This window comes from Martinezella lusitana (assembly GCF_900094565.1).
GTDB lineage: Bacteria > Pseudomonadota > Alphaproteobacteria > Rhizobiales > Rhizobiaceae > Rhizobium > Rhizobium lusitanum.
Genome location: NZ_FMAF01000001.1, coordinates 620552 through 676840 on the forward strand (window position 1 = coordinate 620552; position 56289 = coordinate 676840).

The following is a 56289-nucleotide window of genomic DNA, read 5'->3' on the forward strand; positions in this document are numbered from 1 at the left end:
ATGATAATCCACCGTCGCACCGAGCAGCGCGACATGGAGAGACAACGATCTCAAGCAAACTCGACATCCATTGTTCGAAATTCCGCACAACCCGTACTGATTGCACCCGGTTATCAAACAGCGGGATTGCGCATATCTCTGCTCCATCTTGAATGGAGATAATCATGTCCAACATCAATCAATCCGGCAGCTTTACCCTCGGCGACTATAGCGTCAAACGTCTCGGCTACGGCGCCATGCAGCTTGCAGGCCCCGGCGTGTTCGGGCCGCCCAAGGATCATGAGACGGCGCTCGCCGTATTGCGCGCAGCGGTCGCCGCTGGCGTCGACCATATCGACACAAGCGATTTCTACGGCCCGCACGTCACCAACCGGCTGATCCGCGAAGCGCTCCACCCCTACCGTGACGATCTCGTCATTGTCACCAAGATCGGCGCCCGGAGGGGCACGGATGCCTCATGGCTGCCGGCCTTCTCCCGCGAGGAGCTGACGCAGGCGGTGCATGACAATCTCCGCAATCTGGGGCTGGATGTGCTTGATGTCGTCAACCTTCGCATCATGCTCGATGTGCATGGTCCCGCCGAGGGGTCGATCGAGGCACCCCTGACAATCCTGGCTGATCTTCAGAGGCAGGGTCTCGTGCGTCACATCGGGCTCAGCAACGTCACCGCCAAGCAGATCGCCGAGGGACGTGGGATCACCGAGATCGTCTGCGTGCAGAACCAGTATAATCTGGCTCATCGGGCCGACGACACTCTGATCGACGAGCTTGCCCGCGACGGTATCGCCTATGTGCCGTTCTTTCCGCTCGGCGGGTTCTCCCCGTTGCAATCCTCCACCCTGTCCGATGTCGCCGCACGCCTGAAGGCTACGCCGATGCAGGTGGCGCTCGCCTGGCTGCTTCAACGCGCACCGAATATCCTGCTCATTCCCGGCACCTCGTCTCTCGAGCACTTGCAGCAGAATCTCGCCGCCGCCGGGCTCGTGCTGCCGAAGAACGAGATTGCCGAACTGGATCGCATCGCGGGCGTCGGCGCCGCCTGACGCTCTCTGGATCCGATTGTTTTGGAGCTCCCCCGCCCCGCTCATGGCAGAGGCGGGGGTGTTGCACACGTCACGAGCTTAACCGCATGACGCAGTTTTTCCTCATTCCACGGTCCCTGCCCAATCGGTGGTCCCTGCCCAATCGGTCGTCCGCAAGGGTAATTCCAGCCTGCGCGATATCCCGATGCTCTCCAGAAATATCTCGTCGTGGCTGACCACCAGCAGCGCGCCGTCATAAGCGCGCAATCCCGCCTCGACCGCCGCGATCGAATCGATATCGAGATGGTTGGTGGGTTCGTCGAGGATCAACAGTGCTGGCGGCACCGTTCCACCGAGCACGCAGGCAAGGCCTGCTCGCAACAGCTGTCCGCCGCTCAAGGTGGAGACGATCTGCAGCGCCGCATCCGCCCTGAACATGAAGCGCGCGAGCGCGGCGCGGCAGGCCGTTTCGTCCGCATCCGGATTGATGTCCCGGAAGTTGTCGCGGATCGAAAGCGATGGATCGAGCAGGTTGACGCGCTGATCCAGGATGGCTGAGGAGACGACGCGCACCGTCCCGCTCCATGGCTCCAACGCACCGGAGATGAGTGCCAGAAGAGTCGTCTTGCCCGAGCCGTTCGGCCCGGTGACCGCAATGCGTTCCGGGCCGGTGATGACGAAATCGAAATCGCTGATAATCGGTCGTTCCGGCTGATAGCCGGCGGTGACTTTCTCCATCTTCAGAACGATCCGGCTTGCCGGCAATCCCGATGTCGGCAGCTTGACCGTCAGCGGTTGCAGGATCTCGATCTTTTCGCGGGCGGCTGCGGCATCCTGCAAAGCCTGGGCGCGCCGGCGCTCGGCAAGGCGCGCGTTCTCGCCGCCCGTCGTCTCGCTTCGCTCCTTCAATCCGCCGAGCATGATGCGCGGTATGCCGCCTTTGGCCGCCATCTTCCGGCCGGCCTTGTCCCGGCGGGCCTGCCGCTCGACTGTTGCCTGCGCGCTTCGTGCGACCTCCACTACGCGCTTCTCGGCCTCGGCGAACTCATGCTCGACCGCCGCCAGCTCCAGGGCCTTGCGTTCACGATATTGGCTCAAGTTGCCGCCGTAACGTGTCGCCCCGAGCAAGGTCAGCTCGACGATCGCATCCATCGCATCGAGCAGCTCCCTGTCATGGCTGACCACGATCGCGCCCGCTCTCCAGTTCGAAAGCAGATCGATCACCGAGGCACGGCCGTCGCGGTCGAGATTATTGGTCGGTTCGTCCAGAATGAGGAAGTCGGGATCGTCGACGATCAGCGCCGCAAGGCCACATCGCGTGCGCTGCCCGCCAGACAGGGTGACGAGAAGTGTCTCGGGCGAGACATCGAGCCCGACGCGATGGAGCGCCGAGGCGATGCGGGCCTCCAGCGTCCAGTCCGCCGAGGCGAGCTCTTCGGCCGTTGCCCCGCCAGCCTCCGCACGCTTCAGGACGGCCAGTGCCTCGCTCGCCCCGAAGAGATCGGCGACGGTTTCACCGGCCTGCACTTGAACGCTCTGACGCAGGATGCCCAGTCTGCCGTTGAAGGAGACCGTGCCGGACCGGGGCTGCAATTCGCCGGCAACGAGCTTGAGCAGCGTCGTCTTGCCGACGCCGTTGCGGCCGACAAGGCCCGTGCGTTCGGTGCCGAAGCTCAAATCGAGGTTGGAAAGAAGCGGCCGGCCGTCAGGCGTGGACCAAGAAAGATTGGATAGAACGATGGATGAAGGCATGGATACGAATGTCCCCGATGGCAAGGCTGAACGGCATTGCGGTCGGGTTGGAATCCATTGCGGCACACATCCTGTTTGAATGACTGATGCCCATAAGTTAGGCGACAAATAGTTTCAGTTCAAGCTTGGGCGTCGACGGCATCAAGAAAGCTTATGACTCGCTTCCAGGTGAGGTCGGCAGCCGTGGCATCATAATCGGGCAGGCTGGCATCGGTATAAAGATGGCCGCCGCCGGGATAGGTGAATATATCCGCCGCGATCCCAGACCGCGCGGCCGCCGATCGCCAGGCGGCAACATCCTCCTCCGGTTCGAACGGATCCGGTTCGGCAAGATGGAGCTGAACGGGCAGGCCCTTGCGGGCATTGTCGGCAATTCCGGCGATGCCATGCAGGAAAAGGACGCCGGCGGTCTTCGGCCGTTTCGGCCAGAGGCTCGCCGCAACAGCGGCGCCCATCGAAAACCCGGCGAGCACAGTCGATGCAGGCAGGCCCGCCATCGCCCATTCCGCGCGTTCGCAAATCGTCGGCCAGCCGATTTCGTCCTTGAATTCAAAGCCTTCTTCGATCGATCGGGCGATCAGCCCTTCATAGAGATCCGGTGCGAAAGCCTTGTGTCCGGCCGCCTGCACGCGCTCGACCGCCTCATTTTCGAGAGAACGCAAGCCATAGACGGAGTGGAAGAAGATCACGGTTGCCATCGCCATATCCCTGCAATTTCGATCAGCGGTAACATAAGGCAATTGCCGCTGCAGGCAACTTGTCCGCCCATGGTCTGCCGTCGGAACAATATCCACAAAAAGAAAAAACCCGGTGTTGGCCTGAGGCCGAACACCGGGAAAGAGGCAGGGCTTATTGGCTATCACCCTGCGGGGAAACTATTTTCCGACTTCAGTCGCGGAAGCTGCGGAAGGCGGAGAGGCGCGTGCGGCGACGCGCGGAATTGGTCAGGTGGCTGGACGGGTCCTCGAAGAAGGTCGAGGTGATCAGCGCAGCGTCGAGGTCCTGCCGGGTCAGGCCGATGTCCTTCAGCTGGCTGTCGTTCAGCTCATTCAGATAGTGGATCTCGCGGCGATTGCGGATTGCGCGCCAGCCGGATGCCACATTGGCGAAAGCAAGCATCAAGCGTGCCGTCAACGGCAGCGACCGTGTTGCAGGGCCGAGGTGAAGTGTCCGATCTGTCGTGCGCATTTCCGTAGTCCTTTCCTTGAGGCACACGCTAGCCAAGCCCCTTCCCGATGATCTGGGAAAGGGGCGTCGGCCGGGAGAAGTTCGATAAGAGTTTCTGTTCGATTGGTATGCTGAATTGCATCAGGAAGATGCCAAAGCCCTATTGATCAGTCCAACGAATGTTTCTAATGATAACTATCAAACTCCTTTATAGGTGAGACCATGGCCGCGCCGCTCGACCTCGACCAATTGCAGACCTTCATCGCAATCGTGGATTCCGGCAGCTTCACCAAGGCCGCCGACCGGGTATTCAAGACACAGTCGGCGGTTTCGATGCAGATGCGCCGGCTGGAAGAGCGCGTCGGCAAGCAGCTTTTCATCAAGGACGGCCGCGGCAACCGCCTGACCGCCGAAGGCGAAAAACTGCTCAACTACGCCCGCCGCATCATCCGCCTGAACAACGAAGCGATGGCCGCCTTCGACGACAACCGTCTCGAAGGCACGTTGCGGATCGGCACGCCGGATGATTACGCCGACCGCTACATGCCCGAGATCATCGGCCGCTTCGCCAAGACGCATCCGAACGTCGAGCTCTACATCGTCTGCGAACCCTCGGTCGATCTTGCCGAGCGCATGCATCGCGGCGAGCTCGATATCGCGCTCGTCACGCACAATCCGCGTGAGAGAATGTCCGATGTCGTGCGGACGGAGCCGCTCTGCTGGGTCGGCTCGGCCAACCATCCGCTGCGCGACGATGCACCCATCCCGCTCGCCGTCGGGCGGCGCGACTGTCAGTGGCGCCAGCTTGCCTGCTCGGCGCTCGATGCCGGCGGCCGCGACTATCAGATCCTGTTCACCAGCTGGTCCTGCACCGTGGTTGCGGCGGCGGTGCTCGCCGGGATGGCGGTTTCGGTCATGCCGGAATCGGCACTCAGGACCGGCATGAAAGTGCTGACCCAGGCCGACGGTTTCCCGCCCCTGCCGCCAGTGCAGATCGGCATCATGAAGCGGGCGGGCCTTTCCGTGTCGCTGATGAACGCCATCACCGCCCATATCTCCGCCTGCCTGGACAACATCACGCCGGCAGCGGTCGATGACGACCTCGATGGCGAGGTGAAGACCTACACCCGCTATTCTCCAAGGCTGCGCGCCGGGCATATTCTGCCGGGCTGGTAAGCCACTTTTCGGCAACCGGCGCCTCTTTGCCCGATCTTGCTACGCTGCCGGCTCTGCCAGCAGCGTAGCGCGGATCACCTGTTTCCATTCATGCAGCAAGCGTATCGACATTCCATGGTCGCTCATGATGGCAAAGCGGACGGATGCGCCGATCAGATGGCTGAAGAGCTGCGTGCGCGCCTTCAGGTCGATGCGGCTTTCGGCCGGCAGGAAAGGCTGGATATTACTGAGGAATATTTCAGCGACGTGATTGCTGTGCTGCATGTTGAGCTGCAGGATATCCCTGTCTATCTCCGTTCCCAACCATACGCCCAGATAGGCCGGATCGCCGCGAAATTCGCGGTAGTACCAATCGATCATGCCGCAAACCAGTTCTACGGCATGGTCAAGCGACCTCACTGCGGCGAAGGCTTCCCCGACCTTCTGCTGGATGAGATTGGCGTGACGCTCGAGCAAGGCCCTGACGATCGCGGCCTTGTCCGGGAAATACTGATAGATCGAACCGATCGGGATCCCGGCCACGGTGGCCAGCTCCGTCATTTTCACCGCGCTGACGCCCTTCTCCGCGATCAGCCTGGCGGCAACGGCGAGAATGGCGTCGACACGCTGGATGCTTCGTTCCTGCTGCGGCCTCTTGCGGAACGTGGTGTGGGCGGGGCTATCAGGACTCATGCATTTCCCGTTTCCTTGTCATGCGGAACGACGCGGGGCGTGGAGACGCTATGGCACACACGCGTTCAACGCGCGTAAAAGGGAAAATTCCAATTTTAAGTATAGTCGAGATGCACGTTGCGGCTGCGACGACCAAGGCCGGCCATGGTCTCGGCCTTGGTGCATGATGATTGCCTCATCGGGCGGCATCGACGACGTATGATGCGCCCTACGCCACGTATTTTTTCAGGAACTCGACTGTTCGGCCCCAGGCCAGATCCGCAGCCTTCTTGTCATAACGGGCGGCGGACGTATCATTGTTGAAGGCGTGATTGACGCCGTCATAGACGAAGATCTCGAAGGTCTTGCCGCCTGCCTGCAACTCCTTGCGATAGGCATCGATACCGGCATTGATGCGATCGTCCAGGCCGGCATAGTGCAGCAGAAGAGCGGCCTTGATGTTCGGGACATCGCTCGCCGGCGGCTGCGCGCCGTAATAGGCGACACCGGCTTTCAATTCCGGCGAAATGGTCGCGAAGCGATTGATAAGGCCGCCGCCCCAGCAGAAGCCGACAGCGCCGACCTTGCCGTTGGCCCCGTCGAGCTTGGCGAGATAGGCGAGGCTCGCCTCGGCATTGGCTGCCGTCAGCGCCGGGTCGAGATTGGTGAACATGTCGCGCGCCTTGTCCTCGTTCTCGGGCGTGCCGCCGAGCGGCGACAGGAAGTCCGGCGCCAGCGCGATAAAACCTTCCAGTGCCATGCGGCGCGCCACGTCACGAATATGCGGATTGAGGCCACGATTTTCGTGGATGACGATGACGCCGCCGAGCTTGCCGGCCGCATCCTTCGGACGGACGAGATACCCCTTCATCTCGCCCTTGCTGCCGGCGTAGGTGACATCCTTGCCTTCCACCCGGTTGTCGTCGGCGGCGATGACCTCGGCACTCGCCTTGTTGGCGGCAAGCAGCGGCGCGATGGCGGCGGCAGCTCCGGCCGAGCCCGCAAGCTTCGTCAGCTTTTCCATGAAGCCCCGACGATCGAGCGTCAGATGCGTATATTCGTCATAGGCGTTGATCATCGCCTGCGTCACGATGGGCTTGTCCGTGCTCATGGTCCTGTTCTCCCTATTTTTCTCCGGCAGCCGGCACGTTGCCGCAAGCCACCCGCTGACAAGATAGGTCGCCGGGTCGCGGCGTAACGACAAAGGAAGAACACAAATACGTTACCGCAGGTTGCTATCAGCGATTACGCACGCCGCTTAGGAGAAGGCGAGCCAGACGCCGAGCCAGACCCACATGCCGGCCAGCACAATATAGCCCAGGGCAAAGAGCGGGCTGCGGTAGCGCAGGTTGTTGCTGGTCACATGCACGAAGGCATGCACATAGCGCGTGGCGACGAACAGCCAGGCAAGGATCACGGCAGGCAGGTTATCCGCCTGGGTCACATAGAGCACGATGCAGCAGACGTAAAAGAGCAAGGGAAGCTCGAACTGATTGGCGATGCTGTTGCGCACCACCAGGCTTTCCGCAGGCTCGTCGCCGGCATGGTTTTCGCGAAATTGTGAGGGCTTGATCCGGCCGTCGTTCACCAGAACGCGGCGACGCCAACCCAGCAATGCATAGAGAATGAAAACAAGCACCGCATGCGCCACCATCGGCCAGAACATTTCATAGCCTGTCAAGTCGCCAACTCCTTTGGAATTTCCGAAAGCCGAAACGGTCGATCAGGACGGTCTGGAGCCGTCCGGCGAGAGGTAGCGAAAAATCGCGAAACGGGCCAGCAGAATAACGGTCACTACCAGCGTCAGGAACTTCAGCCTCACGATGATTGGCAGCACGCTTGAAAGAAGCGTTACGGTCGAGTCCGATGGCATCGCCGGCGGATAAAGCATGAGGCCGGCGATATTCTCGGCATAATCGACAACCCCATAAAAGACCCGCAGACAGAAAATGACTGTGGTCGCGCCCGGCGGAAGGGGGCGGCCGAAGAAGAAACCGCCGGGACCGATCAGACGCATCAGGCAGAACAACAGGCCGGCCAGCACCAGCGGAAAGACCAGTTCCGGTCCGAGATACATGGAATGCAGGATTACAGCCGGATCGGGATGATCCTTGAGATAGCGCACCATGGCAATGACATCACCCTGCTCGTAGCCGCCGATGCGCGCATCCAGCATCTGCTGCCCCGCCGCATTGCGAAAGGCAGTGACGAAGCCGGCATAGATCCAGGCAAACAGCGCCAGGCAGAGAGCCGCGAGGATCGCCGTCAGGCCCTGCAGGGACCTGACGCTGCCTTGGGCTTGATCTGCCATCGATCAGACGCCTCCACCCGGATAGTTCGGGCTTTCGCGGGTGATCGTGACGTCATGGGCATGGCTTTCACGCAGGCCCGCGCCGGAGATGCGCACAAAAGTGGCGCGCTCCTGGAAGTCCTTGAGATTGGCGCCGCCGACATAGCCCATCGCAGCCTTGAGGCCGCCGGCGAGCTGATGCAGCACGCCCGAGACCGGGCCCTTGTAGGGTACCTGGCCTTCGATGCCTTCCGGCACCAGCTTCAGCGTGTCGCGGACCTCAGCCTGGAAGTAGCGATCGGCCGAGCCGCGCGCCATGGCACCGACGGAGCCCATGCCGCGATAGGCCTTGAAGGAGCGACCCTGGTAGAGATAGACCTCGCCCGGGCTTTCATCCGTGCCGGCCAGCAGCGAGCCGACCATGGCGGCGGAAGCGCCGGCGGCGATGGCCTTGGCCAGATCGCCGGAGAACTTGATGCCGCCGTCGGCAATGACGGGGATGTTCTGGTCCTGAGCGGCCTGGACCGCCGACATGATGGCCGCGAGCTGCGGCACGCCGACGCCTGCGACGATGCGGGTCGTGCAGATGGAGCCGGGGCCGATGCCGACCTTGACGGCGTCCGCGCCGGCATCGATCAGCGCTCGCGTGCCGTCATAGGTGGCGACATTGCCGGCCATGATGCGGACCGAGTTGGTGAGCTTCTTGACGCGGGTGACGGCGTCGAGAACGCGCTGCGAATGGCCATGGGCGGTATCCACGACCAGGAGGTCGACGCCGGCTTCGATCAGGCGTTCGGCGCGCTCGAAGCCGTCGTCGCCGACGCTGATGGCGGCGGCGGCGCGCAGGCGGCCCTGCGCATCCTTCGAGGCATTCGGGTTGAGCTGCGACTTCTCGATATCCTTGACCGTGATCAGGCCGACGAGGCGACCTTCGCCGTCGACAACAAGCAGTTTCTCGATGCGATGCTTGTGCAGCAGGCGCTTGGCTTCCTGCTGCTGCACGCCGTCCGTGACCATGATGAGGTTTTCACGGGTCATCAGCTCGTAGATCTTCTGCTGAGGATCGGAAGCGAAGCGGACGTCGCGATTGGTGAGGATGCCAACGGGGAGTTGCGACTTTTCAACGACCGGAATGCCGGAAATGCCATGCGCCCTCATCAGGGCGAGTGCCTCGGCAAGCGTCGCGTCGGGACCGATCGTCACCGGATTGACCACCATGCCGCTTTCGAATTTCTTGACCTGGCGGACCTCTTCGGCCTGCTGGACCGGCGTCAGGTTGCGGTGGATAACGCCGAGGCCGCCGGCCTGTGCCATGGCGATGGCAAGACGGCTTTCCGTCACCGTGTCCATCGCGGCTGACATGATCGGCAGGTTCAGTTCGATGTCCTGGGCGATGCGGGTGGCAATATTCGTCTGGCCGGGCATGACCTCGGAGTGTCCCGGCTGCAGGAGCACGTCGTCGAATGTCAGAGCATCCAACCCGGTTGACGTTTCAATAATGCGTGCCATGGCCAAATTCCTTCGTCTGTGAAAAACAGCAAGGCTCCGGAACGAATCGTCTACCGGGCGATCTTGCAAGTGTTGCTTGGAAGTTGGCGAGGGCTGGTAACACGTCTATGACAGGAAGGGAATAGGGAAAAGCGCCCGGTGGATAACACCATCCCCCACACCGTGCCATGAAACTGCAAACGGCGAGTGTTTGGGCGGCTTTTATGGAAATCCGCTCTCTAGGCATGCAACCGTTGCAGGCATCCGGGATTTCGATTGCCGTATGAGGTTCCCTTTGCCATGCTGGGACATACTGGGCGCGCAGCTTTGAACGGAAGAGAGATCGGGGATGAAGACAGTCACCGCCGGAGTCCTGGAAATCGCCTATCACGAAACCGGACCGCTCGACGGCAAGCCGGTCATCCTGCTGCACGGCTTCCCCTATGATGTCCATGCCTACGACGAGGTCGCCCAACAGCTTGCGACAGAGGGCTGGCGCTGTCTCGTGCCGTTCCTGCGCGGCTACGGCCCGACCCGTTTCCTGTCAGATGAGACCTTCCGCTCCGGAGAGCAAGCGGCGCTCGGCGCCGATCTGCTGGCATTCATGGATGCGCTATCCATCCCTTCAGCCGTGCTCGGGGGCTATGATTGGGGCGGACGGGCAGCCTGTATCGTCGCAGCACTTTGGCCCGAGCGCGTTCGAGGGCTGGTGAGCTGCGGAACGGGATACAACATCCAGAATATCGCCATGGCCGAACACCCGGTCTCGCCGGAGGAAGAATGCCGTTATTGGTATCAGTACTATTTCCACTCGGAACGCGGCCGAGCCGGGCTTGCTCAGAATCGTCGCGACCTTTGCCGTTTCATCTGGCGGATATGGTCTCCGACATGGACATTCGATGACGCCACCTTCGAACAGAGCTATCTCGCGTTTGAAAATCCCGATTTCGTTGACATCGTCATTCACTCCTATCGGCATCGCTTCGGTGGCATCCCTGGGGATCCTGCCTTGCAGCCCATCGAGGCGCTACTAGCGAAACAGCCTGACATCACCGTGCCGGCTGTCGTGCTGCAGGGAGCAGACGACGGGGTCGATCCACCAGATGCGATCGACTACGCCGCCAGCCATTTCACAACACCATTTTATGAGCGCCGCATCATTCCCAAGGTAGGTCACAACTTGCCGCAGGAAGCGCCGGCCGCCTTTGCAGCCGCCATCCGTTCCGTCGCGAGATAGGGTGATGATCTATTCCACCACTGTAGCGTAAGGCTTATGTCCGGGAGCCAAGGCAGGACTATCCCCCTGCCCTCACAAGTCGAACTGATAGGTCTTCGGAATGTAGCGGAAGCCTTCCGGCTGCTTCTCGACGAAGCCGACGGCGGGGAAAGGCATGTGGAAGCCGAGGAAGGGAATCCGGTCGGCGGCGATCATATCGAAGATGCGCCGCCGGGTTTTGGCGGCTTGAGTCTTATCCACATCGAAGCGGACTTCCCAGTCCGGACGGCCGACGGACAGGATATAGTGATTGGCGGTATCGCCGGTCATGACAAGCTGCTTGCCGTCCGATTCCAGATGAAACACGAGATGGCCGGGCGTGTGACCAGGCGCGAGCATGGCGGTCATGCCGCTGACGATCTGGTCGCCATCCTTAAGGAAGGTCATCTTTTCGGCGAAGGGCGCCACATTGGCAAGCACGGACTTCTGGCCGCCTTCGGCGGGCGTGCCTTCGCGCGCCTTGTCGGTCCAGAAGCCATATTCGATCTCGCCGGCAACGTAGCGGGCGTTCGGAAATGCCGGGACGCCATCCTCCATCAGCCCGCCGATATGGTCTCCGTGCAGATGCGTCAGAGCGACGACGGTCACCTGTTCCGGCGTATAGCCAACGGCCTTCAGGCCCTCGCGAAAGCGACCAAGACCCCGCGCGCGGCCGGCGGCGCCGATGCCGGTGTCGACGACGATCACGTCGGAACCCGTGTCGATAATGCCGGGCGTATAGCTGTTCACAAGCTTTTCCGTCGGCAGGAGATTCTGCTCCAGCAGTTTGCGAACCGTATCCGGTGCCTGGTTCGAGCCGAAGATTTCCCAAGGGTTGTCCATGACACTGGCACCGTCCTTGATGACGGTGACGGTGCAGGATCCCAATTTGAACTGGTGCGCGTCTGGGGGCGGAACGGCAGTCATGATGTCACTCCTTGTACTGGGGCAGCGTAAGCTGCGCCTATCATCGCCGCCGGCAATGAGGGCCGGGAATATGATCTTGCGTGACCGATAATTTGGTCATGACAAGGCAATCCAATTCCGCTAATACACGGGCGGCGTTTTATGCGTTTAGCATTTCCATGCTCTTAGCATATGTCAAATCCTTCGTTCCGCGCCACGCGGCGGCGGACATCACGAAGACGTGATCTCCGAGCGATCATGGAGCAGAATCCGGGATTGGCAGCGGCTTCGCATAGGACTACAGAGCGGCTGACTGCCTCCCTAGCGGTCCGCCTTCCCGAAGATAAGACCCATCAAGGCAAGCGCCTATGAATCGCATCGTTCCGCTGATCCTCGCCGTCGCTCTCTTCATGGAACAGATGGATTCCACGGTCATCGCGACAGCGCTGCCGGCGATCGCCAACGATCTGCATGTCGGCCCGATCACCCTCAAACTGGCGCTGACCTCCTACATGGTGTCGCTCGCGGTATTCATCCCGATCAGCGGCTGGATGGCGGACCGCTTCGGCGCGAAGAACATTTTCCGCATCGCCATCTGCGTCTTCGTCATCGGCTCCATCATGTGCGCCTTTTCGGGCGGCCTCTTGGAATTCGTCTTTGCCCGCTTCCTGCAGGGTGTCGGTGGCTCGATGATGACACCGGTCGGACGCCTGGTGCTGGTGCGCACCACGCAGAAGAGCGATCTGGTCTCGGCCATGGCGCTGCTTTCCATTCCGGCACTTGTCGGCCCGCTTGCCGGCCCGCCGCTCGGCGGTTTCATTACTACCTATGCCTCCTGGCACTGGATCTTCCTGATCAACGTGCCCGTCGGCATTCTCGGCGTCATCCTGTCGTCAATCTTCCTGCCGGAGGTCGAGGCAACCATGCCGCCGAAGCTCGATGCTATCGGCTTCCTGCTGACGTCCTTCGCGGCGGCCGGCGTCGTCTTCGGCATGTCGGTCATCAGCCTGCCGGCGCTCCCGCCATACATCGGCATCTCGGCCATCGTCATCGGCTTCGTCTGCGGCTTCCTCTATATCGGCCACGCACGTCGCCACCCCGCACCGATCCTCGACCTCTCTCTGTTGAAGAACGGCACCTTCCGCGCTTCCGTCACCGGCGGCACGCTGTTTCGCATCTGCATCGGCGCCATGCCATTCCTGACGCCGCTGATGCTGCAGCTAGGTTTCGGCCTCAATCCGTTCCAGTCCGGCCTGATCACCTTTGCCGGCGCGATCGGCGCGATCTCCACCAAGTTCATCGCGCGCCGGGTTTTTACCGCTGTCGGCTTCAAGACAGCACTTCTTTCGGCTGCGGCCGTCACGACCATTACGACGATCTGCACCGGCCTCTTCCAGCCGTGGACGTCGCATCTCATCATCATCGGAGTGCTGTTGATCGGCGGCTTCTCGCGCTCGTTCTTCTTCACCGGCATCAATGCGCTCGCCTTTGCCGATATCAGCGACAAGCAGGCGAGCCAGGCGACCTCCATGAGCTCCGTCATGCAGCAGATCAGCCTGGCGCTCGGCGTCGCGGTCGCTGCCATGATCCTGGAAACCTCGACTTTCTTCCGCGGCACGGAACTGCAGGTCAGCGATTTCCACATCGCCTTCTTCTGCATCTCGGCCCTGACCGTGCTTGCCACCATTCCCTTCATCAGAATGGATCGCAGCGCCGGCGCCACGGTCTCCGGCCACAAGGCCGGCCTGAAGCGCGTAGCCACCCCGCAGACACAGGTGCAGCAGCCGGCCGCAAAATGATGACGCGTCAGTCAGGCGTCGGCGCCTATTCCGGTCTTTCGCAGACGGCGCTCAGCTTGTTGCCATCGGGGTCGCGCACATAGGCAGCATAGAAATTGGCATGGAAGGAGCGAAGGCCGGGCTTGCCCTCATCGGTGCCGCCATTGGCCAGGGCCGCGGCATGGAAGGCGTCGACATCCGAGCGGCTTTCCGCATGCAGAGCAACCATCGAGCCATTGCCGATCGTTGCGGCGCGGTGATCATAGGGAGTCACCACCCAGAACCGGCAACGGACGTCGCCATCGGCGGCATAGCCGATTTCCTCGTCCGATTCGCGTTGACGCCGGTAGCCAAGGATCGGCAAAACTGCGTCATAGAAGCCGCGAGCACGCGGAATGTCGTTGGAACCGAGCGTGACGTAAAGAAGCATGGTGATGATGAGCCGCCTTCAGTATCGAGGGGACCACATCATCGACCAAAAGCGACTGCTCAATCAAGCGCTTATTGTGCCGTGCTCGACATTGCGTCCCTTGAAGCCTTTTGCCAGCAGGAACATTTCGACCGATTCCGCCCTGGATGCACCCGGCTTCACATGGACGACCTGGCGGAAGTTCTGCTTCAGCAGGTTCAGCAGGTCGCGCTCCGTGCCGCCCTGGAAGGTCTTGGCGAGGAAATGCCCGCCCTCGGCCAGAACCTCGATTGCGAAATGCGCCGCGACCTCGCAGAGATGCATGGTGCGCAGGTGATCGGTGCGGTGATGGCCCGTCGTCGGCGCCGCCATATCCGACATCACCAAGTCCGGCTCACCGCCGACAGCATCGACCAGCCGTTGCGGCGCGTCCGGGTCGAGAAAGTCGAGCTGCAGGATGGTGACGCCAGGCAGATGCGCCATTTCCAGAAAGTCGATGGCCGCGACGCGAATATCGTCTTCCGTCGAGCCGGTCACCTTGGCCGCGATCTGCGACCAGCTTCCCGGTGCCGCACCCAGATCGATGATGCGGCGTGCGCCCTTCAGGATCTGGTGCTTCTCGTCGATCTCCAGCAGCTTGAAGGCGGCGCGGGCGCGATAGCCTTCAAGCTGGGCTCGCTGCACATAGGGATCGTTGATGTGCCGATGCAGCCACTCCCGCGAGGAGGCCTTCAGCTTCTTTTTCTTGACGCGCTGGCCGAGCTTGCGGCCCGTGCGGTTGCCGGCGATGGTTGGCTTACTCAAGTCTGCGGCCCCTTTACGTCCCTCGGTCGATAACCGCGGCGCGAGCGGCCCCGCCGCCAAACGCCGTCATCCGCCATCATGTCGGTAAGCAATCCCTCGCGCAGGCCACGATCGGCAACGCGCATGCGCGGGCTCGGCCAGCGGCGGCGGATCGCCTCCAAAATGGCGCAGCCCGCAAGAACCAGATCAGCGCGATCCGGCCCGATGCAAGGATTGGCGGCGCGGCCGGCAAAGTCCCACGAGAGCAGCTTCGCCTGCATCGCGCTGACCTCGTCGTCCGACAGCCAGACACCGTCGACCCTGCGCCGATCGTAACGCGGCAGATCGAGATGCACACCGGCAAGTGTCGTCACCGTGCCCGACGTGCCGATCAGATGGAAATCGCCGCTATCGCGTGCGGCCCCCTGTACCGGCGGGCAATCGAAATGTTCGAGCATGCGCTCAACCTCGCACACCATCGTCTCGAACAGCTCCGGCGTTACGTCGCGTCCGCCGTGCCGCTCCGAAAGCGTTACCACGCCGACGGGCAGTGAGGTCCAATGGGTGATATGATTGGCAAGCCGGCTCGAGCGGTTTTCGCCGATGCGGATGACGGCAATCTCGGAGGAGCCGCCGCCGATATCGAAAAGCACGACCGAACGCGCTTCCGGCCCGACGAGCGACGAGCAACCGGAGACGGCAAGCCGCGCTTCGGTCTCGCGGTCGATGATCTCCAGCTGCAATCCCGTTTCGGCGGTGACGCGCTCGAGGAAGGCCTCGCCATTGTCAGCCGCGCGGCAAGCTTCGGTCGCGATCAGCCGCATGCGGCGGATCTCACGCGTCTTCAGCTTGGCGGCGCAGATGCGCAGCGCCTCGACGGCCCGGTCCATGGCATCGCCGGACAGCCGTCCACTGGCGCCAAGCCCCTCGCCGAGACGCACGATTCGCGAGAATGCATCGATGACCCGGAACTGCCCCGGGCGCGTCGGCTGCGCGATCAGCAGGCGGCAATTGTTGGTGCCGAGATCAAGCGCGGCGTAAAGGTCGACCGGACGGGAATCGCCTTCGGCATGATGATGCTGCGCATGCCCCTCACGCCGCGGCATCGATTGCCGGTCATGGCGATGATCCTCATGGACCTGCACGTGCCCGGCGGCAAACGCATTCGTCGGGGCGACAATCTGTGCGGTCTTCTCATGCGCCAGTGGCCGGCCCTGCAAGCCGCGTTTGCTGCGGTGCTTGCGCCGGTTCTTGCCGCTCTTGTGCGATGAGGGATGTCCATGATCCGACGCGGCACGATGTTCCGGCGCGGACGAGGGCTGTTGTATCGGAGAAGCGTGCTGCCCATCACCATGGGCTCCGCCACGGGCGCGGCGTCGGCGCTTTCGCTTTTTGGCCGGGGAACCGGCTTCATCCTCTGTTGGGCGCGTCGCCGCCGGGCTGGGCTTGCCTGCCTGACTGGCCTCGGCAGAATGAGCGGTCGGACGGCCATGGCCGCCACGCTTGCGCTTCGCGCGCCGGGAGGATTTACCCTTCCTGCGCTCTGCTTCCGACGCCCCGTCTGCCTGCGGCGCTTTGCCGCTGTCGGGGTCACTCACGTATCTTTTCCACCGCGCCGAGCGACACCTTCCGGCATGCTGCAGGCGCTCATTCGATTTTCGTTGGGCCGAGAATACCAGCAGGATGGGTTTTCGCCAAATTCTTTTTAGATCGCGCCATTTTAGCTATTCGGTCGCGCTGCTTCCAGCATCCCCCTAACCCGAAACGGCGGCCATCAGGGACGAAACAGATTTTCCACCATGAATTTTACAAAGGCTTGTATTTTTGGCGACAATTGACGGCTCGACGGCCAGAGAATGCGGAATTCGCCGACATCCTCGATATAGTCGGCCAGAACGGAGACGAGCTTTCCCTCCGCAATTTGCCTGCCGATGGTAAAGAGCGGCAGGCAGGCGACACCAAGCCCAGCCTCAGCCATACTGATCAGCGGCTCGAGCGTGCTTGCCATCGACGATACAGGCAGCTCCAATTTTCCCACCCCAGCATCGTAGCGTAACGGCCAGCGTTCCAGCCTGCCGGTTGACGGATATTTGTGGTGGAGACACATGTGTGCGGAAAGGTCTTCCGGCCTTTTGGGAATCCCGAAGCGGTCGAAATACTCCTTCGACCCGACAACACGGTGGGAGAATCTTCCGAGCGTCCGCACCATCAGGCGGCTGTCGGTCATTTCGCCCGTTCGCACCACTGCGTCGAACCCCTCTTCGATCACATCGACCAGGCGATCCGTAAAATCGAGGTCGATCATCACGTCCGGGAACGCGCGCATGAATTTGGTGATCGTGGGCATGAAAAGCATGCCGGCGAGGGGCAAGCTCACGCGGAGCCAGCCACGGGGCGCGGCGATAGTTTGCGACAATTCCTGTTCTGCCGCTTCTATCTCGGAGAAAATTCGCCTGCAGCGCTCGAGAAACATAATACCCTCGGCGGTAATCGCGATGCTGCGGGTGTTTCGGTGAAACAGGCGTACGCCAAGCCTTTTCTCCAAGCGGGCCATGGTTTTGCCGATGGCCGACGAGGAAACGCCGAGTATCTCTCCGGCGCGGACAAAACTGCGGGTTTCCGCCGCAATCACGAACACATTCAACGCGGCGATATTGTCCATGGCGAGCAATCCCATTGCGGACGTCAACGTCCATTATCTGCGGATGACTAGCCCATTTTTTCCGCCTTTGTCGCCGGCTATCTCTCGCAACGCGGCAAATTCCGCCCGACAACTTTTGAACGGAGATCGCGTGACCCATCCCCAAAAAGCCGAGTTCCAATTCGCTTCTCAGCCCACCGTGTTCGTCGTGAACGTCATTCATGCCCATCCGGGCAACCAGGAGGAAGCATTCAAAATCATCCAGGATGTCGTGCACTATGTTGCGGAACGGAAGGAAGGATTTCTATGGAGCAACCTGTCGAAAAGTACGGACGGCAAAACCGTCGTGAATATCGAGGCGATCCGCGACGAGAACAATGTCGACGAATTCTTTTCCGATCCGGCCTTTCTCGAAAAATTTAAGAAGCTCGATACCGTCTCTGAAAGCGAATTTCACATCTACAAGGTTTCTGACCTCGTGCTTCCGCGTCCACTCGTGGGCTAAGCATTTCCGTTTCTTCCGACCGCGCATCAGAGATCGGAAGAAACGACCACATCAGCGCAAACTGCCGTTTGCGCTGATGGCAGCCGCGACCGAACGGCGCGATTTGAGCCGATGAACAGAGCACTCTCCAAGAGGCCGGTTATCTCAGGCCGTGAGCCTGCCCATGACGTTATCCGCCAATGCCTTCATCCGATCGATCGGTGCGTGGCCGATCAGCATGAAGGCGTGTGTGGCGCTCGACCAGTAGACGATATTCATGCCGCGGCGATTTTCCATATCCGGCGCAGCCGCTCCCCTGGCGGACTGGACGATGCAAAGGGCCATGGGTCCGGTTTGCGGATCGAGATAGGCAATCTGCGCGAGGGGCTTGCTGTCATAATTCAATATCTCGGCACGCTTGAAGTCGACGCCCGGCATGACGACGGTTTCGGGCGCCAGCAACAGGCCCAGCTTAGCGCCAACTTCGTTCAGCTGCGCTGTCTGCTGCGCCCGGTCGCCGCCCGGTGCGCTCAATGTATCCGCCGTATAGAGGGAGAGATATTCGGCAACCACGGCACGCCATTCGGTGTCTTCGTCCGGCCCGGCGAGACGATGGCCAATGCCGATCACCGCGCGGTCTACCGCAATGGCCGCTACGAAGCTCGCGGCAATTGCCGCAAGGAAGCCTCGGCGGCTGACATCGAAGGCACCGGTCTTGCGCTCCTGGACTGCGGGAATGGCGGCGAGCATGGCTTCCAGCTTGGCAGCGGGGGCCTCGGCAAGCAGCGGCTCGAACGCCTGGCGGAACGGCAGGGCGCTGTGCGACAGGAGATCGAATCGCTCCGCCACGCGCTCGTCGGCGGCGATCAGTCGTTCGATCCTTTCGCGATCGGGCGCATCCAGCTCGCCATCAATGAAGGCGGTGAGCTGCTCGTCCGAGGGCATGTTTCCTTTGTTCAATTCACTCATTTCCGTTCCCCAGTCGCCCGCCCCCCGAAGGCCGTCCGTCGTCCATCGCCCCCATGCCTTCAGCAAGCTTTGCCCGCGCCGCCGCCAGCCGGCTCATCACGGTTCCGATCGGCACAGCCAGAATGTCGGCCACCTCGCGATAGGAAAGTCCTTCGACATAGGCGAGAAATACAGCGGTGCGCTGCGCCTCCGGAAGCGCCTGCACCCGTCGCAACACCTGGCCGGCGAGAATATGCGTCTCTGTTTCCCGCGCGCCGTCGAAAACCAGCGTCTCATCGGCATCGACAAAGCCCTGTCCCAGGCGCACCCGCCGCGAACGAACCTCGTTCAGCCATATGGAATGAAGGATCGCAAACAGCCAGCGATCCAGCCTCGTGCCTGATGTAAACTGGGCCGCCCGCTCCAGCGCCCTGACACAGGTCGCCTGAACAAGATCGTCGGCCACGTCACGCTGGCGCGACAGCACCACGCCATAGCGCCACAGCCGCGTCAGATGTTGGGACAGGCCCGCCCTGATATCCTCTTCGCTCGCTATGGCATCCTCCGCGACATCAGCGCTTGCAGGAGCCGCCGGCCTTCTCGGCGGCTCCGATGCTATCAGACTATAAGCAGAAATTGCGGTACGAGCGACCGGCATGGTTCCCATATTTCTCGCAAAGCTCCCTGCTCATGACATTTGTCGTTGAACCGATCCCGGCCTCAAAGGCTCGACGGGTTCAGGATAGCCGCATGAAGATCGCGGTATTCCTCGCAAGTCGTGTTGCCGCAGAGCGCCTTGATCGTACTCAGCTGATCGTTGGCGAGATCCATCTGACCCTTGATGACGTAGGCTTCGCCGAGATATTCGCGGACCAGCGTGTATTTCGGATCCATGGCGACGGACTTCGTATAGTAGGAAATACCTTCATCGGTGCGGCCGAGCTTGCGGGTGGCATAGCCGCGATAGTTCAGCGCTTCGGCCGTGTTGGGGTTCTGCATGGTGTCGAGGACCGCCAACGCTTCCTGATAGCGATGATCCTTCTTGGCCAGCGAATATGCATAGTCAGCGCGGTTTTCGTCCGTGACGTTGGCACCTTGCTGCTTGACGCATTTCTTCGTCTTCTGGTCGTAGATCTCGCCCTTCTTGCAGGTCGGCGTCGTGCTGGAATTGTCGCCGGCTGCGAAAACCGGAACGGTGAAGGCACTGAGGGCGAGGCCTGCGCCGAGGGCAATGGAAGCCAGGCGGAATGCTGTGGTCGTCATGGAATGTCTCCTTGGCAAAATGGACGTTGCGAGGGGAGAACACACCGCCTGCTGCTTTTATTCGGATCGCCTGAGAATATTTTTTCTTCAGACCTTTGGCGGTCGTCACTCTTTTGTGACCGCCCCGGCATCGAATAGATGTCGATCGTTGCGTGTTTCACAGGGCACGCCCTCCAAGGGCAGCAGGAGAAACTCGTGATCGATACCGTCAAACTTCTAAGCCTTGCCGTCGCAACCCCCGACAACATCATTCTCCAATCGGAGGCCGCCGAAACGGCGGGCCGATTGTTTTCCGAGCGATTCCAGGATTTCAAATATCTGGCCCGCGTCTTCGAAAGCACCGGCATCCGCAAGCGCCATGTGGCGCGGCCGCTTTCCTGGTTCGAACAGCCACATGGCTGGCAGGATCGCATGGCGGCCTATGTCGAAGTCGCAACCGAGCTCTTCCGGCGGACCGCGATAGGGGCGCTGCAACGCGCCGGGATCGAAGCTCATCAGGTGGATTGCATCGTCACGGTCTCTTCCACCGGCGTTGTGACACCAAGCCTCGAAGCGCGGCTCGCCGGCGAGCTCGGCTTTCGCTGCGATATCGAGCGGGTGCCGATCTTCGGGCTCGGCTGCGCGGCAGGCGTTTCCGGCCTTGCCATTGCCTCGAAAATGGCGAGAAGCCGGCCGGGCGCAGTCGTCCTCTTCGTCTCGATCGAACTCTGCTCGCTGGCCTTCCGCCTGGACGAGCTGACCAGACCCAACATCATCGCCACGGCCCTGTTCGGCGACGGGGCGGCGGCCTGCGTCCTGAGGGCCGGAGATGGTGGCATCGCCGAAATCGAATCGACGGGCGAGCATCTCTTCCCCGACAGTCTCGGCATCATGGGCTGGAAGATCGACGACACCGGCTTCGGCATCGTCCTCGAGCAATCGCTGCCAGTCTTTGCCGAGACCCATGTCAGAGCCGCGATTGAAGGCATTCTCGATCGAGCCGGGCTCTCGCTATCGGATGTCGACCGTTTCATCTGCCATCCCGGCGGCGCCAGGGTGCTTGCGGCGCTGGAAAGCGCGCTCGGTCTCGAGCCCGGCTCGCTCGATATAGAACGCGAGGTGATCGGTGATTACGGCAACATGTCCTCCCCCACCGTGTTGTTCGTGCTGGAACGCGCGATCGCCGCTGGATTGCCTGAACGTTCGGCATTGGTTGCGATGGGGCCGGGGTTTACGGCGAGCTGCATCACGCTGAAGAGGGTCGCATGATGCTGTGGCCATCGATCGCTCTTCTGAGTTTCGTGACATTGCAGCGGCTGGCGGAACTGGCCTATGCGAAGCGCAACACCGCCGCCCTCCTTGCCCGCGGCGCCCGGGAATGCGCTGGGGAGCACTATCCCTTCATGGTGGCGATGCATGCGGCATGGCTCGTCGGCCTGTGGCTGCTTGCCACCGGCCGGCCGGTCGATCCCGTCTGGCTCCTCCTGTTCATGGTGCTTCAGGGATTGCGTCTCTGGGTATTGGCCACGCTCAAGGAGCGCTGGACGACGCGTATCATCATATTGCCCGGAGCGCCCCTTGTGACGAATGGGCCCTATCGCTTCCTCAATCATCCGAACTATGTGATTGTCGTCGCCGAGATAGCGGTGCTGCCGCTTTGCTTCGGCATGCCGCTCTATGCAGCGATCTTTTCGCTGCTGAACGGCATCATTCTCACTATCCGCATCCGCGCCGAGAACGCCTGCTTGAGACAGACTGCGGCCTGACCGCATTTTTCATTTGCGCCGCTGAAATTTGGCAGGCATTTTCGATGCTTAGGGCGCAGTCCACGCAACGATATCAAACCTTCCGTGAGATCGCGCTGAGTGCCATGAACATGCGGATAGCAGGGGAAAATGACAAAGGACGCAATCGTTCTCGGCGCCGGCATCGTCGGCGTATCGACGGCAATCCACCTTCAGCGGCGGGGACGCCAGGTCGTCCTCGTCGACAGGAAGGAGCCCGGCCAGGGAACGTCCTTCGGCAATGCCGGCCTCATCCAGCGCGAGGGCGTGGTGCCCTACGGCTTTCCGCAGCAATTCGGCCTGCTGCTGCGCTACGCCTTCAACAATCGCGTCGATGCGCATTACCATCTACGCGCGCTCCCCGCGCAGATCGCCTTCCTTGCCCGCTATTGGTGGAATTCCAACACCAAGCGCCATGAGATGATCTCGCGCGCATATGCACCATTGATCGAGCATTCCGTGAGCGAACACAACGACCTCATCGAAGCCGCCCACGCCAAGGAGCTGATCCGCAAGAACGGTTGGGTGGAGCTCTTCCGCTCGAACGAGAAACGCGACGCGGAGTTTGCCGAAGCCGAACGTCTCAACCGCGAATTCGGCATCGCCTACGATGCGCTGACCAGCGCGGACGTGGCGACGGCGGAGCCGCATCTCAAAGACAGCTTTGCCGGCGCCTTGCGCTGGCGCGATCCATGGTCGGTGGTCGATCCGCATGGGCTGACATCAGCCTATCGCCGTTACTTCGAAAGCATCGGCGGCCGCGTGACGACGGGGGACGCCGTCTCGCTTGGCCGATCCGGCTCGGCCTGGAGAATGGTGACGGCGGAAGGGTCGATCGAGGCGGAGGATGTCGTCGTCGCGCTCGGACCCTGGGCAGACCTGGTGACGAAACGCTTCGGCTATGCCTTTCCGCTCGGCGTGAAGCGCGGCTATCACATGCACTATGCCGCCGAGGGCAATGCCGTTCTCAACAATTGGACGCTGGATGCCGAACGCGGCTATCTGCTGGCGCCGATGAGCCGCGGCATCCGGCTGACGACGGGGGCGGAATTCGCGCTGCGCGACGCACCAAAGACGCCGGTGCAGCTCGACCGCGCCGAGGCCGTCGCCCGCACCGTCTTCCCGCTCGGCGAACGGCTCGACCCCGAACCCTGGATGGGCGCCCGCCCCTGCACGCCCGACATGATGCCCATCATCGGCAAGGCGCCACGCCACGAGGGATTATGGTTCGCCTTCGGCCATGCGCATCACGGCCTGACGCTCGGTCCCGTGACCGGCCGCGTGCTCGCCGAGCTCATCACCGGCGAGAAGCCTTTCATCGATATTTCGGCTTATGCGCCGGATCGATTCGCGCCGTGATCTTCAGCCTAGCGGATTGCCGCAAGGCCCTTGAGAGCAGCTTCGACAATGCCGTCGATCGTGTCGTCGATATCGACGGTGACGACACCAGGCTCGCCGGTCGGCACTTCCAGCGTCTGCAGCTGGCTTTCCAATAGCGAGGCGGGCATGAAATGGCCCTTGCGTTCGCCCATGCGCTTGGTCAGCAGCTCCTTGGAGCCGTCAAGATAGATGAAATAGAGATGGCCGCCGGCAGCAGCACGCAGGCGTTCGCGATAGATGCGCTTGAGCGCCGAGCAGGAAACGGCGATCCCCTCGCCCTTGGCAAGGCTTGCCGTGATCTCCTGGCCGATCTTTTCGAGCCACGGCCAGCGATCCTCGTCGGTCAGCGGGATGCCCTTGCTCATCTTCTCGACATTGGCCGCCGGATGCAGCGCATCGCCCTCGATGAAATGTATGTCGAGCCGAGCCGCCACGCCCTCGCCGATCGAGGATTTGCCGCTGCCGCTCACACCCATGACGATGATGGCAAGGGGAATCTTGGATATTTCACTCATATTGTTTTCTGCCTTGAACCATGGCCGATAATGACAGTCAGGCAGGTTCCACCGTTGACGCATCCAAGTGCCTGGCCCCTCAGCCTAACCCTCTCCCCGCACGCGGGGAGAGGGTTAGGCTGAGCAAGCCAATCGGCATCTGCAACTGTGACGGAGGCAGTGCCGGGCAAAAAGGCGCGGGAAAGCCGGACCTGCCTGTTTCACAACTTGGATCAATCCAGCGGAAAGAAACAGGAAAATTTATGCGTTCCCTCGCCGGTCAATTCCGGCGCGGTCTGCCGGCATTTGTCCTGCGCGCGCCAGCAGCGCGGGTTGAAGTGGCAGCCGGTCGGCGGGTTGAGCGGCGATGGCAGCTCGCCCTGCAGGCGGATGCGGTTCTTCTCGCGCTCCGGATCGGCGATCGGCGTCGCAGACAGAAGTGCCGCGGTATAGGGATGGCGCGGGCGGCTGAAGACCTCTTCGGCCGTGCCGGTTTCGACCGGTCGTCCGAGATACATCACCATCACGTCATCGGCGATGTGGCGGACGACGGAAAGGCCGTGCGAGATGAAGAGATAGGCAAGACCCATCTCCTTTTGCAGATCCATCAAGAGGTTGAGAACCTGCGCCTGAATCGACAGGTCGAGCGCGGAAACCGGCTCGTCAAGCACCAGCACCTTCGGCCGCAGCATCAGGGCGCGCGCAATGGCGATGCGCTGACGCTGGCCGCCGGAGAACATATGCGGGTAACGGTCGTAATGCTCCGGGCGCAGGCCGACGCGCGCCATCATCTCCTCGGCCTTGCGGCGGCGGGTCGCGGCATCGTCATCGGTGTTGATCTTCAGCGGCTCCTCAAGAATGGAGCCGACCTTCTGGCGCGGGTTGAGCGAGCCATAGGGGTTCTGAAAGACGATCTGCACGGCGCTGCGCAGGCTGCGATCGCCGAGCTTCGCCGGCTTGCCGTCGATCAGCAATTCACCTGATGTCGGGTGTTCGATCATCGTCACCAGACGGGCGAGCGTCGACTTGCCGCAGCCGGATTCACCAACGACGGCGAGCGTGCGGCCCGACTGCAGGCTGAAGCTGACACCGTTCAGCGCCTTGACGGTCGCCTCCGGTTTGAAACTGCCGCGCTTGATGGTGTAGAAACGGGCGAGATCGCGCCCTTCGAGAACAGCGCCGGTCATGCCGCACCTCCTGCTGCTTGCGTGGCGGCAATGCCGGGATGGCCGAGCGGCTTGCCATGTTCCAGCGGATAGTTGCAAAGGGTCCTGCCGAGATCGACGCCCTGGCGTGTGACGCCCTTGTCGCATTCGGGCGTGGCGAAGGAACAACGCGGTGCGAAGAGACAGCCCGTGGGCCGATCGTGCTGACCGGGGACGACGCCGGCGATGGACGGCAGGCGCTCGCCGACCACGGCACGCTCCGGCAGCGCCGAGAGAAGCGCGGCCGTATAGGGATGATGCGGATCGCGGAACAGCGCCTTGACCGGCTGTTCCTCCACTTTCTGGCCGGCATACTGCACCTGCACGCGCTCAGCCGTTTCGGCGACGACGCCCATGTCATGGGTGATGAGCACCAGCGCCATGCCGTGCTCCCGCTGCAGGCGTGCGAGCAGATCGAGGATCTGCGCCTGGATTGTCACGTCGAGCGCGGTGGTCGGCTCGTCGGCGATCAAAAGCTTCGGATTGCAGGCGAGCGCCATGGCGATCATGACACGCTGGCTCATGCCGCCCGACATCTGGTGCGGGAAGTTCGACAGGCGATCTTCGGGCGCCGGAATGCCGACGAGATTCAAAAGCTCGATCGAACGCTGGCGGCGCGCCTTGCGGTCGAGACCCATATGGATGCGCAGGGTCTCGCCGAGCTGGAAGCCGACCGTGAAGCACGGATTGAGGCTCGACATCGGCTCCTGGAAGATCATCGCCATGTCCTTGCCGATGATCTTGCGGCGCTGGCGCGCGGAGATGCCGCGCAGGTCCTTGCCATCGAACATCATGCGGTCGGCGGTGATGTTCGCCGTCCAGGGCAAGAGCCCCATCATGGCGAGCATGGAGACCGATTTGCCGGAACCGGATTCACCGACGATCGAGAGGATCTCTCCCTTGTCGCAGGTGAGCGAGACACCGTCGACTGCCCGGAACAGGCCGGACGAGGTCTGGAATTCAACGGTGAGATTTTCAATATCGAGAAGCGCCATTACGACCTCTTCAGCTTCGGGTCGAAGGCATCGCGCAGGCCGTCGCCCATCAGATTGATGGCGAGGACCGTGATCAGGATGCAGAGACCGGGGAAAGTGACGAGCCAGGGGTTGCTCTGGAAGAACTCGCGCGAGTCGGCGAGCATCGTGCCCCATTCCGGCGTCGGCGGCTGGGCGCCCTGGCCGAGAAAGCCGAGAGCCGCGGCATCGAGAATGGCAGAGGAGAACGCGAGCGTGCCCTGCACGATCAGCGGCCCCAGACAGTTCGGCAGGATCGTCTTGAACATCAGCCGCAGCGGACCGGCACCGGCGACGCGCGAGGCGATGACATATTCCTTGTCGCGTTCGGTCATGACCGATGCGCGCGTCAGGCGCACAAAATGCGGCTGGTTGACGATGGAGATCGCGATCATGGCGTTCGTCAGGCCAGGCCCGAGAATCGCCACCAGCACCAGGGCAAGCAGCAGCGACGGGATGGCCAGGATGATGTCCATGATGCGCATGATGATCGTATCGGTGCGGCCGCGAACATAGCCGGCGAGGAGGCCGATCAGAATGCCGGCGATTGCCGAAAGCGAGGCGACCACGAGGCCGATGAACAGTGAAAACCGTGTGCCGTAGATGAGGCGCGACAGGAGATCGCGGCCGTTGGCATCCGTGCCCAGCAGGAAGCTGCTGTTGCTGCCCTGCGCCCAGAACGGCGGCAGGCGCTGCATGTCGCTGCCATAGGCGGCATCGGGATCATGCGGGGCGACGAGGCCGGCGAAGATCGCCAGAAACAGGACGAAAAGAAAGATCGCAAGGCCGATGACGGCGCCCTTGTTGCGAGAGAAGTAGTACCAGAACTCCGCCAGAGCGGAGGGGCGGTCGGATTTGACGCTAACCGTGCTCATGAGCCGCTCCTAATGACGAATGCGTGGATTGACGAAGCCGTAGAGCACGTCGACAGCCAGATTGACGAGCATGACGATGCCGGCAATCAGCAGCAGGCCGCCCTGCACCACCGGATAATCACGCTTGAAGACGGCGTCGATCATCCATTTGCCGATGCCCGGCCAGGAAAAGATGCTCTCCGTCAGGATGGCGCCGCCGAGCAGCACGCCGACCTGCAGGCCGATGGTGGTGACCACAGGGATCATGGCGTTGCGCAGCGCATGCACGGAGACGACCCGCAGCGGCGACAGGCCCTTGGAGCGGGCGGTGCGCACATAATCCTCGCCGAGCACTTCCAGCATGGCCGAACGTGTCTGCCGCGCGATGACGGCAAGTGGAATGGTGCCGAGAACGATCGTCGGCAGAATCAGCGAATTGAGCGCGGACCAGAAAGCGCCCTTCTGACCGGACAGCAGGCTGTCGATCAGCATGAAGCCGGTGATCGGCTTGAAGAAGTAGATGAGACCGATGCGGCCCGAAACCGGCGTCCAGTGCAGATAGCCGTTGAAGACGATGATCAGCAGCAGGCCCCACCAGAAGATCGGCATGGAATAGCCGACGAGGGCGACGCCCATGACGGTCTGGTCGAACCATGTCCCTCGTTTGACGGCGGCGAAAACGCCGGCCGGAATGCCAAGACAGATCGCCAGGATCATGGCGCAGATCGACAGCTCGAGCGTTGCCGGGAAGAAGGTGAAGAAGTCGGTCAGCACGTCACGCTTGGTGGTGATCGAGGTGCCGAGGTCGCCGTGCAAGGCGCTCCAGATGTATTTGCCGTACTGAACGACCATCGGCTGGTCGTAGCCGAGATCGTGCGAGATCTGGGCATGGCGTTCCGGCGACATCACGCGTTCGCCCGACAGCAGCATGACGGGATCGCCGGGAAGCAGGCGGATGAAAGAGAAGGCGACGATCGATACGCCGAGGAATGTCGGGATCAGCACCGCAAGACGGCTGAAAAGAAATCGCAACATGACAGTTGTCCAAATTTTTCCGGCGGTCAGGCAGATTGCCTGACCGCCGGGTCGCCCGGTTCTAGCCGGGCATTCTCACAGACTTTTTGTTATTCGGCGATATCGACGCCGTCGAAGCGGTGAACGCCGACCGGATCCTGGAAGTAGCCGGTGACATTCTTCGTCATCGGGATGAACTCTTCAGAATGGTCGATGGTCATCCACGGTGCTTCACGCTTGAACACGACCTGGGCCTGTTCGTAGAGCTTGGTGCGCTCCTTGACGTCGGCCGTCTGCTTGGCCTTCTTCACCAGGTCGTCGAATTCCTTGTTGCACCACTGCGCACGGTTGTTGCCACCGACGGCATCGCAGCCGAGCAGCGTGTCAAGGAAGTTGTCCGGGTCGCCGTTGTCGCCGGTCCAGCCGAGGATGGCCGCGCCGTCGCGGTCCTTGGCGGAGGAAAGCTTCAGATACTGAGCCCAGTCATAGGTGACGATCTCGACCTTGACGCCGATTTTGCCAAGGTCAGCCTGCATCAGCTCGGCAGCGCGGCGTGCATTCAGCATGTAGGGACGCGACACCGGCATCGCCCAAATCTTCATGCTGAGATCCTTGACGCCAGCCTTTTCAAGCATCTTCTTGGCTTCGTCAGGGTTGTATTTATCGTCCTTGACGTCCTTGTTATAGGACCACATGGTCGGCGGGATCGGGTTGGTCGCGACCGAAGCCGAACCCTGGAAGACGGCGTCGACGATGGCCTGCTTGTTGACGGCCATGTTGAGCGCCTTGCGCACTTCGACCTTGTCGAAAGGCGCGATCAGCGTGTTGTAGGCGAGGTAAGAAACGTTCAAGCCGGCCTGCTCGAGAACCTTGAGGTTCTTGTCAGCCTTCAGATCCTTGATGTCGGCCGCGTTCGGGTACGGCATGATATTGCACTCGCCGGACTTCAGCTTCTGCGCGCGGACGGATGCATCCGGCGTGATCGCAAAGACGAGATCGTCGATCTTTTCCTTGCCCTTGAAATAGGTCTCGTTTGCCTTGTAGCGGATGACGGCATCCGGCTGGTAGGCGACGAAGGTGAACGGGCCGGTGCCGAGCGGCTGCTGGTTCATCTGCTCCATCTTCTTGTCGGCCTGGAGCTTGTCTGCATATTCCTTCGACAGGATCGAGCCGAAGTCCATGGCGAGGTCCGCGAGGAACGGGGCTTCCGGATGGTTCAGCACGAATTTGACGGTAAGGTCGTCAACCTTGTCGATCGACTTGATCAGCTTGGTGAAGCCCATGCCATCAGCATATTCGTAGGAACCGCCGGCGACATACTTGGCCCAGGGGCCGTCTGCACTGATCTGACGGCCGATGGAGAAAATAACGTCATCGGCATTGAGGTCACGCGTCGGCGTGAAGAAATCGGTCGTCTGGAACTTTACACCCTTGCGCAGCTTGAAGGTGTATTCCTTGCCGTCGGGGGAAACGGTCCAGCTTTCGGCGAGGCCAGGTTCGACCTCGGTGCTGCCGTGCTTGAATTCGACGAGGCGGCTGTAGACCGTACGCGAAGAAGCATCGAACGTGGTACCGGCAGTATAAATTCCCGGATCGAATCCTTCCGGCGAGCCCTCCGAGCAATAAACGAGTGTTTTCGACCAGGCGGACGTCGCCATGACCGAAGTCAAGGCTGTCACTGCCAGCAGGACAGAGATCTTTTTCATGATATCGTTTCCCAGGTTTGTTATTCTTTTGAAGCCGTGGACACCCCAGAGGTTCCCTTCCGGATCGGGCCGATGGAACTTTATTTTAAGTTTGAAAGCAACAAGCGCCGCCTAAATTTTTTCCAAATTATGGAGTTTGGAAATTTTTGGACAAAAAAGCCTTTGAATTGGTAATAATCTGGCAAAATTTTGCGCCGATTTAGCAGTTTCAGAATGATTTGACATTTTACTCTTGCAATCGGCTAACCCTCTATTGCCTCGATAGGAGGCAATACCAACAAAAATCCGCAGCGGCCGGAGGCAACTGCGGATCGCAAACATGATGGAATTCGCGAAGGGCGATCAGGCTGCGGGAGCGGCGATCCGCGGCTTCTTGGCGATCGCCCGGTGATCCAGATCAGTCAGGCCGAGCAGGAAGTTGATCTGCGGACGCGCCTTGACCAGATCGTCGATGGAATATTCCGTCAAAACATCGAAGAAAGCGTTCAAAGCCTTGCGCAGCGCCGTATTGAGACCGCAGCTATCCACCAGCGGACATTCCACCACGCCCTCTTCGAAGCACTCCGCCATGGCGAAGCTATCCTCGGTGACACGAACGACGTCAAAAAGGCTGATGGCGGTCGCAGGCCTGCCGAGGCGCACGCCGCCGTTGCGGCCGCGTACGGTTTCGACGAGACCTGCCTTCGTCAGCGGCTGCAGAATCTTGAAGAGGAAAAGCTCGGAAACGCTGTATGCCTTGGCGATTTCCGGGATGCGGCTCAAATGGCCGTCGTTGGCGGCGCAATACATCAACATGCGCACCGCGTAATTGGTCTGTTTCGTCAAGCGCATGCCGATCTCCTGGAATCGAGGCTGCTTAGGGGGTCGATCCGTATATAGAGACTTTCTTAGTTTTGAACAATTCCAAAATATGAAATTCATATTCACGTTATTCTGACGGCGCCGACTTGCTCATCCGCCCGTCCTCGCCTGCTTCTCCTGCAGTTCCCTGGCATAATCGAGGATCGCCTGCTTGCGCTCCGGCGTACCCGGATGGGTCGACAGCATGCTGGTATCACCATGATCATCGAGCTTGGCTTCGAGGAGATCGAAGAAGCGCGACAACGCTGCCGGGTCTTCGCCGGCGGCCAGCATCAGCTCCACCGAGCGGCGGTCGGCCTGCGCCTCGGCTTGCCGGGAGTAGGAAAGCGCGAGAAGGCCGCCGCCCTGTGTCAATACGTCGTGAACGCCAGAACCCACGTCTCCGGCGATCAGCAACACGAGACCGGCGACACCGGCGGCGCTATACAGCTGGCGGAGGCTGTGCTTGTATTCGACGTGACCGATCTCATGGCCGAGCACGGCGGTGATCATCTCCTTGTCGCCGCCGGCCAGCTCGACGAGCTGATCGGTCAGGACGAGATTGCCGTCCGGCAGCGCGAAGGCGTTGGGGCCGATGAGGCCGCCATCGCGGAAATTCAGATGATAGCGGCCCGCACCGCCCTCAGCGTTCGCGGTTATCCTGGTAAAATCATCGCGAATTTCCGCCTGCTGCGCCTCGAGAAGCTTGCTGGGGCCGAAGGTCACTCGATCCAATGTCTTCAGCGTTCCCGCCGACATCATCTTCGGCACCACCGGCGGCGTTACCAAGACGGCGACCTCCACGAGGGCCGGCACTGCATAGCGATAGATGATCGAGGCCAGGACGAATACCGCCAGGGCGAAGGCGATCAGCCGGGGGCGGACGATCTCGAGCCGATGAACAAAGCTGCTGCGCTTTTCGCCGCGGCTTTGCAGATAGGCATCGACGGCGTCGTTATCGCGGGTTTCGAAAACCGATTCGTTTCCGAACACGATACGGCGCGGGATGGAGCCCACGCGCTGGCTGACGTCGATATCGGAGCGGATGCCCCAGGCAAGCCGCTTGCTCGCGTCTCCCTCTTCGTCAGACAGCACGATGAGCGATCCGCCGACATCCAACAGCCGGGCCGGAACCTCCCGGCTGGAATGCGGCGGATGCCAGATGCCCGTCGCGATCGCTTGCGGATCAGAAGCCAAAGTCGAATCCATCGACATCGAGATATTCCGCGCTGATGGCGTTGCCGGTCGAGCGGATCTGGTCGAAGACCACGCCGATTTCACCGTCGACATGGACAGCAGTATGCTCGGTAAGAAAAACTTGCATGCGCACTGCCGCCCAGGGGCGCATCAATCCGAGGGTTACCAAGGTGACAACGACATTGGAAATCGCAATCCACGCATAGCGCCGGCGACCGAGATCGCTCCTGAGCTGATGGCGATGATCGATCATCGCGGCCGACCAGATGATGTTGCGCACCGTCGCGCGATAGTAGAGGCCGGCCAATATGTAAATCGGGAAAATAAGCACAATCATCCAATGCCACAGGCTGATGCTACCCATTCCCCGACCCATCGAGTTGCCGCTGAAACCGCCCGCGGCAGCACCGAAAAGCCCCAAGATCACGAGGCCGGCGATCACAATCGCGACTACGGTGATGAACGCCTCGTACAGCGCGCCCAATCGCGGCTCGGTCGAGAAGGGTCGATCTCCGTAACGCAGATTGTCGAAGACGTATTTATAGAACCAGCGGGTTGCGACCGGAGACAGCAGCCCGACCGATATCACCGTTACCAGGGTACCCAGGAAGATCGCCTTGAACGCGCCGCCATAGGTCCCGACGAAATCGAAGCGCACATTGCGATAGCTTGTCACGCGCGCATTGAACCTCAGTCCGCGCATGAGAAACCATGGGAATACCACAAGCATGACAGGCCAGATCGCCAGCACCGCCAACGGCGCCACGTGTGAAAGTATATTCACCACGATAAGAAAGCCGAACACGATCAGCCGGCCGATGAGTATCTGTTTGCCCTTGGCATGATATTCGAAGCTGTGGCCCAGAAGGGCGGTATTCCCATAAAAATACCGGTTGCGGCGTACTTTTGCCCAGGCCGAATAGATGCCCAACGTAACGATCGTCAGCAGAATATTGACGATCCAGATGCCGAAATATTCGGAGGCGTTGCCCGTGAAGGAAGCCCTTTGGAAAAAGGGCTTTCCGCCCAACGGATAGCTTTGCTCGACAGTTGCCATATTGTAGTCCCCTACCCCACGAGAGGACGAGCGTTTCCCGGAGGCACCTCACATGAGCACGGGCCGCGGGGAGATGTGTTGCGCGACACACCACTCGCCTTACCGTTGCACTTGAGAGCAGGAAAATAAGCGCCGATCAACGGAAAAATATCCGACGGCAGCATTCGCCCGCCAGGGGGGCAAATAGCCCCCGTAGCTGCAACCTTAATGCCACACTGGCCTGGGTGCTCAGGGCGCGGAGACCCAGACGGCCATTTCGCAGCCGCCCGGCTCGCGGAAGTGAAAGCGTCGGCCGCCGGGGAAATCGAAGGCAGGACGGGTTATGACGCCGCCGGCGAATTCGACTGCGCGCTGGGCCTCTTCCAGATCGGTGGTGCGCACCACAGGCAGCGGCGCCCCGGCCGCTTCCCCCGCATCGCCGTCGATGCCGGCGTCTATACCCGCCGCCTCGATAACATGGTAGGTCGGCCCGTAGCTGACAAAGCTCCAATCGAAAGCTTCCTGGAAGAAGCGCCGGGTTTTCAGGCCATCTTTCGACGGAAATTCAAGATAGTCGATCTGATAGGTCACGGACACCATGCGGTCCTCCCACTGTTCTTGTTTTGTTCTAGAGCAAAACAATGGCGTAGACAAGCTCACTCTACCCAAAACAATCGCAACAAAAAACCGCCGCCCGGAAATATGTCGGACGGCGGTTGAAATCATTCGATAATGGCGATCCTTATTTCATCGTCGGCATGACGAATTCGGCGCCATCCTTGATGCCGGACGGCCAGCGGGCGGTGATCGTCTTGGTGCGCGTCCAGAACTTGATCGAGTCCGTGCCGTGCTGGTTGAGATCGCCGAAGCTGGAAGCCTTCCAGCCGCCGAAGGAATGATAGGCGAGCGGAACCGGGATCGGAACGTTGACGCCGATCATGCCGATGTTGATGCGCGAGGCGAAATCGCGGGCAGCATCGCCGTCGCGGGTGTAGATGGCGACGCCATTGCCATATTCATGCTTCATCGGCAGGTCGAGCGCGTCTTCATAGTTCTTGGCACGGACGACGGACAGAACCGGTCCGAAGATCTCGGTCTTGTAGATATCCATGCTCGGCGTGACGTGGTCGAACAGCGAGCCGCCAACGAAATAGCCGTCTTCATATCCCTGCAGCTTGAAGCCACGGCCATCGACGACGAGCTTGGCGCCCTCTTCGACACCGCGGTCGATCAGGCCGTTGACGCGGTTATAAGCGTCCTTGGTGACGAGCGGACCCATATCGGCCTTGTCATCGGTATAAGGACCGATGCGCAGGGATTCGATCTTCGGCACCAGCTTCTCGACGAGGCGGTTGGCCGTGTCCTCGCCGACCGGTACCGCGACAGAAATCGCCATGCAGCGCTCGCCGGCCGAGCCATAGCCGGCGCCCATCAGGGCGTTGACGGCCTGATCCATGTCGGCGTCCGGCATGATGATCATGTGGTTCTTGGCGCCGCCGAAGCACTGGGCGCGCTTGCCGTTCATGGCAGCCGTGCCGTAAACGTAACGGGCGATCGGCGTGGAGCCGACGAAGGAAATGGCAGCGATATCCGGATCGGCCAGGATGGCGTCGACCGCAGCCTTGTCGCCGTTGACGACGTTGAGGATGCCTGCCGGCAGGCCGGCTTCGATGATCAGTTCGGCCAGGCGGATCGGCAGGGAAGGATCGCGCTCGGAAGGCTTCAGGATGAAAGCGTTGCCGCAGGCGATCGCCGGAGCGAACATCCACATCGGGATCATGCCCGGAAAATTGAACGGCGTGATGCCGGCGCCGATGCCAACCGGCTGGCGAATGGAATACATGTCGATCGCCGGGCCGGCGCCCTCGGTGAACTCGCCCTTGGCGAGATGCGGAATGCCGCAGACGAATTCGCAGACTTCCAGGCCACGGATGATGTCACCCTTGGAATCCTCGATCGTCTTGCCGTGCTCCTTGGAGAGCATCTCGGCCAGCTCGTCCATGTGCTTGTTCAGAAGCTCGACGAATTTGAAGAAAACGCGGGCGCGGCGCTGCGGGTTGGTGGCCGCCCATTTGGGCTGCGCTGCCTTGGCATTTTCGACCGCTGCGCGGATCTCCGCGACGCTGGCGAGCGCGACAGTCGCCTGCACTTCGCCGGTTGCCGGATTGTAGACGATGGCTGTGCGTCCGCTGGTGCCGGCGACGTGCTTGCCGCCGATGAAATGACCGATCTCTTGCATGGATGTGCCTCCTCGTTTTCTTGGATGTATACAGGATCGCACTTCAATTTGCACAAATCAATGAGCTGCTATAAGCAACCGTTGTGCAAAAATTAAAGCCCTGGATGCGCATATGGATTGGGATGATGTCCGCATGTTTCTCGCCGTCGCCCGCACGGGGCAGATTCTGGCGGCCTCCAAGCGGCTCGGCGTCAACCATGCCACGCTCTCCCGGCGGGTGACGACGCTGGAGGAGCGGCTGAAGACACGGCTGCTGGTGCGCCGCACCAATGGCTGCGAGCTGACAGCAGAGGGCGAGATCTTCCTGCATGCGGCGGAGCGCATGGAAACCGAGATGCTGCGCGCGCAGGCAAGCGTCGGCCACCTCGACAGCGCCATTACCGGCACGGTGCGCATCGGCGCGCCTGACGGTTTCGGCGTCTCCTTCCTGGCGCCTAGGCTCGGACGGCTGATCGCGCGTTATCCGGAGCTGCGCATCCAGCTCGTGCCGGTGCCTCGCTCCTTTTCGCTGTCACAGCGCGAGGCCGACATCGCGATCACGCTCGAGCGCCCCGAGCAGGGCCGCCTGGTCTCCTCCAAGCTGACGGATTACACGCTCGGCCTCTATGCCTCGAAAGCCTATCTGGAGCAGGCAGGCCTGCCCGATAGCGTGGAAGCGCTGAAGCTGCATCCGCGCATCGGCTATGTCGAGGACCTGATCTTCACCGCCTCGCTAAATTTCTCCGGCGAGATCATGCGCAGCTGGGATGCCTCTTTCGAAATCTCCACCTCCATCGGCCAGACGGAAGCGGTTCGCTCCGGCGCCGGCATCGGCATCCTGCACGATTACATCGCCAGGCAATTCCCGGAACTCACCCGCATCCTGCCCGATATCTCCATCAAGCGCGCCTATTGGACTGTTTATCACGAAAGTGCCCGCGATCTCGTGCGAGTGCGCACCGTGTCGGATTTCCTGCAGGAACTGGTCAGCGAAGAACGGCGGATGTTCCTGTAAAGGCCCGCCTCGCCCTAAGCATGTTTCGGCGGCTCCTCGTTCTCATCAGGATTGGGCACGGGAATTTCATCCGGCATCCTATCCGGATCCGGCTCCTCAATCGGCGGCTTCGGTGCCCAACCCGGATCAGGCATCGGTGGCGTCTCGGGAATCGGCTCGCGCGGCACGGACATGCCAGTTCCTTCCGTCTTGTTGCTGATATTGGCTAACGGTCGGGAGCAGGCAGGGTTCCATAGGAAGTCTCGCTGGTCCATCGTCGGAGGCCGGCACCGCGTCCTCGCCGTGCAAGACTTTCGGTTTTATTTGCGCATGCGGCCAGCTCGTGCATAAGTAGAGTGGCAGGCTTTCATTTCATTCGAGCAGATTCCGAGGGAGCGCTTGATGCTGAAAGGCGGGGTATTCTTCACGGCGCTTGCCGTTGGTCTCAGCGCATGCACGACTGTCGACTTTTCACAGCTTGCTCCGGCGACGCTAACCGGCAGCCTGTTGGTGATGTGGGTTGGCGAGGGTGATTCCAGCGGAGATGGCAAGTTCGTCTTCGTTCCCGATCCTGCCGATCCCTTGACGTTCCGCCGAGCTGATCGCTCTCTACCCGGCGCCGAAATCCAGCCCGGCTTGATGTACACGGACGGTGGCTCTATTCCGAAGATCGCGCAGGTCTTCAAAGGATTGTCGCCGTGGGGTTATGCGCCGGCCTACATGATCCACGACTGGCTGTTCACGGCGCACCATTGCATTGTGGATGGCGAGAATAGCAAGCGGTTCGACCAGGTACGCAACGTGTCGTTCGAGGATTCCGCCAAGATACTCGGCGAGGCCATCCGGGGGATGGTGAAAGCAAATAAAGTTCAGCAGAACGATATAGCCGGAACAGCCATCACCGCCGCGGTGGGCAGCAGCATTGCTGAAAGCCTCTGGAACAAACAGGGTGCCTGCAGCGCCTCCAAAGTCAAACCCGAGGATATCGCCGCAGTCGAAAGCGCCATCCCCGGCGCCGCGCCGCGCGCCGTGCGAAAGACATTCAGAGTTCCCCCCGAGACGCCCGCAATACCACCACGTGGCCGCGCTACGATCGTGTCGCGGATTACATTCTAAGAGCATCTCCCGGTGAGTCCCAAGAAGCGCGCGACACGGCGCTCAGATGAGGCTACGCTGGACAAGGGCATCCCGTGGTCTAGTTATTTCAGGAGCACTTTGGGGAGTAAGGATGATGAGCGAGAAAAAGAAACCGAAGCAGGCTGAGAAAGACCACAAGGAACAGGACGACTACCTCGAAGAGGCGCTCGAGGAAACCTTTCCCGCAAGCGATCCGATCTCGCCGGGGCATGTCGTAAAGAAACCTGAAAGCAAGGAATAGCCCTCGGCCGGTGCCGGGAGAGCTATCATGTCTGATCGACTGGGGAGAGAATGGTACGGTTGGGGGGTCTCGAACCTCCGACCTCAGGTGCCACAAACCTGCGCTCTAACCAACTGAGCTACAACCGCACATGCTCGCGTCGCCGCGAACGGGGGTGACATACGAGGACTTTGAAATTATTTCAAGTCCTATCTCCCCGCAATACAAAAAAGCTTCAAAGATATCCGGATGGTGGTGCGCCGCCAGCATTTGCACGAACAGGAACCGTCCCTAAACGAAAAGTCCCGCCTTCAGAGCTTTCACCTGAAAACGGGACGTTCATGCCTTGGGAGGCTTTTGGGAAATCAGGCGACCTTGAAGGAAGCCATTGCCTTTTCGGCTGCATCCTTGGCCGGCTTTGCCAGCTTTTCAGCAACCTTCTTGGTGGTTTCCTGAATGGACTTGGCCTGTTCGATGGTGACTTCGGCCTGCTTGCGGATGAAGGAGGTCTGAAGTTCGAACAGTTCGGCAACGGACTTGACGCGAAGCAGGGCTTCCATGTGTGCCAGCGAGCTTTCGGCATTGGTGCGCAGAACGTCGATTGCCTTGAGGCCGATCTCAACGGAACCAGCCTGTGCAGTCTGCACCGTCGCTTCGACGGTCTTGCCGGCTTCCTCGGTGGCAGCCTTCATCTTAGCGAAGGCTTCCTTGGACTGGGCAGCACCCTTTTCCGCGAATTCGCGGAAGGATTCGGAGACCTTGGAAGGATCGAATGCAGCCGTTGAAAAAACGTCGTCTTTCTTTACAGTAGCCATGATTACGCTCCTATACGGGTCCTCTTCGAGGCACCCTTCGTGAACTGTGTGAGGCTTATATAATATAAAAAATTGTGCAGTGCAACATAATTGTGCGACGCACAACGTATTAACCTTTCCGGCCGAAAGATGGGGCCTTTGCTGGACCCAAAAGCGGGGTACGGTTATTAATAAACCGTTAAAACACGAGAGGCGGTCACGCCCGCAAAACAGGTTGGAATATGCCCGCAGTTCAATATCCGTTCATTGACATTGCCGTGCATCCGCGCGTTCGGGAACGCTTTGCCCGTGGTGAAGCCATGGTAATGTTCTCGACCGGCATGGATCGCGTGCTGTGGGCCAATGGCGCCGGCGCCAACCTCTTCGGCTACGACGTCATCTACGATTTCCTCGATCAGGGACCGAAGCCCGGCGACGTCTCGTTCCGCCAGATCGAAGCGACGGCGCGCGGACTTGGCGGCATTGGCGACCAGCGTACTTTCCTGATCCGCATGGCCTCCGGCTTCCAGCGCGCGGTCGTCAACGCGGCGGTCGAACTCATCCGCATTCAGGCGGACGAGGAAGCAATCCTGTTTTCCTCGCCGGTCTCGGCCAAGCCGATGGCATCAGCCGAATGCGCCAAGCGCATGATCGATGGGTTCGACGACCCCGATACCCACATGGCCGTCGTCGGCCGCGACGGCGAAGTGATCGCCGCATCCGCCCGCTTCGGCACGCTGGGCGTCACGCCGCAGACGGCGAGAATGCTGACGACCATGGCCGGCGCGCAGCCGGACCGGTTGATCAAGCGACCGATCCCGACCGGTCGCGGCTATCTGCCGGCCGCCATCGGCAAGCTGTCGGAAATCCCCGCCCTGCACCTGCTGTTCGTCGTCGAAACCGCCCTCGGTCACCTCGATCCGACAGGTAGCCTCGGCGCCGCGTCGGCTTCGGCCGAACCGCAGGCGGAAGAGGCTCGCCGGGAACTGGAAGGTGCGGCCCTGGAGGAAGCTCCCAACCCCGCTGCGACAGCGCCCTTCGGCGACGTCATCGATGCGGTGGCGCATATTCAGGAACTGGACGAGACGCCGGAATATCAGCCGGACGAACAGGCCGAGGCAACTCCGGCCACCGATAGCGCAGCGGAAGACACGCATGCGCTAGCCCTGATGGATGGCGCAAGCGACGCCGATGTCGAAGCGGCCGCCCAATCCGACGAACCGAATATGGAAGCGGCAGATGATGGTGAAGACCATATCGCCGATGCCCCAACGGATGTGAGCGCCGAGCCGGCCGCCGCGTCCGAAGCGCCCGCTGCCCAAGACGATCACGCGGAGAGCTTCACTTTCAAGCGCAACGGCCGCGCCACCCGCTTCGTGTGGAAGATCGATGCCGCAGGCCACTTCAGCGAGGTTTCGCGTGAGTTCGCCGATGCTGTGGGACCGCACGCGGCGCAGCTCGCAGGCGCCGCCTTTACCGATGTCGCCGCCCGCTTCAATCTCGATCCGGACGGCAAGATCGCCGAACTGCTGGCGCGGCGCGACACCTGGTCGGGTCGGACGATCTATTGGCCGGTGGAAGGCACGGGCCTGATGGTGCCGGTAGACCTAGCCGCCTTGCCGACCTATACGCGCAGCCGCGAATTCGACGGCTTCAGAGGCTTCGGCGTCGTCCGTCTGGCGGATACCATCGAAGATCCGACGAAGCGTGGAATGACCCTGGGCGAGCAGGACGACCAGTCCACGCCCCCTGTCGCTATCGACCAAACGGCGGAGATGGAAGAGGCGGCGACCGAACATCCAGCTCCCGAGCCGGAAGACGCAACCGCGACCGAACAAGCCGAGGATATCGGCCATGCAACGATTGAAGACGCCCCCACCACAAGCGAGGAGCCACCGGCTCTGCAGATCGCCGACACGCCGAACCGCCGCGAGTCGGACAAGGTCATACGGCTCTACGAGCGCCGTCCGCTGACACCGGCCGGCCTTTCAGCAAGCGAGCAGGCCGCCTTTCGGGAAATCGCTCGGCAGCTCGAACCCTTCGGCAAGCGCACTGAGCCGCCCACTGAGCAATCTGAGGAAAGCGTCGATATCGCGCCGCAACCGAACGCGGCTGACGAAATCCTGTCCGACACGGCCAAAACGACCGTCGGAAACGACAATGTCGACGCTCAGCATGCCGACGTTGCGGCGGAAGCGAGCGAACTGGCATCCGAACCGAGCCAGGAACCCGCCGACGCTGCGGAGAAACCGGACGATGCCGCCACCGGCAATCCTCCCGCCGAAACGCAAGGCGCCTCAGCCGAGCCGGAAGAGGATTTCGATCCGCTTGATGTTCTGAGCACCGCCATTCCGCCGCGCATAAAAATGCACACCGGCCTGTCGGCTGAGATCGTCGATCAGTTGCCGCTGGCCATCCTCGTTCATGCCGGCGATCGGCTGATCCACGGCAATCCGGAATTTCTGCGGCTGACCGGTTACGAGAGCCTGACGGATCTCGAGCACGTCGGGGGTCTGGACGCGCTCCTGCAGCGCAATGATCTGGAAGGCAAGACCGAGCAGCCGGGCACGATGATGGTCGTGCGCGCCGACGACGCGCTGGTGCCGGTCACCGCGCGGCTGCAATCGATCCGCTGGGAGGACGGCACCGCCTTGATGCTGGCGCTGATGCCGGTGGAGAAGAGCGAGCCGTCTGCCCCGCCGCAACCGGTTGCCGAGGAAGCCCGCCCCGAACGCATCCTCGAAAAGGTCGCCAAGCTGCAGGTCGAGATCGAGGAATTGCGCTCGACGCTGGAAACGGCGACCGACGGGGTGATCATCATCGGCCAGGAGGGCGAGATCCGCTCGGTGAACCGCTCGGCGAGCGCGCTCTTCAACTACGACGACCAGGAAACCCGCGGCAAACCTTTCACCATGCTGTTTGCCCATGAAAGCCAGAGGGCGGTGCTCGATTATCTCAGCGGCCTTTCCGGCCACGGCGTCGCAAGCGTGCTCAACGACGGTCGCGAAGTGATCGGTCGCGAAGCGTCTGGCGGCTTCGTGCCGCTGTTCATGACCATGGGCCGGCTCAATTCCTCCAACGGCTACTGCGCCGTCATCCGCGACATCACGCAATGGAAGCGGACTGAAGAAGAGCTGCGCAACGCCAAACGCGCCGCCGAAACCGCCAATGCCCACAAGACGGATTTCCTCGCCCGCGTCAGCCACGAGATCCGCACGCCGCTCAATGCCATCATCGGCTTTTCCGACATGATGGCCGGCGAGCGTTTCGGGCCGATCGGCCATTCGCGCTATATCGAATATGCGACCGATATCGGCCGCTCCGGCCGGCATGTGCTCGACATCGTCAACGATCTGCTGGACATTTCCAAGATCGAGGCCGGCGAGATGGATCTGGAATTCGCGTCGGTCGGCCTGAACGAGGCGATCACCGAGTCGGTCTCGCTGGTGCAGCCACAGGCCAACAGCCAGCGCGTCATCATCCGCACCGCGCTGTCGCAAGCCGTGCCGAATGTCGTGGCCGACCAGCGTTCGATCAAGCAGATCGCGCTGAATATCCTGTCCAACGCCATCCGCTTCACGCCTTCAGGCGGCCAGATCGTCGTGTCGACCTCCTATGAAGGCAATGGCAGCGTTGTCTTGCGCATCCGGGACACGGGCGTCGGCATGACACGCTCGGAACTGGAACAGGCCATGAAGCCTTTCCGACAGGTGTCGACCAATTCCCGCAAGCGCGGCGACGGCACCGGCCTCGGCCTGCCGCTGACGAAAGCCATGGTCGACGCCAACCGGGCGAGCTTCTCGATCAACTCCGCGCCCAATGAAGGAACGCTGGTGGAAATCACCTTCCCGTCGCCGAGGGTGCTGGCGAATTGAAGATGATCTTAGTTTGATGGTGGTGGAAACGCACCACTATCGGGCAATAGCTGCAGCCAAGGTGCATCGTAACCTTCGGCGGGGCTGCCGCTGTCAAAACCAGAGATCACGCACACATCGGCCTTTGGAAGGTAGGTCTTCAAACGTGTCCAGCCCATCGAAATGATCGATCGGCAATTCATAGACAAGATCCGGTGGTGCAAGCCGCAGGTTGACGGCCATGCGCCGGCGGCCGTCCCTTTGAAGCCTCAAGCCGCGCCAGCTCAATACACAGGCACAGGCTGGGCAGAATAGTATTTCGAGAGAGGGCTGCTTCTCTGCGGCGCGCGTATAGGAGGCAGTCTCTCCGGCGATGGAGAAACGCTCTCCTTCGTAGTCATAGGCCCACAGCGCGCCATAGCGCCGGCAGAGAGTGCAGTTGCATGCCGTGATCGAGCCTGGATCACCCTCGAGGGTCCAACTTGCCTTGCCGCAATGACATGAACCAATGAGCATGAGCCTATCCTGCCGCATATTCGATGGCGGCATTCTGCCTCAGTCCTCGAGCGCCTGCAAATGGCGCGGGCCGGACATTCTCTCTATGCCTATCCCTAGCTCAATTCGTATCGCGCCGGCATGCGCCGCGCCTGACCCAGGCGCAGCACAGCGGAAATTACTCCCCCCGAACCTTCGTCGCCTTGCGCTTGGCTCGCGAATTCGGCTTGCCGGGCGCCGGGGCTGCATCGCTTTTGGCGAAATGCGGTTTGCCGGGCTTCTTCACCCAGGGCTTCTTATCCTGGCGTTCCGAAGCAACGCTCTCGCCTGCCTGCGTCCGTTCCGGCTTGCGGTCTGATTTCCATTTCGGCTTGCCGCCCTCCTGAGGGCGGGCGCCCTTGTCGGCGAAGGGTTTCTTTTTCTCGAAATCCCCTTCCCTCCTCGCCTGCGAAAAATCCGGCACTCCGGCGAGCGGCTTCACGCGGATGCCTCTTTCCAGCGTCTTGTCAGGCCCGATAGCTGCAAGGAAGCGCTCGGCGCCTTCCTGTGAAAATTCGACGAAGGTTTCCTCCGGCTGCATCTTGATCGCGCCGATGTCACGCTTGGTCAGGTTGCCGTTGCGGCAGAGCATCGGGATCAGCCAACGCGGCTCGGCGTTCTGCTTGCGTCCTACAGAAAGCGACACCCAGACGCCGTCGGTGAAATCGTTGCGTCCAGAGGAAGAAGAGCCGGGCGCGTCATCGCGGAAAACAGGAAAATCGTCTCGGCGAGGCTTTTTGCGCTCGCCTTCAGCCGGCACGTCCTGCAGCTCTTCCGGCGCGGAGTGACGCGCCCGATAGTGACGCAGGAATGCGGCCGCGATCTGTTCGGCGCCATGGCTTTCCAGCAGCCGCTTTACCAGCAACTGCTCCTCATCCCGTAGCGGTTCGGAGAAAATCGGATCGGCGAGCAGACGCTCGTCGTCGCGTTCGTTCACTTCATCCGCCGACGGCGGCTTCGCCCAGGTGGCGCGCAGGCGAGCTGCCTCCAGCAGGCGTTCGGTGCGGCGGCGGGCGCTGAGCGGCACGATCAGAGCGCTGACGCCCTTGCGGCCGGCACGGCCGGTGCGGCCGCTTCGATGCAGCAGCGTTTCCGGATTGGTCGGTATATCAGCGTGAATCACCAGATCGAGGCCCGGCAGGTCGATACCGCGGGCAGCGACGTCGGTGGCAATGCAGACGCGGGCGCGGCCGTCGCGCATGGCCTGCAGCGCATGTGTGCGCTCGCTCTGGCTAAGCTCACCCGACAGGGCGACGACAGAGAAGCCGCGATTGTTGAAGCGCGCCGTCAGATGGTTGACGGCTGCACGCGTCGAGCAGAAAACGATGGCATTCTGCGCCTCGTAGTAGCGCAGAACGTTGATGATGGCGTTTTCCCTGTCGCTCGGCGCAACCGTCAGGGCGCGATAGTCGATATCGACATGCTGCTTGGTTTCCGAAGCCGTGGCGATACGCACGGCGTCACGCTGGTAATTCTCGGCAAGCTTGGCGATCGAGCGCGGCACGGTTGCGGAAAACATCAGCGTCCGCCGCTCGGCCGGCGACGTTTCCAGGATGAATTCAAGGTCCTCGCGGAAGCCGAGATCGAGCATCTCGTCGGCCTCATCCAGTACGACGGCCTTCAGCTCGGAAATATCGAGCGAATTACGGCGGATATGGTCGCAAAGGCGGCCCGGCGTGCCGACGACAATATGCGCGCCGCGCTCCAGCGCCCGCTTTTCGGTGCGCATGTCCATGCCCCCGACGCAGGAGACGATGGTGGCGCCCGTCAATTCATAGAGCCATTCCAGCTCGCGCTGGACCTGAAGCGCCAGTTCGCGGGTGGGCGCGATCGCCAAGGCCAGCGGCGTGCCGGCGCGGCCAAAGCGCTCTGCGCCATCCAACAGGGTTGGGGCAAGCGCCAGGCCAAAGGCTACCGTCTTGCCGGAGCCGGTCTGGGCCGAGACCAGCGCGTCCTTGCCGGCAAGGTCGGGATCGAGCATGGCTTTTTGCACCGGCGTCAGCACTTCGTAACCGCGCTTTGCCAAAGCCTGGGCAATCGCAGGAACGATGCCTTCGAATTCGGTCATATCTTGTCTTTCGGAATTCTTCGCGTGCCAAGCGGCACGGATCATCGTGGCCCGCACGTCGCAGGCCTCTTCTTCAAGCCTGCACATACTTGGTCGGTAGGCCAATGTACAGAGCGGGCGCGTATTTGCGTGCGACGGAACGAAAAAAAGGCAGCGAACGCGCTGCCTTTGAAGTTGATGCTGCCTAACGAAAGCTCGAGTCGGTTAACTTCATGTCTCGGGAGCCAGGGGAAGCTCCAATCCGCTCATAGCTCATGCGAACGGTCTCAAGTCGGCTTTTACCTTTGACCAATCTTTCTTAACGCGAAGTTAGCAGAGGGGGGTCATCGTTTGCCCCTCAGTTTTAGGGTACGGCTCAAGTCTTCAGCTCCTCCAGCCCGGCGAAGAGATCCAGCGCTTCCGGATTGGCAAGCGCCTCCTTGTTCTTGACGGGCCGGCCATGCACGACATCGCGCACCGCAAGCTCGACGATCTTGCCGGATTTCGTGCGCGGAATATCGGCAACGGCGATGATCTTGGCCGGCACGTGGCGAGGCGAAGCACCGGTACGGATAAGCGTCTTCATCGCTTTGACCAGCTCCTCCGTCAGCGAAGCGCCGGCGGCGAGGCGGACGAAAAGGACGACGCGGACATCGTCGTCCCAATCCTGACCGATGCAGAGCGCCTCCAGAATCTCCGGGATCTGCTCGACCTGATTGTAAATCTCGGCCGTGCCGATGCGCACACCGCCGGGATTGAGCGTGGCGTCCGAGCGGCCGTGAATGATCAGGCCGCCGTGCTCGGTCCATTCGGCGAAGTCGCCATGGCACCAGACATTGTCGAAACGCTCGAAATAGGCGGCATGATATTTGGCGCGCTCTGGATCATTCCAGAACATGACAGGCATCGAGGGAAAGGCCTTGGCGCAGACCAGCTCGCCCTTCTCGCCGCGCACCGGCTTGCCGTCCTCGTTCCAGACGTCGACGGCAAGGCCGAGACCTGGCCCCTGGATCTCGCCGCGCCAGACAGGCTGCAGCGGATTGCCGAGCACGAAGCAGGAGACGATATCGGTGCCGCCGGAGATGGAAGCGAGCTGGACATCGTCCTTGATGCCTTCATAGACGAAGGAGAAGCCTTCCGGAGACAGCGGTGAGCCGGTGGAGGTCATCAATCGCAGGCTTGAAAGATCATGCGATGTCCTCGGGGTCAGGCCGCTCTTGCGAACGGCATCAATATATTTGGCCGAGGTGCCGAACAGAGCGAACTTCTCTTCCTGCGCATAGTCGAACAGGATGTTGCCGTCGGGCGCAAAGGGCGATCCATCGTAGAGGCAGAGCGTCGCGCCGGCGGCAAGCCCGGTCACGAGCCAGTTCCACATCATCCAGCCGCAGGTGGTGAAATAGAAGACCTTTTCGCCGGGAACGACGCCGCAATGCAGCCGATGCTCCTTGATCAGTTGCAGAAGCGCGCCGCCGGTGGAATGGACGATGCATTTCGGCACGCCGGTGGTGCCGGAGGAAAACAGGATGAACAGCGGATGAGAGAAGGGCACCGCGACGAACTCGACCGCCTTCGCCTCGAACGGCGCGACAAACGCATCAAGGGTTCGCGCATCAGGCGTCGCTGCCACGACCGCGTCGGCGCTGCCGGCATAGGGCACGACGAGGGTGGGTACATTCAGCCGCTGTGCAATGGCGCTGACCTTCGACGTGACATCCTGCAGCTTGCCGCCATACCAATAGCCGCTGCAGGCGATGAAAAGCTTCGGTTCGATCTGGCCGAACCGATCCATGACGCCCTGCTCGCCGAAATCCGGAGAACAGGAGGACCATATCGCGCCGATCGACGCGGCCGCCAGCATGCAGGCGATGGTTTCGGGCATGTTCGGCATCATTGCCGCCACGCGATCGCCCTTGCCGATGCCGAGGGCGCGGTAGGCCTGCTGCAGGCGCGATACCATCGCCGCCAGCCGGTCCCACGACCAGCGATCGCGCACCTTGTCCTCGCCCCAGAACACCAGCGCATCGCCCTCGCCGCTTCTCGACAGCAGATTCTCGGCAAAATTCAGTTCGGCATCGGGAAAGAAGCGGGCTTCCAGCATGAGGTCGCCATTGATCAGCGCCCTCTCTCCACGCTTTCCCTTGATGCCGCAGAAATCCCAGACCGCTGTCCAGAAGTTCTCGCGATCGGCGATGGACCAGGCATGCAGGCCGCAGAAATCGGGCATTGACAGGCCGAAACGCTGGTTGCATTCCTGCATGAAGGAAAACATCGGGCTCTGGCGGCGAAATTCTTCCGATGGCGTCCAAAGTGGCTGTTGATCTTGCATATTTCCCTCCCTGCTTCTCGCCTTATATACCAATGTTGCAGCGCACTATAAAGTCATGGAGTTGTGGGCATTTCCAGTGTGCAATGTTTGCATCCGCTAAACATTTCCTATATCCGGCAAGCATAGGCAGATCGTCCCTATCAGTTTGAGAGTTTCCACGGGATATGAGAGCGTCGAGAAACAATAAATGGTGGTTGACGATGCGATCGGCCTCGCGCTGGCTGCCGAGCGTCGTTCGCACGACCGGTATCATTCTTCTAACAATCCTCATCATCTTTGCTGTCTTCAGAGCGACGGCGCCTTTCCTGATCTCCAGCGGGCTGGTTCGCTCCGGCATCGAAAAGGCGCTTTCGGAATGGACGGGATACCGCGCCCAGATCGAGGGCGATCCCACTCTCGATTTCTGGCCGACGCCGCGCGTGACGCTCAATCAGGTTACGATCCGCGAGCCGACGAAGAACGGCAAGGTACTGGGCCATGTCGACAGCCTATCGGCGGATTTCTCGCTGCTTTCAGCCATCCGCGGACGCGCGCATTTTCATGAATTCCATTTCCTGCGCCCGACCCTCTACATCCGGCGCGACGAGAACGGCCTCATCGATTGGACGAACGAAGGCCGCCTTTCCAAGGCGATCGAGCAGGTGGACGCGTCCTCGTCCAGCCAAGGTGTGTCGATACCCAAGGACCAGGATGCCGCCATCGGCATGCTGACCATCGAGGATGGCAGCGTCGAGATGACGGACGATCGCAGCGGCAACGTCTACAAGATGAACGGTGTCAATGCGGACATATCGTGGCCACGGCTGTCCCGCCCGATGACGGCTGTCATCCTCGCCCGTTTCAACGGGCAGGACGTCAAGCTCAACTTCGATTCCACCCAGCCTCTGTTGCTTTTCGCCGGCAAGAGCGTTGATGCCAGGACCAGTTTCTCTTCGCCGCTGATCAGCTGGACTTATGCGGGCGTCACCAGCATCTCGGATCTTTCGACGCTTGCCGGCAATCTCGAGCTCAGCGTGCCCAACGTGCCTTCCTTCCTGGCGTGGAGCGGACAGCACCTGCCGGCCGCCGATGCGCTGAAGAACGTCTCGCTCAACGCCGATATAGCAGCGATCGAGAACGGCCTGCGCTTCAACAATCTGAATTTCAAGGTCAACGATTCCGCTGCCTCCGGCGTCATGGATCTGAGCTACACCACGGCTGGCAAGCCGAAGATTTCCGGCACGCTCGCCTTCGACCAGATGAACCTCAATCCGTTCCTGGCCGCCTTCTCCATGCGTCTCGCCGCCGAGACCGCCTTCGATGCGCTGCTGAACGGCAATCCGCTGCAGCGGCTCGATCTCGATATGACGCTTTCATCCAACAAGGCGGCGCTCGGCCCCTTCCAGTTCGACAATATCGGCGCGAGCTTGCTCGTCGCCGGCGGCAAGGCGAAATTCGACATCGGCGACAGCGGCTTCGAGGGGGGCTCGCTGACCGCCCATCTGGAGGTCGCTCCAGGAGACTTCGATGGCGGCGGCAAATTGCAGATATCCATCCGCAATGCTGATTTCGGCGGGCTCTTTACCCGGTTGAAGCTGCCAGGCCCGCTGCCGTTGATGACAGCAGGGTCGCTGGACCTCGCGCTCAGCACCTCCAAGCCGATCTGGGTCGCCACGCTCAGCGACGTCGCCGGAAAGATGCATTTCCAGTCGACCACCGGCTCCTTCCGCCAATTCGACATCTCGACCTTCCGGGGTCTGGCGGCGGAAAAAGCCTTCTTCCGAATGAGTGACATTGCCGGCGGATCCTTCGATTTCGACAGCATCAATGTCGATGCAAGCTTCGCAAAGGGATCGGCCGAGGTCCAGAACGCCACGATCGCCGGGCGGAACGAAACCGTGACATTGAATGGTGTCGTTCCCTTCCGCAGCAATGGCCTGGCGCTTTCAGGCGCGATCGACGCAACCGCGCCCGCCGATTCGGAGGAGCTGCCGATGCTGCCCTTCTTCATTGGCGGCACTTGGCCGGATCCGGTCGTCTCGCCGGTGACGACGCTTTTGCAGAAACCGGCCCAGCCGCAAGAGCAATAATCCGCTCCGCGCAACCTTGTCTCAAGCTGCGGCCGCCGCGTGCTCGTCCCTTTGGCGCTGGACCTCGCGACGCTTGGTCGCAATGGAAGCGCAGATGACGCCGATGGCGACGACGCCGATCAGGATGGTGCAGATGGCGTTGATCTCCGGCGTGACGCCGAGCTTGACCTGGCTGTAGATCAGCATCGGCAGCGTCTTGGCACCGGCGCCGGACGCGAAGGTCGCGATTACCAGATCGTCGAGCGACAGCGTCAGAGCCAGGACCCAGCCCGAAAACACGGCCGGCGCGATGATCGGAAGCGTGATCTCGAAGAAGGTGCGCACCGGCGGAGCGCCCAGATCCAGCGCCGCCTCCTCGATCGATCGATCGAACGTCAGCAGGCGCGATTGCACGACGACGGCGACGAAACACATGGTCAGTGTCGTGTGGGCCAAGACGATCGTCCAGAAGCCGCGGTCGACGCCGGACGCCACGAACAGCAGCAGCAGCGACAGGCCGGTAATGACGTCAGGCATGACCAGCGGCGCATAAATCATGCCCGAAAACAGGATTCGGCCGCGGAAACGCGTGTAACGCACCAAGGTGAGTGCCGCCATAGTGCCAAGCACGGTGGCGATGGTCGCCGATAGCAGCGCAATGCGCACCGTCAGCCAGGCGGCGCTCAGCATGGTGTCGTTGCTGAACAGATGCACATACCATTGGGTCGAGAAACCGCCCCAGACCGTGACCAGCCGAGACCTGTTGAAGGAGTAGATGACCAGCAGCAGGATCGGCAGATAGAGGAAGGCCAGACCGAGGGTGACCGAGACGATGTTGAAACGAGACCAGCGGATCATTGACTATCTCCCCTTCTCGTCGGCTTTGGCCTGGAAATGCTGGAAGAAGACGATGGGCACCACCAATACCAGAAGCAGGATGGTCGCCACCGCCGATGCCAGCGGCCAGTCGGTATTGCTGTAGAATTCGGTCCAGAGCACCTTGCCGATCATCAGGGTTTCCGAGCCGCCGAGCAGGTCGGGAATGACGAACTCGCCGACAGCTGGAATGAAGACCAGCATGCAGCCGGCAATGACTCCGGGAATGGAGAGCGGAAAGGTGACGCGCCAGAAGGCGCCGATCCGCGTACAGCCGAGATCCTGCGCCGCTTCGATCAGCGTGTCGTCCATCTTCTCCAGCGCGGAATAGAGCGGCAAGATCATGAAGGGCAGATAGGAATAGACCATGCCGATATAGACGGCCGTATTGGTGTTGAGGATGACAAGCGGTTCGTGGATGATGCCGAGCGCCATCAACAGCTGGTTCAGCAGACCCGTGGTGCTGAGGATCGACATCCAGGAATAGACGCGGATCAGGAAGCTCGTCCAGAAGGGCAGGATGACCAGCATCAGCAAAGTGGGCCGGATCGTGCGCGGCGCCTGCGCCATGCCGTAGGCGATGGGATAGGCGATGATCAGCGTCAACAGCGTCGAGATGCCAGCGATCTGAAGGCTCTGAATGTAGGCATTCATATAGAGCGGATCGCCGGTCAGCCATACGTAGTTGTCGAACGACATGGTCTGCAGCTTGTCCCACCAGTCGGCGAAGCTGTCGGCCCAGGCGAACGACGGATCGTAGGGCGGGACGGACAGCGCCTTGGTCGACAGCGAGATGCGGAAGACGATGAGAAAGGGCGCGAGAAAGAAGATCAGCAGCCAGGCATAGGGAATGATGATGACGAGGCGCTGATAGAGGGAGGAACCGAGCGCTCTCATGATCAGTCCTTCAACAATACGCCGGCATTTTCGTCGAAGGACACCCAGACATTCTGGTCATAGGCGAAGGGTTCTTCCACGGCGCGAACCGCGTTCAGCGACGAGGCCTTGAGCACCTGTCCGCTCTTCAGCTTCACATGGAAAACGGTCATGTCGCCGAGATAGGCGATATCCCAGATCTCGCCTTCGGTGGCATTGACCGACGCGTTGGCCGGCGGGCGCGGCGTGACCCTCAACTTCTCAGGCCGGATAGCGAGGCTGGCGCGGCTTCCCGCGGCCGGTGCCTCGCTGGAGGCGGTGCGCAGCGTGAGGGCGGAATCGACAGCGATTTCGACGATGCCAGACTGCGCGGAGGTAACGTTGCCGTCGAGGATGTTCACATCGCCAATGAAGTCTGCGACGAAGCGGCAATTGGGCGCCTCATAGATTTCCGCCGGTGTCGCCACCTGCACCACCTTGCCGTGGCTCATGACGGCGATGCGGTCCGCCATGGTCATCGCTTCTTCCTGGTCATGGGTGACGACGACGAAGGTGAGGCCGAGGCTCTGCTGCAGATCCATGAGTTCGAACTGCGTCTCCTCGCGCAGCTTCTTGTCGAGCGCGCCGAGCGGCTCGTCGAGCAACAGCACCTTCGGACGCTTGGCAATCGAGCGGGCCAGCGCCACGCGCTGGCGCTGGCCGCCGGAAAGCTGGTTGGGCTTGCGCTTGGCGAATTGCTCGAGCTTTACGAGCTTCAGCATCTGCGCGACGCGATCGTCGATCTCGGCTTTCGGCATGCCGTCCTGGCGCAGGCCGAAGGCGATATTCTTTTCCACCGACATATGCGGAAACAGCGCGTAGGACTGGAACATCATGTTGACGGGGCGGCGATAGGGCGGCGTGCCGGCAAGGTTCTGGCCATCGAGCACGATCTCGCCCGTCGTTGGCTGCTCGAAGCCCGCCAGCATGCGCAGCAACGTGGACTTGCCGCAGCCCGATGCGCCGAGGAGAGCGAAGAATTCGCGGTTGTAGATATCCAGGGAGAGATTGTCGACGGCGGTGAAATCACCGAACTTCTTCGTCACGTTCTTGAAGGAAATGTACGGCTTGGCCGAAGGGTCGCTCCAAGGAGCAAAGGAACGCCGGATATTACCGAGTGACTTCATCATCTATCCCCAAATGGATGCCGGGCGGGCTGTCCTAGAGCATTTCCGCTTTTCTTCGAATCGCGAAAATGCTCCATCTTGTTTTTTCGCATTCCGGACGGAAAACCGCTGCGCACTTTTCCTGGAAATGCTCTAGCACCGGCTCTTCCCCTACCCGGCACGCTCTTCATTCTTACCTTATCCTCCTAAGGAAAGGCCCGGACGTTGCCGTCCGGGCCTCTTCGAATTATTGGCCAGTGGTGACCTTTGTCCACAAGCGCGTGGCGACGCGCTGTGTTTTCGGATCCCAAGGGGTGAGCGTGAACAGCTTGCTCCTGACCTCATCCGTCGGGTAGACAGCCGGATCTTCAAGCACGTCCTTGTTGACGAACTGCTGCGACGCCTTGTTGCCGTTGGCGTAAGAGACGAAGTTGCTGGCCTTGGCGATGACTTCCGGCTTCATGATGTAATTGAGGAAGGCATGCGCTTCCGCGACATGCGGCGCATCGGCGGGAATCGCCATGACGTCGAACCACATCTGCGCGCCCTTCTTGGGGATCGAGTAGCCGATGTTCACACCGTTCTTGGCTTCTACGGCTCGATTGCGTGCCTGCAGCACATCGCCGGAATAGCCGAAGGCGATGCAGATATCGCCGTTGGCGAGCGCATTGATATATTCAGAGGAATGGAATTTGCGGACAAAGGGCCGGATCGAGGTCAGCAGCGCCTCGGCCTTCTTGAAATCCTCGGCCTTGGTCGAATTCGGATCGAGGCCGAGATAGCGCAGGGCGGCCGGAATGGCGTCCGTCGGCGAATCCAGCATATAGATGCCGCAATCCTTGAACTTGGCGGCGAGCTTGGGATCGAAGATCACGTCGATATCGGGCGCTTCGTCGGTGCCGAGAATCTGCTTCACCTTGTCGACATTGTAGCCGACGCCGCTGGTGCCCCACATGTAGTCGATGGCGTATTGATTGCCCGGATCGTAGGTGGCGATGCGTTGCTGCACCGTATCCCACATGTTCGAAATATTCGGCAGCTTGGACTTGTCGAGCTTCTGGAAGACACCGGCCTTGATCTGGCGTTGCAGGAAGTATGCCGTCGGCACGACGATGTCATAACCGGTCTTGCCGGCCAGAAGCTTGGTTTCCAGCGTCTCGTTCTGATCGAACGTATCGTAGACGACCTTGATGCCGGTTTCCTTGGTGAAATCGGTCAGGATCGAATCGTCGATATAATCCGACCAGTTGTAGATATTGACGACCTTGTCTTCTGCCTGAGCGGCCGTCGCCAGCGAAACGACCGCGAAAGCCGTTGCTGCGAGCCGTGCGAACATGGACTTCATAGTCACTCCTGTTTTGTTCAAGGGCATCTTGGCGACACCCAACCCTCTGTTTTTCCCGTTAGACTAGAAAGGAAATCGGAACGCCACAAGGGGGAAAAGCAAGCCATTACGAGCTTTGGCGGATTTGCAAAGGGTGACGCTTCCTGCTTGCACGCGATTGTGAACTCAAGATCCGCTTCCTGCGTGAATGCGGAAACCAGCTTTGCTAACATCGGAGCGTCTCACTCCTAGAATAGTCTCACGCCCGTTTCGCAGCCCTGCCCAGCGGGCAAACCCAACCCATAATTCAAGGGTGCATCATGCAGTACCAAAAATTCGGCAATACCGGCCTCAGCGTCTCGCGCCTATGCCTGGGCACGATGACCTTCGGCCTGCAGATCAAGCAGGAAGACACAGCCCACGCCATTCTCGACAAGGCGGCCGACGCCGGCGTCAACTTCATCGACACGGCCGACGTTTACCCGCTTGGCGGCGACGAGCAGCTTGCCGGCCGCACCGAAGAGATCGTCGGCGGCTGGCTGAAGGGCAAGCGCGACCGCTTCATCGTCGCGACCAAAGCCGTCGGCAAGGTCGGCCCGTCATCCTGGGATCAGGGCGCATCCCGCAAGCACCTTCTCGATGCCATCGACGCTTCGCTGCGGCGTCTCGGCACCGATTACGTCGACCTCTACCAGCTGCATTCCGACGATCGCGAAACGCCGATCGACGAGACGCTGGAAGCGCTCGATATCATCGTACGCTCGGGCAAGGCCCGCTATGTCGGCGTGTCGAACTTCCTGGCCTATCGGCTGGCCCTGGCGCTTGGCCGCGCTGACTTTTTGCGCACCGCCCGCTTCGTCTCGGTGCAGCCGCGCTACAATCTGCTGTTCCGCCAAATCGAGCGCGAATTGCTGCCACTTGCCGAAGAACAACGCATCGCCGTCATCCCCTACAATCCGATCGCCGGAGGCCTTCTCACCGGCAAGCACAGGCACGATGTCGCACCGACCGAAGGCCGCTTCAGCTCGCAGCTGCGCAGCGCCGGTACCAACTACCTGCAACGCTATTGGCACGAACGCGAATTCGCAACGATCGAGAAGCTGCGCGGCATCGCCGAAGAGGCAGGCCAGTCGCTCGTCAAGCTCGCCGTTGCCTGGGTCGCCGCCAATCCGGTCATTACGTCAGCCATCATCGGTGCTAGCCGCCCGGATCAGTTGACGGACACGCTCGCCGCCATCGATCTCAAGCTCGATCCGGAGCTGAAAGCCAAGCTGGATGACGCCACCGTCGAATATCGCTGGGGCGACGCGGCGCGCTGAACAAGAGCAAACCGGCGGTTCATCGCCGCCGGTTCACGCGTAGGTCGGGCGCTTGCCGGCAAACAGCTCCGAATGACTCTTCAACAACCGGGTCATGCGATCGACCACGGTGCGAATTTCCCGGCGATGGCGATCGGCATTGTTCATGACGATCCATTGCCGGTGGCGGAGGGCTGCTATTTCCTCGCCGACGCGCTCCAGCCTCGGCTCCTGATCGCCGACGAAGCAGGGCAGAACCGCGATGCCAGACCCCGCCAGCACCAGATCATGAAGCGACCGCGGGCGGCTGACCGTGAAGGCGATCTCCTGCCGTCGGTTCTGATGCGGCCAGCGCAGATAGGCCGAAACCGCCTCGTCTTCCGCCACGGCGATCCAGCGCTGCGGTCCGGCAAAGCGCATGTTGCGGGCCTGATAGGCGGCATAGGCGACATCGCCGGTCTTGATGGCGGCAAGATTGGCTTCCTCCGGCTCGAAGGCGCGGATACCGATATCGCTTTCGCGATGGGCAAGGCTGGCGCGGCGCTCGCCAAGATGCAGATCGATGCGAAAGCCGTCCCGCTCCGAGCAGATCACCGGCATGTTCTGGCTGAGCAGCCAGCCGACCCAGGTGCCGGCGGCGATCCGGACGACCGCGCCGCCCTGGGCATCGCGCTGCCAGCTATCCACCTTGCGAGCCGCGGCCTCCATCTCCAGCAATTGGTCGAACAGCGCCTGGCCATCGCCGGTCAATGTGTAGCCGGCCTGGCTGCGCTCGAAAAGCAGGCGGCCGATCTGCCCTTCGAGCTCCAGCATGCGCCGGCCGATCGTTGCCGGGCTCAAACCGCTGGTCGCGACCGCTCCCGTCAGCCCGCCGCCACGGGCGACATCGAGGAAAAGTTGATAGGAATCCCATGCCGTGTTTTTCATAATTGAAAAACATAAGGCGAAAACGGCTGTTTATAAAGCAAATTTCTGTGTGTAGTTGAAGAGATGCCCACAACATGGAGATGTCTCATGATGGACAGCATCGCTTTGGCCAAGGCCATCGAACTACAATGCCGGGCGCGCGAGGAGCAATGGCGCCGCAACGAGGATCTGTTCTACCTCGACTATGGGCACGATCCCTGGCCGCTTTTCCCCTGGGGCGGGCGTGTGCTCGACCGTCTGTATGCCGCTTACAAGGCGACAAAAAAAGCGGACCGGCTGGAGATCAACCGGTCCGCCTGCGATGATGATGGTTGCTGCGGTCAAGCCGCTTCTTCCCGCATATAGCCTGAGCTGTATCCGGCTTCGATCTTGAACTGCTGGATGAGATGCAACAGCGCGTCGGCTTCGGTGGCCAGCTCGCGGCTTGCCGCCGTGGTCTCTTCCACCATGCCGGCGTTCTGCTGTGTCATCTGATCCATGTGGTTGACCGAGGCGTTGACCTCCTGCAGCGCGCTTGCCTGGTCGTGGCTGGCGCGGGCAATCATTTCCACATGCTGGCTGATCGTGACGATCTGGCTGCTGATCTGCGCCAGGACAGAACCGGCCTCCTGCACGAACTGCGAGCCGGAATTGACCTCCTGGGTCGATTTGTTGATCAGTCCCTTGATTTCCTTCGCGGCGGCGGCCGAGCGCTGTGCCAGCTCGCGCACTTCCATGGCGACGACGGCGAAGCCCTTGCCAGCGTCACCGGCGCGCGCCGCCTCGATACCGGCGTTGAGCGCCAGGAGATTGGTCTGGAACGCGATCTCGTCGATGACGCCGATGATCTGCTCGATCTGGCGCGAGGCGCCCTCGATGCGTGCCATCGCGTCGATGGCGTTGCCGACGACCACGGAGCTGTCATCGGCGCTGCGCTTGGCTTCGCGCACGATGGCATCCGCGTCCTTGGCACGCTCGGCGGACGAGCGGACGGTGACGGTGATCTCGTCGACGGCGGCGGCGGTCTGCTCCAGCGAAGCCGCCTGCTGCTCGGTGCGCTTCGACAGATCCTCGGCGGAGGCCGCCATCTGGTTGCCGTTGCTCTGGATCATCTCGACATTGCTGCGGACCTGGCTCAGCGTCTCCTGCAGGCGCGACAGCGAGCTGTTGAAGT

Annotated in this window: 52 protein-coding genes and 1 tRNA gene (1 of these 53 running past the window's edge); 15 read left to right on the top strand and 38 right to left on the bottom strand. The window is 61.2% G+C overall.

All coding sequences use genetic code 11. The features are described 5' to 3' along the window. Positions 1-164: 164 nt before the first annotated feature. Entirely contained in the window at positions 165-1043 is an 879-nt protein-coding gene (locus tag GA0061101_RS02975) for an aldo/keto reductase family oxidoreductase (RefSeq protein ID WP_092572979.1), read from the top strand. A 102-nt stretch (positions 1044-1145) separates the two neighbouring features. Here GA0061101_RS02975 and GA0061101_RS02980 read toward each other — a convergent pair whose 3' ends face one another. From GA0061101_RS02980 to GA0061101_RS02990, 3 genes are all read right to left on the bottom strand, one after another. Beyond that, a complete protein-coding gene (locus GA0061101_RS02980) occupies positions 1146-2774 on the bottom strand; it encodes an ABC-F family ATP-binding cassette domain-containing protein (RefSeq protein ID WP_092572980.1) in 1629 nt (542 codons plus the stop codon). A gap of 119 nt (positions 2775-2893) precedes the next feature. Next, positions 2894-3472 (bottom strand): dienelactone hydrolase family protein, encoded by a 579-nt coding sequence (locus GA0061101_RS02985; protein ID WP_037198958.1) that lies wholly within the window; start codon positions 3470-3472, stop codon positions 2894-2896. Between the two features lie 190 nt (positions 3473-3662). Beyond that, a complete protein-coding gene (locus tag GA0061101_RS02990; RefSeq protein ID WP_037198959.1) occupies positions 3663-3962 on the bottom strand; it encodes a DUF1127 domain-containing protein in 300 nt (99 codons plus the stop codon). A 201-nt stretch (positions 3963-4163) separates the two neighbouring features. Here GA0061101_RS02990 and GA0061101_RS02995 point away from each other — a divergent pair, with 201 nt between their 5' ends. Then, positions 4164-5117: a LysR substrate-binding domain-containing protein gene (locus GA0061101_RS02995; RefSeq protein ID WP_037198961.1), complete on the top strand. Its 954-nt coding sequence runs from the start codon at positions 4164-4166 to the stop codon at positions 5115-5117. Between the two features lie 39 nt (positions 5118-5156). Here GA0061101_RS02995 and GA0061101_RS03000 read toward each other — a convergent pair whose 3' ends face one another. The 5 genes from GA0061101_RS03000 to guaB all read right to left on the bottom strand — a co-directional run bounded on the left by GA0061101_RS03000 (position 5157) and on the right by guaB (position 9567). Beyond that, a complete protein-coding gene (locus GA0061101_RS03000) occupies positions 5157-5789 on the bottom strand; it encodes a TetR/AcrR family transcriptional regulator (protein WP_037198963.1) in 633 nt (210 codons plus the stop codon). 208 nt (positions 5790-5997) lie between these two features. Next, a complete protein-coding gene (locus tag GA0061101_RS03005; RefSeq protein ID WP_092572981.1) occupies positions 5998-6879 on the bottom strand; it encodes a dienelactone hydrolase family protein in 882 nt (293 codons plus the stop codon). A 147-nt stretch (positions 6880-7026) separates the two neighbouring features. Continuing rightward, positions 7027-7449 (bottom strand): MAPEG family protein, encoded by a 423-nt coding sequence (locus GA0061101_RS03010; protein WP_037198967.1) that lies wholly within the window; start codon positions 7447-7449, stop codon positions 7027-7029. A gap of 42 nt (positions 7450-7491) precedes the next feature. Beyond that, positions 7492-8079, bottom strand: coding sequence for a hypothetical protein (locus GA0061101_RS03015; protein ID WP_092572982.1), 588 nt, complete (start codon positions 8077-8079; stop codon positions 7492-7494). 3 nt (positions 8080-8082) lie between these two features. Then, on the bottom strand, positions 8083-9567 hold the full coding sequence (gene guaB / locus GA0061101_RS03020) for an IMP dehydrogenase (protein ID WP_047561039.1): 1485 nt from the start codon (positions 9565-9567) through the stop codon (positions 8083-8085). A gap of 328 nt (positions 9568-9895) precedes the next feature. Here guaB and GA0061101_RS03030 point away from each other — a divergent pair, with 328 nt between their 5' ends. After that, positions 9896-10783 (top strand): alpha/beta fold hydrolase, encoded by an 888-nt coding sequence (locus GA0061101_RS03030; protein ID WP_047561036.1) that lies wholly within the window; start codon positions 9896-9898, stop codon positions 10781-10783. 72 nt (positions 10784-10855) lie between these two features. On the opposite strand, the gene GA0061101_RS03035 is transcribed toward GA0061101_RS03030, so the two are convergent. Beyond that, on the bottom strand, positions 10856-11728 hold the full coding sequence (locus tag GA0061101_RS03035; protein ID WP_208864985.1) for an MBL fold metallo-hydrolase: 873 nt from the start codon (positions 11726-11728) through the stop codon (positions 10856-10858). A gap of 347 nt (positions 11729-12075) precedes the next feature. Between GA0061101_RS03035 and GA0061101_RS03040 the strand changes: the two genes are divergently transcribed. Then, entirely contained in the window at positions 12076-13506 is a 1431-nt protein-coding gene (locus tag GA0061101_RS03040) for an MFS transporter (RefSeq protein WP_037198979.1), read from the top strand. A 25-nt stretch (positions 13507-13531) separates the two neighbouring features. On the opposite strand, the gene GA0061101_RS03045 is transcribed toward GA0061101_RS03040, so the two are convergent. From GA0061101_RS03045 to GA0061101_RS03060, 4 genes are all read right to left on the bottom strand, one after another. After that, on the bottom strand, positions 13532-13915 hold the full coding sequence (locus GA0061101_RS03045; RefSeq protein WP_037198982.1) for a VOC family protein: 384 nt from the start codon (positions 13913-13915) through the stop codon (positions 13532-13534). Between the two features lie 63 nt (positions 13916-13978). Next, entirely contained in the window at positions 13979-14698 is a 720-nt protein-coding gene (locus GA0061101_RS03050) for an RlmE family RNA methyltransferase (protein WP_037198985.1), read from the bottom strand. Then, positions 14695-16275, bottom strand: coding sequence for a Ppx/GppA phosphatase family protein (locus GA0061101_RS03055; RefSeq protein ID WP_047640451.1), 1581 nt, complete (start codon positions 16273-16275; stop codon positions 14695-14697). The genes GA0061101_RS03050 and GA0061101_RS03055 overlap by 4 nt, the downstream gene beginning before the upstream one ends. A gap of 176 nt (positions 16276-16451) precedes the next feature. Further along, positions 16452-17339, bottom strand: a complete 888-nt coding sequence (locus GA0061101_RS03060; protein WP_092572985.1) for a LysR family transcriptional regulator — start codon at positions 17337-17339, stop codon at positions 16452-16454. 130 nt (positions 17340-17469) lie between these two features. Here GA0061101_RS03060 and GA0061101_RS03065 point away from each other — a divergent pair, with 130 nt between their 5' ends. Further along, positions 17470-17823, top strand: coding sequence for an antibiotic biosynthesis monooxygenase (locus GA0061101_RS03065; RefSeq protein ID WP_092573028.1), 354 nt, complete (start codon positions 17470-17472; stop codon positions 17821-17823). Positions 17824-17967: 144 nt separating this feature from the next. Here the strand turns inward: GA0061101_RS03065 and GA0061101_RS03070 are convergent, their stop codons facing one another. The 3 genes from GA0061101_RS03070 to GA0061101_RS03080 form a co-directional block, all read right to left on the bottom strand. Next, positions 17968-18771, bottom strand: coding sequence for an anti-sigma factor family protein (locus GA0061101_RS03070; RefSeq protein WP_245297427.1), 804 nt, complete (start codon positions 18769-18771; stop codon positions 17968-17970). Then, positions 18764-19408: an RNA polymerase sigma factor gene (locus tag GA0061101_RS03075; protein WP_047640465.1), complete on the bottom strand. Its 645-nt coding sequence runs from the start codon at positions 19406-19408 to the stop codon at positions 18764-18766. The genes GA0061101_RS03070 and GA0061101_RS03075 overlap by 8 nt, the downstream gene beginning before the upstream one ends. A 62-nt stretch (positions 19409-19470) precedes the next feature. Next, complete coding sequence (locus tag GA0061101_RS03080) at positions 19471-20013, bottom strand: tetratricopeptide repeat protein (protein ID WP_037198995.1); 543 nt, start codon at positions 20011-20013, stop codon at positions 19471-19473. 195 nt (positions 20014-20208) lie between these two features. On the opposite strand from GA0061101_RS03080, the gene GA0061101_RS03085 reads away from it, so the two are divergent. The 3 genes from GA0061101_RS03085 (at position 20209) to GA0061101_RS03095 (ending at position 23135) form a co-directional block, all read left to right on the top strand. Beyond that, complete coding sequence (locus tag GA0061101_RS03085) at positions 20209-21261, top strand: type III polyketide synthase (protein ID WP_092572986.1); 1053 nt, start codon at positions 20209-20211, stop codon at positions 21259-21261. Then, the gene (locus tag GA0061101_RS03090) at positions 21261-21758 is read left to right on the top strand and encodes an isoprenylcysteine carboxyl methyltransferase family protein (protein ID WP_047561081.1); all 498 of its coding nucleotides are present in this window, start codon (positions 21261-21263) and stop codon (positions 21756-21758) included. The genes GA0061101_RS03085 and GA0061101_RS03090 overlap by 1 nt, the downstream gene beginning before the upstream one ends. A 129-nt stretch (positions 21759-21887) precedes the next feature. Then, complete coding sequence (locus GA0061101_RS03095; RefSeq protein ID WP_047640450.1) at positions 21888-23135, top strand: NAD(P)/FAD-dependent oxidoreductase; 1248 nt, start codon at positions 21888-21890, stop codon at positions 23133-23135. Positions 23136-23143: 8 nt separating this feature from the next. On the opposite strand, the gene GA0061101_RS03100 is transcribed toward GA0061101_RS03095, so the two are convergent. The 11 genes from GA0061101_RS03100 to GA0061101_RS03150 all read right to left on the bottom strand — a co-directional run bounded on the left by GA0061101_RS03100 (position 23144) and on the right by GA0061101_RS03150 (position 34754). Further along, positions 23144-23671, bottom strand: coding sequence for a gluconokinase (locus GA0061101_RS03100; RefSeq protein ID WP_037199003.1), 528 nt, complete (start codon positions 23669-23671; stop codon positions 23144-23146). A 212-nt stretch (positions 23672-23883) separates the two neighbouring features. Next, positions 23884-24837 carry a peptide ABC transporter ATP-binding protein gene (locus GA0061101_RS03105; RefSeq protein WP_037199004.1) on the bottom strand — a complete coding sequence of 318 codons (954 nt, stop codon included), beginning with the start codon at positions 24835-24837 and terminating at the stop codon, positions 23884-23886. Beyond that, on the bottom strand, positions 24834-25850 hold the full coding sequence (locus tag GA0061101_RS03110) for an ABC transporter ATP-binding protein (protein WP_037199007.1): 1017 nt from the start codon (positions 25848-25850) through the stop codon (positions 24834-24836). Before GA0061101_RS03110 ends, GA0061101_RS03105 begins: the two co-directional genes overlap by 4 nt. Continuing rightward, positions 25850-26743 (bottom strand): ABC transporter permease subunit, encoded by an 894-nt coding sequence (locus GA0061101_RS03115; protein ID WP_047561021.1) that lies wholly within the window; start codon positions 26741-26743, stop codon positions 25850-25852. The genes GA0061101_RS03110 and GA0061101_RS03115 overlap by 1 nt, the downstream gene beginning before the upstream one ends. A 9-nt stretch (positions 26744-26752) precedes the next feature. After that, positions 26753-27757, bottom strand: a complete 1005-nt coding sequence (locus tag GA0061101_RS03120; RefSeq protein ID WP_037199010.1) for an ABC transporter permease subunit — start codon at positions 27755-27757, stop codon at positions 26753-26755. Positions 27758-27846: 89 nt separating this feature from the next. Then, positions 27847-29442: an ABC transporter substrate-binding protein gene (locus GA0061101_RS03125; RefSeq protein ID WP_092572987.1), complete on the bottom strand. Its 1596-nt coding sequence runs from the start codon at positions 29440-29442 to the stop codon at positions 27847-27849. Positions 29443-29784: 342 nt separating this feature from the next. After that, complete coding sequence (gene rirA / locus GA0061101_RS03130) at positions 29785-30273, bottom strand: iron-responsive transcriptional regulator RirA (RefSeq protein WP_037199013.1); 489 nt, start codon at positions 30271-30273, stop codon at positions 29785-29787. Positions 30274-30393: 120 nt separating this feature from the next. Next, positions 30394-31497 (bottom strand): M48 family metallopeptidase, encoded by a 1104-nt coding sequence (locus GA0061101_RS03135; protein WP_081938807.1) that lies wholly within the window; start codon positions 31495-31497, stop codon positions 30394-30396. After that, positions 31469-32536, bottom strand: coding sequence for a YjgN family protein (locus GA0061101_RS03140; protein ID WP_092572988.1), 1068 nt, complete (start codon positions 32534-32536; stop codon positions 31469-31471). Before GA0061101_RS03140 ends, GA0061101_RS03135 begins: the two co-directional genes overlap by 29 nt. Positions 32537-32764: 228 nt before the next feature. Next, positions 32765-33112: a VOC family protein gene (locus GA0061101_RS03145; RefSeq protein WP_092573029.1), complete on the bottom strand. Its 348-nt coding sequence runs from the start codon at positions 33110-33112 to the stop codon at positions 32765-32767. 145 nt (positions 33113-33257) lie between these two features. Next, complete coding sequence (locus GA0061101_RS03150) at positions 33258-34754, bottom strand: CoA-acylating methylmalonate-semialdehyde dehydrogenase (protein ID WP_092572989.1); 1497 nt, start codon at positions 34752-34754, stop codon at positions 33258-33260. Between the two features lie 112 nt (positions 34755-34866). Here GA0061101_RS03150 and GA0061101_RS03155 point away from each other — a divergent pair, with 112 nt between their 5' ends. The 3 genes from GA0061101_RS03155 to GA0061101_RS39265 all read left to right on the top strand — a co-directional run bounded on the left by GA0061101_RS03155 (position 34867) and on the right by GA0061101_RS39265 (position 37105). Further along, positions 34867-35748, top strand: a complete 882-nt coding sequence (locus tag GA0061101_RS03155; protein ID WP_037199019.1) for a LysR family transcriptional regulator — start codon at positions 34867-34869, stop codon at positions 35746-35748. Between the two features lie 378 nt (positions 35749-36126). Beyond that, on the top strand, positions 36127-36843 hold the full coding sequence (locus GA0061101_RS03165; RefSeq protein ID WP_167669524.1) for a hypothetical protein: 717 nt from the start codon (positions 36127-36129) through the stop codon (positions 36841-36843). Positions 36844-36958: 115 nt separating this feature from the next. Further along, on the top strand, positions 36959-37105 hold the full coding sequence (locus GA0061101_RS39265; protein WP_162693744.1) for a hypothetical protein: 147 nt from the start codon (positions 36959-36961) through the stop codon (positions 37103-37105). Positions 37106-37156: 51 nt separating this feature from the next. Here the strand turns inward: GA0061101_RS39265 and GA0061101_RS03170 are convergent. After that, positions 37157-37233: transfer RNA gene (locus tag GA0061101_RS03170), tRNA-His, on the bottom strand. A 216-nt stretch (positions 37234-37449) separates the two neighbouring features. Then, positions 37450-37899 carry a phasin gene (locus tag GA0061101_RS03175; protein ID WP_037199021.1) on the bottom strand — a complete coding sequence of 150 codons (450 nt, stop codon included), beginning with the start codon at positions 37897-37899 and terminating at the stop codon, positions 37450-37452. A 221-nt stretch (positions 37900-38120) separates the two neighbouring features. On the opposite strand from GA0061101_RS03175, the gene GA0061101_RS03180 reads away from it, so the two are divergent. Beyond that, positions 38121-41753, top strand: coding sequence for an ATP-binding protein (locus GA0061101_RS03180; RefSeq protein ID WP_037199022.1), 3633 nt, complete (start codon positions 38121-38123; stop codon positions 41751-41753). 93 nt (positions 41754-41846) lie between these two features. Here GA0061101_RS03180 and GA0061101_RS03185 read toward each other — a convergent pair whose 3' ends face one another. The 3 genes from GA0061101_RS03185 to GA0061101_RS03195 form a co-directional block, all read right to left on the bottom strand. Beyond that, a complete protein-coding gene (locus tag GA0061101_RS03185; RefSeq protein ID WP_092573030.1) occupies positions 41847-42248 on the bottom strand; it encodes a GFA family protein in 402 nt (133 codons plus the stop codon). A gap of 157 nt (positions 42249-42405) precedes the next feature. Next, positions 42406-44334, bottom strand: coding sequence for a DEAD/DEAH box helicase (locus GA0061101_RS03190; RefSeq protein ID WP_047640460.1), 1929 nt, complete (start codon positions 44332-44334; stop codon positions 42406-42408). A gap of 355 nt (positions 44335-44689) precedes the next feature. Next, the gene (locus GA0061101_RS03195) at positions 44690-46642 is read right to left on the bottom strand and encodes an acetoacetate--CoA ligase (RefSeq protein ID WP_047561000.1); all 1953 of its coding nucleotides are present in this window, start codon (positions 46640-46642) and stop codon (positions 44690-44692) included. Positions 46643-46806: 164 nt separating this feature from the next. Here GA0061101_RS03195 and GA0061101_RS03200 point away from each other — a divergent pair, with 164 nt between their 5' ends. Then, a complete protein-coding gene (locus GA0061101_RS03200) occupies positions 46807-48711 on the top strand; it encodes an AsmA family protein (RefSeq protein WP_047560997.1) in 1905 nt (634 codons plus the stop codon). 21 nt (positions 48712-48732) lie between these two features. Here GA0061101_RS03200 and GA0061101_RS03205 read toward each other — a convergent pair whose 3' ends face one another. From GA0061101_RS03205 to GA0061101_RS03220, 4 genes are all read right to left on the bottom strand, one after another. After that, a complete protein-coding gene (locus tag GA0061101_RS03205) occupies positions 48733-49548 on the bottom strand; it encodes an ABC transporter permease subunit (RefSeq protein ID WP_037199029.1) in 816 nt (271 codons plus the stop codon). A gap of 3 nt (positions 49549-49551) precedes the next feature. Further along, complete coding sequence (locus GA0061101_RS03210) at positions 49552-50463, bottom strand: ABC transporter permease subunit (protein WP_037199031.1); 912 nt, start codon at positions 50461-50463, stop codon at positions 49552-49554. 2 nt (positions 50464-50465) lie between these two features. Next, entirely contained in the window at positions 50466-51608 is a 1143-nt protein-coding gene (locus GA0061101_RS03215) for an ABC transporter ATP-binding protein (RefSeq protein ID WP_037199032.1), read from the bottom strand. A gap of 226 nt (positions 51609-51834) precedes the next feature. Next, a complete protein-coding gene (locus GA0061101_RS03220; RefSeq protein ID WP_234903768.1) occupies positions 51835-52923 on the bottom strand; it encodes a polyamine ABC transporter substrate-binding protein in 1089 nt (362 codons plus the stop codon). Between the two features lie 308 nt (positions 52924-53231). Here GA0061101_RS03220 and GA0061101_RS03225 point away from each other — a divergent pair, with 308 nt between their 5' ends. Then, positions 53232-54230 (top strand): aldo/keto reductase, encoded by a 999-nt coding sequence (locus tag GA0061101_RS03225; protein ID WP_047560993.1) that lies wholly within the window; start codon positions 53232-53234, stop codon positions 54228-54230. 33 nt (positions 54231-54263) lie between these two features. On the opposite strand, the gene GA0061101_RS03230 is transcribed toward GA0061101_RS03225, so the two are convergent. After that, positions 54264-55136 carry a LysR family transcriptional regulator gene (locus GA0061101_RS03230; protein WP_047560989.1) on the bottom strand — a complete coding sequence of 291 codons (873 nt, stop codon included), beginning with the start codon at positions 55134-55136 and terminating at the stop codon, positions 54264-54266. A gap of 87 nt (positions 55137-55223) precedes the next feature. On the opposite strand from GA0061101_RS03230, the gene GA0061101_RS03235 reads away from it, so the two are divergent. Continuing rightward, positions 55224-55481: a hypothetical protein gene (locus GA0061101_RS03235; protein ID WP_047560985.1), complete on the top strand. Its 258-nt coding sequence runs from the start codon at positions 55224-55226 to the stop codon at positions 55479-55481. Here GA0061101_RS03235 and GA0061101_RS03240 read toward each other — a convergent pair. After that, positions 55457-56289: the 3' portion of a methyl-accepting chemotaxis protein gene (locus tag GA0061101_RS03240; RefSeq protein WP_037199038.1), read on the bottom strand. 1705 nt of this gene lie beyond the right edge of the window; the window shows 833 of its 2538 coding nt (coding positions 1706-2538); the start codon falls outside the window, past its right edge; the stop codon is at positions 55457-55459. The genes GA0061101_RS03235 and GA0061101_RS03240 overlap by 25 nt on opposite strands.

What these genes read in the sequence shown, in the direction of transcription:
- GA0061101_RS03235 (WP_047560985.1), top strand. Translation starts at nt 55,224, where the DNA reads ATGATGGACAGCATCGCTTTGGCCAAGGCCATCGAACTACAATGCCGG.
- GA0061101_RS03200 (WP_047560997.1), top strand. Translation starts at nt 46,807, where the DNA reads ATGAGAGCGTCGAGAAACAATAAATGGTGGTTGACGATGCGATCGGCC.
- GA0061101_RS02980 (WP_092572980.1), bottom strand. Translation starts at nt 2,774, where the DNA reads ATGCCTTCATCCATCGTTCTATCCAATCTTTCTTGGTCCACGCCTGAC.
- GA0061101_RS03040 (WP_037198979.1), top strand. Translation starts at nt 12,076, where the DNA reads ATGAATCGCATCGTTCCGCTGATCCTCGCCGTCGCTCTCTTCATGGAA.
- GA0061101_RS03030 (WP_047561036.1), top strand. Translation starts at nt 9,896, where the DNA reads ATGAAGACAGTCACCGCCGGAGTCCTGGAAATCGCCTATCACGAAACC.
- GA0061101_RS03210 (WP_037199031.1), bottom strand. Translation starts at nt 50,463, where the DNA reads ATGAGAGCGCTCGGTTCCTCCCTCTATCAGCGCCTCGTCATCATCATT.
- GA0061101_RS03105 (WP_037199004.1), bottom strand. Translation starts at nt 24,837, where the DNA reads ATGACCGGCGCTGTTCTCGAAGGGCGCGATCTCGCCCGTTTCTACACC.
- GA0061101_RS03155 (WP_037199019.1), top strand. Translation starts at nt 34,867, where the DNA reads ATGGATTGGGATGATGTCCGCATGTTTCTCGCCGTCGCCCGCACGGGG.
- GA0061101_RS03190 (WP_047640460.1), bottom strand. Translation starts at nt 44,334, where the DNA reads ATGACCGAATTCGAAGGCATCGTTCCTGCGATTGCCCAGGCTTTGGCA.
- GA0061101_RS03225 (WP_047560993.1), top strand. Translation starts at nt 53,232, where the DNA reads ATGCAGTACCAAAAATTCGGCAATACCGGCCTCAGCGTCTCGCGCCTA.
- GA0061101_RS02975 (WP_092572979.1), top strand. Translation starts at nt 165, where the DNA reads ATGTCCAACATCAATCAATCCGGCAGCTTTACCCTCGGCGACTATAGC.
- GA0061101_RS03095 (WP_047640450.1), top strand. Translation starts at nt 21,888, where the DNA reads ATGACAAAGGACGCAATCGTTCTCGGCGCCGGCATCGTCGGCGTATCG.
- GA0061101_RS03215 (WP_037199032.1), bottom strand. Translation starts at nt 51,608, where the DNA reads ATGAAGTCACTCGGTAATATCCGGCGTTCCTTTGCTCCTTGGAGCGAC.
- GA0061101_RS03100 (WP_037199003.1), bottom strand. Translation starts at nt 23,671, where the DNA reads ATGAGTGAAATATCCAAGATTCCCCTTGCCATCATCGTCATGGGTGTG.
- GA0061101_RS03000 (WP_037198963.1), bottom strand. Translation starts at nt 5,789, where the DNA reads ATGAGTCCTGATAGCCCCGCCCACACCACGTTCCGCAAGAGGCCGCAG.
- GA0061101_RS03175 (WP_037199021.1), bottom strand. Translation starts at nt 37,899, where the DNA reads ATGGCTACTGTAAAGAAAGACGACGTTTTTTCAACGGCTGCATTCGAT.
- GA0061101_RS03070 (WP_245297427.1), bottom strand. Translation starts at nt 18,771, where the DNA reads ATGAGTGAATTGAACAAAGGAAACATGCCCTCGGACGAGCAGCTCACC.
- GA0061101_RS02985 (WP_037198958.1), bottom strand. Translation starts at nt 3,472, where the DNA reads ATGGCAACCGTGATCTTCTTCCACTCCGTCTATGGCTTGCGTTCTCTC.
- GA0061101_RS03015 (WP_092572982.1), bottom strand. Translation starts at nt 8,079, where the DNA reads ATGGCAGATCAAGCCCAAGGCAGCGTCAGGTCCCTGCAGGGCCTGACG.
- GA0061101_RS03185 (WP_092573030.1), bottom strand. Translation starts at nt 42,248, where the DNA reads ATGCTCATTGGTTCATGTCATTGCGGCAAGGCAAGTTGGACCCTCGAG.
- GA0061101_RS03205 (WP_037199029.1), bottom strand. Translation starts at nt 49,548, where the DNA reads ATGATCCGCTGGTCTCGTTTCAACATCGTCTCGGTCACCCTCGGTCTG.
- GA0061101_RS03075 (WP_047640465.1), bottom strand. Translation starts at nt 19,408, where the DNA reads ATGCCGGTCGCTCGTACCGCAATTTCTGCTTATAGTCTGATAGCATCG.
- GA0061101_RS03005 (WP_092572981.1), bottom strand. Translation starts at nt 6,879, where the DNA reads ATGAGCACGGACAAGCCCATCGTGACGCAGGCGATGATCAACGCCTAT.
- GA0061101_RS03080 (WP_037198995.1), bottom strand. Translation starts at nt 20,013, where the DNA reads ATGACGACCACAGCATTCCGCCTGGCTTCCATTGCCCTCGGCGCAGGC.
- GA0061101_RS03180 (WP_037199022.1), top strand. Translation starts at nt 38,121, where the DNA reads ATGCCCGCAGTTCAATATCCGTTCATTGACATTGCCGTGCATCCGCGC.
- GA0061101_RS03035 (WP_208864985.1), bottom strand. Translation starts at nt 11,728, where the DNA reads ATGACTGCCGTTCCGCCCCCAGACGCGCACCAGTTCAAATTGGGATCC.
- GA0061101_RS03220 (WP_234903768.1), bottom strand. Translation starts at nt 52,923, where the DNA reads ATGTTCGCACGGCTCGCAGCAACGGCTTTCGCGGTCGTTTCGCTGGCG.
- GA0061101_RS03230 (WP_047560989.1), bottom strand. Translation starts at nt 55,136, where the DNA reads ATGAAAAACACGGCATGGGATTCCTATCAACTTTTCCTCGATGTCGCC.
- GA0061101_RS02995 (WP_037198961.1), top strand. Translation starts at nt 4,164, where the DNA reads ATGGCCGCGCCGCTCGACCTCGACCAATTGCAGACCTTCATCGCAATC.
- GA0061101_RS03045 (WP_037198982.1), bottom strand. Translation starts at nt 13,915, where the DNA reads ATGCTTCTTTACGTCACGCTCGGTTCCAACGACATTCCGCGTGCTCGC.
- GA0061101_RS03195 (WP_047561000.1), bottom strand. Translation starts at nt 46,642, where the DNA reads ATGCAAGATCAACAGCCACTTTGGACGCCATCGGAAGAATTTCGCCGC.
- GA0061101_RS03115 (WP_047561021.1), bottom strand. Translation starts at nt 26,743, where the DNA reads ATGAGCACGGTTAGCGTCAAATCCGACCGCCCCTCCGCTCTGGCGGAG.
- GA0061101_RS03125 (WP_092572987.1), bottom strand. Translation starts at nt 29,442, where the DNA reads ATGAAAAAGATCTCTGTCCTGCTGGCAGTGACAGCCTTGACTTCGGTC.
- GA0061101_RS03135 (WP_081938807.1), bottom strand. Translation starts at nt 31,497, where the DNA reads ATGTCGATGGATTCGACTTTGGCTTCTGATCCGCAAGCGATCGCGACG.
- guaB (WP_047561039.1), bottom strand. Translation starts at nt 9,567, where the DNA reads ATGGCACGCATTATTGAAACGTCAACCGGGTTGGATGCTCTGACATTC.
- GA0061101_RS03120 (WP_037199010.1), bottom strand. Translation starts at nt 27,757, where the DNA reads ATGTTGCGATTTCTTTTCAGCCGTCTTGCGGTGCTGATCCCGACATTC.
- GA0061101_RS03110 (WP_037199007.1), bottom strand. Translation starts at nt 25,850, where the DNA reads ATGGCGCTTCTCGATATTGAAAATCTCACCGTTGAATTCCAGACCTCG.
- GA0061101_RS39265 (WP_162693744.1), top strand. Translation starts at nt 36,959, where the DNA reads ATGAGCGAGAAAAAGAAACCGAAGCAGGCTGAGAAAGACCACAAGGAA.
- GA0061101_RS03090 (WP_047561081.1), top strand. Translation starts at nt 21,261, where the DNA reads ATGCTGTGGCCATCGATCGCTCTTCTGAGTTTCGTGACATTGCAGCGG.
- rirA (WP_037199013.1), bottom strand. Translation starts at nt 30,273, where the DNA reads ATGCGCTTGACGAAACAGACCAATTACGCGGTGCGCATGTTGATGTAT.
- GA0061101_RS03150 (WP_092572989.1), bottom strand. Translation starts at nt 34,754, where the DNA reads ATGCAAGAGATCGGTCATTTCATCGGCGGCAAGCACGTCGCCGGCACC.
- GA0061101_RS02990 (WP_037198959.1), bottom strand. Translation starts at nt 3,962, where the DNA reads ATGCGCACGACAGATCGGACACTTCACCTCGGCCCTGCAACACGGTCG.
- GA0061101_RS03060 (WP_092572985.1), bottom strand. Translation starts at nt 17,339, where the DNA reads ATGGACAATATCGCCGCGTTGAATGTGTTCGTGATTGCGGCGGAAACC.
- GA0061101_RS03140 (WP_092572988.1), bottom strand. Translation starts at nt 32,536, where the DNA reads ATGGCAACTGTCGAGCAAAGCTATCCGTTGGGCGGAAAGCCCTTTTTC.